The organism is Streptomyces griseofuscus (assembly GCF_014673495.1).
GTDB classification, from domain to species: Bacteria; Actinomycetota; Actinomycetes; order Streptomycetales; family Streptomycetaceae; genus Streptomyces; species Streptomyces murinus.
Window position 1 is genome coordinate 2,228,562 of sequence record NZ_CP051006.1, and the last position, 57,671, is coordinate 2,286,232.

The 57,671-nt window shown below is 69.1% G+C and carries 43 protein-coding genes and 4 pseudogenes (2 of these 47 cut by a window edge); 35 read left to right on the forward strand and 12 right to left on the reverse strand.

Features of this window, described 5'->3' with window-relative positions:
* On the forward strand, window positions 1–2,098 hold the 3' portion of the coding sequence (locus HEP81_RS09800; protein ID WP_078967355.1) for a SpoIIE family protein phosphatase. Its footprint begins 623 nt before the window's first position; only the last 2,098 of its 2,721 coding nucleotides appear in the window; the start codon falls outside the window, past its left edge; it ends in the stop codon at window positions 2,096–2,098.
* 143 nt (window positions 2,099–2,241) lie between these two features.
* Here HEP81_RS09800 and acnA read toward each other — a convergent pair whose 3' ends face one another.
* Window positions 2,242–4,959: an aconitate hydratase AcnA gene (acnA, locus tag HEP81_RS09805; RefSeq protein WP_037655357.1), complete on the reverse strand. Its 2,718-nt coding sequence runs from the start codon at window positions 4,957–4,959 to the stop codon at window positions 2,242–2,244.
* 223 nt (window positions 4,960–5,182) lie between these two features.
* Between acnA and coaD the strand changes: the two genes are divergently transcribed.
* Both coaD and HEP81_RS09815 read left to right on the forward strand, forming a co-directional pair.
* Window positions 5,183–5,623 (forward strand): pantetheine-phosphate adenylyltransferase, encoded by a 441-nt coding sequence (coaD, locus tag HEP81_RS09810; RefSeq protein WP_051850146.1) that lies wholly within the window; start codon window positions 5,183–5,185, stop codon window positions 5,621–5,623.
* 90 nt (window positions 5,624–5,713) lie between these two features.
* Window positions 5,714–6,661 carry a DUF4232 domain-containing protein gene (locus HEP81_RS09815; protein ID WP_037655355.1) on the forward strand — a complete coding sequence of 316 codons (948 nt, stop codon included), beginning with the start codon at window positions 5,714–5,716 and terminating at the stop codon, window positions 6,659–6,661.
* 25 nt (window positions 6,662–6,686) lie between these two features.
* On the opposite strand, the gene HEP81_RS09820 is transcribed toward HEP81_RS09815, so the two are convergent.
* Window positions 6,687–7,136, reverse strand: a complete 450-nt coding sequence (locus HEP81_RS09820; RefSeq protein WP_037655352.1) for a rhodanese-like domain-containing protein — start codon at window positions 7,134–7,136, stop codon at window positions 6,687–6,689.
* 172 nt (window positions 7,137–7,308) lie between these two features.
* Here HEP81_RS09820 and HEP81_RS09825 point away from each other — a divergent pair, with 172 nt between their 5' ends.
* Together HEP81_RS09825 and HEP81_RS09830 are read left to right on the forward strand one after the other, a co-directional pair.
* Window positions 7,309–7,755 carry an Lrp/AsnC family transcriptional regulator gene (locus tag HEP81_RS09825; RefSeq protein ID WP_037655350.1) on the forward strand — a complete coding sequence of 149 codons (447 nt, stop codon included), beginning with the start codon at window positions 7,309–7,311 and terminating at the stop codon, window positions 7,753–7,755.
* 159 nt (window positions 7,756–7,914) lie between these two features.
* The gene (locus HEP81_RS09830) at window positions 7,915–9,444 is read left to right on the forward strand and encodes a helix-turn-helix domain-containing protein (protein WP_037655348.1); all 1,530 of its coding nucleotides are present in this window, start codon (window positions 7,915–7,917) and stop codon (window positions 9,442–9,444) included.
* A 1,231-nt stretch (window positions 9,445–10,675) separates the two neighbouring features.
* Here the strand turns inward: HEP81_RS09830 and HEP81_RS09835 are convergent.
* Window positions 10,676–12,259 (reverse strand): NaeI family type II restriction endonuclease, encoded by a 1,584-nt coding sequence (locus HEP81_RS09835; protein ID WP_051850145.1) that lies wholly within the window; start codon window positions 12,257–12,259, stop codon window positions 10,676–10,678.
* A 121-nt stretch (window positions 12,260–12,380) separates the two neighbouring features.
* On the opposite strand from HEP81_RS09835, the gene HEP81_RS09840 reads away from it, so the two are divergent.
* From HEP81_RS09840 to HEP81_RS09875, 8 genes are all read left to right on the forward strand, one after another.
* Window positions 12,381–12,644, forward strand: a complete 264-nt coding sequence (locus tag HEP81_RS09840; protein ID WP_037655345.1) for a hypothetical protein — start codon at window positions 12,381–12,383, stop codon at window positions 12,642–12,644.
* A gap of 439 nt (window positions 12,645–13,083) precedes the next feature.
* Window positions 13,084–16,539 (forward strand): helicase-related protein, encoded by a 3,456-nt coding sequence (locus HEP81_RS09845; RefSeq protein WP_037655343.1) that lies wholly within the window; start codon window positions 13,084–13,086, stop codon window positions 16,537–16,539.
* Window positions 16,539–18,437 (forward strand): hypothetical protein, encoded by a 1,899-nt coding sequence (locus HEP81_RS09850; protein WP_037655341.1) that lies wholly within the window; start codon window positions 16,539–16,541, stop codon window positions 18,435–18,437. The genes HEP81_RS09845 and HEP81_RS09850 overlap by 1 nt, the downstream gene beginning before the upstream one ends.
* A gap of 99 nt (window positions 18,438–18,536) precedes the next feature.
* Entirely contained in the window at window positions 18,537–20,081 is a 1,545-nt protein-coding gene (locus HEP81_RS09855; protein WP_037655339.1) for a hypothetical protein, read from the forward strand.
* 187 nt (window positions 20,082–20,268) lie between these two features.
* Entirely contained in the window at window positions 20,269–21,744 is a 1,476-nt protein-coding gene (locus HEP81_RS09860) for an ATP-binding protein (RefSeq protein ID WP_037655336.1), read from the forward strand.
* A gap of 162 nt (window positions 21,745–21,906) precedes the next feature.
* A complete protein-coding gene (locus HEP81_RS09865; RefSeq protein ID WP_243279355.1) occupies window positions 21,907–24,591 on the forward strand; it encodes a Z1 domain-containing protein in 2,685 nt (894 codons plus the stop codon).
* Window positions 24,588–25,598, forward strand: a complete 1,011-nt coding sequence (locus HEP81_RS09870) for a PD-(D/E)XK motif protein (RefSeq protein WP_037655332.1) — start codon at window positions 24,588–24,590, stop codon at window positions 25,596–25,598. Before HEP81_RS09865 ends, HEP81_RS09870 begins: the two co-directional genes overlap by 4 nt.
* Window positions 25,591–27,600, forward strand: coding sequence for an AIPR family protein (locus HEP81_RS09875; protein ID WP_037655331.1), 2,010 nt, complete (start codon window positions 25,591–25,593; stop codon window positions 27,598–27,600). Before HEP81_RS09870 ends, HEP81_RS09875 begins: the two co-directional genes overlap by 8 nt.
* Window positions 27,601–27,619: 19 nt before the next feature.
* Here the strand turns inward: HEP81_RS09875 and HEP81_RS09880 are convergent, their stop codons facing one another.
* The gene (locus HEP81_RS09880; RefSeq protein WP_037655330.1) at window positions 27,620–27,808 is read right to left on the reverse strand and encodes an AbrB/MazE/SpoVT family DNA-binding domain-containing protein; all 189 of its coding nucleotides are present in this window, start codon (window positions 27,806–27,808) and stop codon (window positions 27,620–27,622) included.
* Between the two features lie 55 nt (window positions 27,809–27,863).
* On the opposite strand from HEP81_RS09880, the gene HEP81_RS09885 reads away from it, so the two are divergent.
* Window positions 27,864–28,358 carry a very short patch repair endonuclease gene (locus HEP81_RS09885; RefSeq protein ID WP_078967350.1) on the forward strand — a complete coding sequence of 165 codons (495 nt, stop codon included), beginning with the start codon at window positions 27,864–27,866 and terminating at the stop codon, window positions 28,356–28,358.
* Here the strand turns inward: HEP81_RS09885 and HEP81_RS09890 are convergent.
* Entirely contained in the window at window positions 28,273–30,270 is a 1,998-nt protein-coding gene (locus HEP81_RS09890; RefSeq protein ID WP_243279359.1) for a DNA (cytosine-5-)-methyltransferase, read from the reverse strand. The genes HEP81_RS09885 and HEP81_RS09890 overlap by 86 nt on opposite strands.
* 825 nt (window positions 30,271–31,095) lie before the next feature.
* Between HEP81_RS09890 and HEP81_RS09895 the strand changes: the two genes are divergently transcribed.
* Window positions 31,096–31,350, forward strand: coding sequence for a DUF5655 domain-containing protein (locus HEP81_RS09895; RefSeq protein WP_243279360.1), 255 nt, complete (start codon window positions 31,096–31,098; stop codon window positions 31,348–31,350).
* A gap of 97 nt (window positions 31,351–31,447) precedes the next feature.
* On the opposite strand, the gene HEP81_RS09900 is transcribed toward HEP81_RS09895, so the two are convergent.
* The gene (locus tag HEP81_RS09900; protein WP_037655325.1) at window positions 31,448–32,194 is read right to left on the reverse strand and encodes a DNA-methyltransferase; all 747 of its coding nucleotides are present in this window, start codon (window positions 32,192–32,194) and stop codon (window positions 31,448–31,450) included.
* A 578-nt stretch (window positions 32,195–32,772) separates the two neighbouring features.
* Between HEP81_RS09900 and HEP81_RS09905 the strand changes: the two genes are divergently transcribed.
* The 7 genes and pseudogenes from HEP81_RS09905 (at window position 32,773) to HEP81_RS09935 (ending at window position 40,254) form a co-directional block, all read left to right on the forward strand.
* Window positions 32,773–33,918 (forward strand): C40 family peptidase, encoded by a 1,146-nt coding sequence (locus tag HEP81_RS09905; RefSeq protein WP_037655323.1) that lies wholly within the window; start codon window positions 32,773–32,775, stop codon window positions 33,916–33,918.
* Window positions 33,919–34,016: 98 nt separating this feature from the next.
* Window positions 34,017–34,325 (forward strand): DUF6112 family protein, encoded by a 309-nt coding sequence (locus HEP81_RS09910; protein ID WP_037655321.1) that lies wholly within the window; start codon window positions 34,017–34,019, stop codon window positions 34,323–34,325.
* A complete protein-coding gene (locus tag HEP81_RS09915) occupies window positions 34,325–35,014 on the forward strand; it encodes a hypothetical protein (protein ID WP_037655319.1) in 690 nt (229 codons plus the stop codon). Before HEP81_RS09910 ends, HEP81_RS09915 begins: the two co-directional genes overlap by 1 nt.
* Window positions 35,015–35,041: 27 nt before the next feature.
* Entirely contained in the window at window positions 35,042–36,436 is a 1,395-nt protein-coding gene (locus HEP81_RS09920; protein WP_037655317.1) for an SCO6881 family protein, read from the forward strand.
* A gap of 142 nt (window positions 36,437–36,578) precedes the next feature.
* Window positions 36,579–38,051: pseudogene (locus HEP81_RS09925) on the forward strand (SCO6880 family protein).
* Window positions 38,052–38,085: 34 nt separating this feature from the next.
* Window positions 38,086–38,541 carry a DUF6238 family protein gene (locus HEP81_RS09930; RefSeq protein WP_037655314.1) on the forward strand — a complete coding sequence of 152 codons (456 nt, stop codon included), beginning with the start codon at window positions 38,086–38,088 and terminating at the stop codon, window positions 38,539–38,541.
* A 27-nt stretch (window positions 38,542–38,568) separates the two neighbouring features.
* Window positions 38,569–40,254: a type IV secretory system conjugative DNA transfer family protein gene (locus tag HEP81_RS09935; protein ID WP_243279361.1), complete on the forward strand. Its 1,686-nt coding sequence runs from the start codon at window positions 38,569–38,571 to the stop codon at window positions 40,252–40,254.
* A gap of 939 nt (window positions 40,255–41,193) precedes the next feature.
* Here the strand turns inward: HEP81_RS09935 and HEP81_RS42855 are convergent.
* The 3 genes and pseudogenes from HEP81_RS42855 to HEP81_RS42125 form a co-directional block, all read right to left on the reverse strand.
* Window positions 41,194–42,312, reverse strand: a pseudogene (locus tag HEP81_RS42855) (caspase family protein); the annotation flags it as partial.
* 2 nt (window positions 42,313–42,314) lie between these two features.
* Complete coding sequence (locus tag HEP81_RS09945) at window positions 42,315–42,740, reverse strand: effector-associated constant component EACC1 (RefSeq protein WP_051850144.1); 426 nt, start codon at window positions 42,738–42,740, stop codon at window positions 42,315–42,317.
* A 411-nt stretch (window positions 42,741–43,151) separates the two neighbouring features.
* Window positions 43,152–43,286, reverse strand: coding sequence for a hypothetical protein (locus tag HEP81_RS42125; RefSeq protein ID WP_274599482.1), 135 nt, complete (start codon window positions 43,284–43,286; stop codon window positions 43,152–43,154).
* A gap of 700 nt (window positions 43,287–43,986) precedes the next feature.
* On the opposite strand from HEP81_RS42125, the gene HEP81_RS41435 reads away from it, so the two are divergent.
* The 9 genes and pseudogenes from HEP81_RS41435 (at window position 43,987) to HEP81_RS09985 (ending at window position 51,710) form a co-directional block, all read left to right on the forward strand.
* Window positions 43,987–45,462, forward strand: coding sequence for a hypothetical protein (locus HEP81_RS41435; RefSeq protein WP_243279363.1), 1,476 nt, complete (start codon window positions 43,987–43,989; stop codon window positions 45,460–45,462).
* 105 nt (window positions 45,463–45,567) lie between these two features.
* Entirely contained in the window at window positions 45,568–47,370 is a 1,803-nt protein-coding gene (locus tag HEP81_RS09960) for a type IV secretory system conjugative DNA transfer family protein (protein ID WP_037655309.1), read from the forward strand.
* A 226-nt stretch (window positions 47,371–47,596) separates the two neighbouring features.
* Window positions 47,597–47,842, forward strand: a complete 246-nt coding sequence (locus HEP81_RS09965; RefSeq protein ID WP_037655308.1) for a hypothetical protein — start codon at window positions 47,597–47,599, stop codon at window positions 47,840–47,842.
* On the forward strand, window positions 47,839–49,005 hold the full coding sequence (locus HEP81_RS09970; protein ID WP_037655306.1) for a DnaB-like helicase N-terminal domain-containing protein: 1,167 nt from the start codon (window positions 47,839–47,841) through the stop codon (window positions 49,003–49,005). Before HEP81_RS09965 ends, HEP81_RS09970 begins: the two co-directional genes overlap by 4 nt.
* A 58-nt stretch (window positions 49,006–49,063) precedes the next feature.
* The gene (locus tag HEP81_RS09975) at window positions 49,064–49,648 is read left to right on the forward strand and encodes a hypothetical protein (protein ID WP_037655303.1); all 585 of its coding nucleotides are present in this window, start codon (window positions 49,064–49,066) and stop codon (window positions 49,646–49,648) included.
* A gap of 1 nt (window position 49,649) precedes the next feature.
* Window positions 49,650–49,832 (forward strand): annotated as a pseudogene (locus HEP81_RS42130) (DNA cytosine methyltransferase); the annotation flags it as partial.
* 121 nt (window positions 49,833–49,953) lie between these two features.
* A pseudogene (locus HEP81_RS42640) lies at window positions 49,954–50,130 on the forward strand (DNA cytosine methyltransferase); the annotation flags it as partial.
* A 33-nt stretch (window positions 50,131–50,163) separates the two neighbouring features.
* A complete protein-coding gene (locus HEP81_RS41440) occupies window positions 50,164–50,592 on the forward strand; it encodes a winged helix-turn-helix transcriptional regulator (RefSeq protein ID WP_243279364.1) in 429 nt (142 codons plus the stop codon).
* 227 nt (window positions 50,593–50,819) lie between these two features.
* Window positions 50,820–51,710, forward strand: a complete 891-nt coding sequence (locus HEP81_RS09985; protein WP_421673952.1) for an SPDY domain-containing protein — start codon at window positions 50,820–50,822, stop codon at window positions 51,708–51,710.
* Window positions 51,711–51,798: 88 nt separating this feature from the next.
* Here HEP81_RS09985 and HEP81_RS09990 read toward each other — a convergent pair whose 3' ends face one another.
* Window positions 51,799–52,095 carry a hypothetical protein gene (locus HEP81_RS09990; protein ID WP_190275975.1) on the reverse strand — a complete coding sequence of 99 codons (297 nt, stop codon included), beginning with the start codon at window positions 52,093–52,095 and terminating at the stop codon, window positions 51,799–51,801.
* Between the two features lie 180 nt (window positions 52,096–52,275).
* Window positions 52,276–52,659 (reverse strand): hypothetical protein, encoded by a 384-nt coding sequence (locus tag HEP81_RS09995; RefSeq protein WP_243279365.1) that lies wholly within the window; start codon window positions 52,657–52,659, stop codon window positions 52,276–52,278.
* Window positions 52,660–52,761: 102 nt separating this feature from the next.
* On the opposite strand from HEP81_RS09995, the gene HEP81_RS10000 reads away from it, so the two are divergent.
* Entirely contained in the window at window positions 52,762–53,103 is a 342-nt protein-coding gene (locus HEP81_RS10000) for an SPDY domain-containing protein (protein WP_037655298.1), read from the forward strand.
* 200 nt (window positions 53,104–53,303) lie between these two features.
* Here the strand turns inward: HEP81_RS10000 and HEP81_RS10005 are convergent.
* Window positions 53,304–54,178, reverse strand: a protein-coding gene (locus HEP81_RS10005) for an IS5 family transposase (protein ID WP_207748323.1) whose coding sequence is annotated in 2 segments (ribosomal slippage) — window positions 53,304–53,785 and window positions 53,785–54,178 — 876 coding nt in all. Because the reading frame shifts where the segments join, the coding sequence is not laid out codon by codon here.
* Window positions 54,179–54,447: 269 nt separating this feature from the next.
* Here HEP81_RS10005 and HEP81_RS10010 point away from each other — a divergent pair.
* The 3 genes from HEP81_RS10010 to HEP81_RS10020 all read left to right on the forward strand — a co-directional run.
* On the forward strand, window positions 54,448–54,777 hold the full coding sequence (locus tag HEP81_RS10010; RefSeq protein ID WP_037662459.1) for a hypothetical protein: 330 nt from the start codon (window positions 54,448–54,450) through the stop codon (window positions 54,775–54,777).
* A gap of 198 nt (window positions 54,778–54,975) precedes the next feature.
* Window positions 54,976–57,168: an ATP-dependent nuclease gene (locus tag HEP81_RS10015; protein WP_157854596.1), complete on the forward strand. Its 2,193-nt coding sequence runs from the start codon at window positions 54,976–54,978 to the stop codon at window positions 57,166–57,168.
* Window positions 57,161–57,671: the start of a UvrD-helicase domain-containing protein gene (locus tag HEP81_RS10020; RefSeq protein WP_078967691.1), read on the forward strand. It continues 977 nt past the right edge of the window; 511 of the gene's 1,488 nt are visible here — the first part of the coding sequence; it begins with the start codon at window positions 57,161–57,163; its stop codon lies off the right edge, out of view. The genes HEP81_RS10015 and HEP81_RS10020 overlap by 8 nt, the downstream gene beginning before the upstream one ends.

The following is a 57,671-nucleotide window of genomic DNA, read 5'->3' on the forward strand; positions in this document are numbered from 1 at the left end:
GCGGCGGCTGCGGCGGCAGACGCACAGCCTCGCCCCGGACGAGATGACCCGGATGTACGAGCACCACGACACGGTGCTGCACTCGGTGCGCGAGGGCGTCCTCATCGTCGGCGACGACGGCCGGCTGCTGCTCGCCAACGACGAGGGCCGGCGCCTGCTGCGGCTGCCGCCCGACGCCGAGGGCAGCCATGTGTCCGAGCTGCCCGGACTCGACCCCGAGACGGTGGAGCTGCTGGCCTCCGGGCGCGAGGCCACCGACGAGGTCCTGTTCGCCGGGGAACGGCTGCTCGCCGTCAACCAGCGGCCCACCGACCGCGGCGGCGCCCCTGGCGGCACCGTGGTGACCCTGCGGGACACCACCGAGCTCCAGGCACTGTCCGGGCGCGCCGAGGTCGCCCGGGAGCGGCTGAAGCTCCTCTACGACGCCGGTCTCGGCGTCGGCACCAGCCTTGACGTGCGGCGCACCGCGGAGGAGCTGGCGCGGATCGCCGTACCGCGCTTCGCGGACTACGTCACCGTCGACCTGGACGACGGCGTCCTGCACGGCGAGGAGCCCGCCCCCACCGCGGCGACCCTGCGCCGTATCGCCGTGCACGGCATCCGGGGCGACCATCCGCTGTACGAGCAGGACCGGCTGATCGACTTCAAACCGTTCACGCCCCAGGCCCGCGGCTACGGCTCCGGACACTCCGAACTGGTGCCCGATCTGGCCGCCGCGACGGACTGGCGGGCCCAGGACCCGGAGCGCACCGAGAACATCCTCGAATACGGCATCCAGTCGCTGATCTCGGCCCCGATCCGGGCCCGCGGGGTGGTGCTGGGCATCGCCAACTTCTACCGGGCCAAGCGTGACCCCTTCGACGAGGAGGACCTGACGCTCGCGGACGAGCTGGTGGCCCGTGCCGCCGTCAGCGTCGACAACGCCCGCCGCTACGCCCGTGAGCACACCCTCGCGGTCACCCTCCAGCGCAGCCTGCTGCCGCGCGCCCTGCCGGAGCAGAGCGCCCTGGACGTGGCCTACCGGTATCTGCCGGCGCAGTCGGGGGTGAGCGGGGACTGGTTCGATGTGATCCCGCTGCCGGGCAGCCGGGTGGCGCTGGTGGTCGGCGACGTCGTCGGACACGGGCTGCACGCCGCGGCCACGATGGGCCGGCTGCGGACCGCCGTACACAACTTCTCGACCCTCGATCTGCCCCCGGACGAGCTGCTCAGCCATCTGGACGACCTGGTCGGGCGGATCGACCAGGACGAGGGCGACGGGGAGGACTCGGGCGCGATCGTGGGGGCCACGTGTCTGTACGCGATCTACGACCCCATCACGCGCCGGTGCGCCATGGCCCGCGCCGGGCATCTGGCGCCCGCGCTGGTGCATCCCGACGGCAGCGTCACCTACCCCGAGCTGCCCGGCGGTCCGCCGCTGGGCCTCGGGGGCATGCCGTTCCAGACGGCGGAGCTGGAGCTGGCCGAGGGGACGCAGCTGGTGCTGTACACGGACGGGCTGATCGAGGACCGCGCCCGCGATCTGGACGAGGGCCTCGAACTGCTGCGGCGGGCGCTGGCCGGGCATCCCGACCGCACCCCGGACGCGAGCTGCGGGGCGGTCCTCGAGGAGCTGCTGCCACAGGGGCCCAAGGACGATGTGGCGCTGCTGGTGGCGCGGACCCGGGCGCTGACGTCCGAGCAGGTGGCCGAGTGGGACGTACCGGCCGATCCGTCCGCCGTGGCGGGGCTGCGGCGGGCCGTGACCGAGCGGCTGGAGGAGTGGGGGCTGGACGAGCAGGCGTTCGGCATGGAGCTGGTGCTCAGCGAGCTGGTGACCAACGCGATCCGGTACGGCTCCGAGCCGATCGGACTGCGGCTGATCCGGGACCGTGCGCTGATCTGCGAGGTGGCCGACGGAAGCAACACGTCGCCGCATCTGCGGTACGCGGCGACGACGGACGAGGGCGGGCGGGGGCTGTTCCTGGTCCAGCAGATGACGGAGCGGTGGGGGACGAGGTATTCGCCGCAGGGGAAGGTGATCTGGGCGGAGATGCCGTTGCGGGGGGCTCCGCCGGTCGGGGCGGAGTTGACGCTGGACTCGTTCGACGAGATTTGAGGTCGGGTTCGCCGGTGGGTGGCCGGGTGCGGGTCCGCCGTGGCTGGTCGCGCAGTTCCCCGCGCCTCTGGAAGACGAAGACAAAAGAGAGGGCCGCACCCCCGTTGCCAGGGGTGCGGCCCTCAACTGCTCCTGCTGATCGCTTACTTGCGGATCAGGCTGCGCAGGACGTACTGCATGATGCCGCCGTTGCGGTAGTAGTCGGCCTCACCGGGGGTGTCGATGCGGACGACCGCGTCGAACTCGACGCCCGTGTCGGTGGTGACCTTGACCGTGCGCGGCGTGGTGCCGTTGTTCAGCTCGGTGACACCGGCGAAGGAGAAGGTCTCCTCGCCCGTCAGACCGAGGGACTCGGCCGAGGCGCCCTCGGGGAACTGGAGCGGCAGGACGCCCATGCCGATGAGGTTCGAGCGGTGGATGCGCTCGTACGACTCGGCGATGACGGCCTTGACGCCGAGGAGCGCGGTGCCCTTGGCCGCCCAGTCACGGGACGAACCGGAGCCGTACTCCTTGCCGGCCAGGACGACCAGCGGGATGCCGGCGGCCTGGTAGTTCTGCGAGGCGTCGTAGATGAAGGACACCGGCGCGTCGGCCTGGGTGAAGTCGCGGGTGTAGCCGCCCTCGGTGCCCGGCGCGATCTGGTTGCGCAGGCGGATGTTGGCGAACGTACCGCGGATCATGACCTCGTGGTTGCCGCGGCGCGAGCCGTAGCTGTTGAAGTCGCGGCGCTCCACACCGTGCTCGGTGAGGTACTTGCCGGCCGGGGTGTCGGCCTTGATGGCACCGGCCGGGGAGATGTGGTCGGTGGTGACCGAGTCGCCCAGCTTGGCCAGCACACGGGCGCCGGTGATGTCGGCGACCGGGGCCGGCTCCATGCCCATGCCCTCGAAGTAAGGGGGCTTGCGCACGTAGGTGGACTCGGCGTCCCACTCGAAGGTGTTGCCGGTCGGGACCGGGAGCGACTGCCACTGGGCGTCGCCGGCGAACACGTCCTGGTAGGACTTGTTGAACATGTCCTCGCCGATGGCGCTGGCGACGACCTCGTTCACCTCGGCCTCGGAGGGCCAGATGTCCTTCAGGTAGACCGGGTTGCCGTCCTGGTCGGTGCCCAGGGCGTCACGGGTGATGTCCACCTTCATGGAGCCCGCGATGGAGTACGCGACGACCAGCGGCGGGGACGCCAGGTAGTTCATCTTGACGTCGGGGTTGATACGGCCCTCGAAGTTCCGGTTGCCGGAGAGGACCGAGACGACGGCGAGGTCGTGGTCGTTGACCGCCTTGGAGACCTCCTCCGGCAGCGGGCCGGAGTTGCCGATGCAGGTGGTGCAGCCGTAGCCGACCAGGTTGAAGCCCAGCTTGTCCAGGTACGGCGTGAGGCCGGCCTTGTCGAAGTAGTCGGTGACGACCTTCGAGCCCGGGGCGAGGGTGGACTTGACCCACGGCTTGCGGGACAGGCCCTTCTCGACCGCCTTCTTGGCGACCAGGGCGGCGCCGATCATGACGTACGGGTTGGACGTGTTGGTGCAGGAGGTGATGGCCGCGACGGTGACCGCGCCGTGGTCGATCGTGTAGGTCGAGCCGTCGGGGGCGGTGACCTGGACCGGGTTGGACGGGCCGCCGTTCGGGCGGACGGCCGGGGAGTCGGAGGCCGGGAAGGACTCCTGGCCCGCCTCGTCCACGACGTCCACGTAGTTGACGACGTCCTGCTTGAACTGCTCGGCGGCGTTCGCGAGGACGATGCGGTCCTGCGGGCGCTTCGGGCCGGCGATGGAGGGGACGACCGTGGAGAGGTCCAGCTCCAGCTTCTCGGAGAAGTCCGGCTCGGCCTTCGGGTCAAGCCACAGGCCCTGGGTCTTGGCGTACGACTCGACCAGCGCGACCTGCTGCTCCGAACGGCCGGTCAGGCGCAGGTAGTTGAGGGTCTCGTCGTCGATCGGGAAGATCGCGGCGGTGGAACCGAACTCCGGCGACATGTTGCCGATGGTGGCGCGGTTGGCCAGGGAGGTGGCGGCGACGCCCTCGCCGTAGAACTCCACGAACTTGCCGACGACGCCGTGCTTGCGCAGCATCTCGGTGATCGTGAGCACGAGGTCGGTGGCGGTGGTGCCGGGCTGGAGCTCACCGGTGAGCTTGAAGCCGACGACGCGCGGGATCAGCATGGAGACCGGCTGGCCGAGCATCGCGGCCTCGGCCTCGATGCCGCCGACGCCCCAGCCGAGGACGCCGAGGCCGTTGACCATGGTGGTGTGCGAGTCGGTGCCGACCAGGGTGTCGGGGTAGGCCTTGCCGTCGCGGACCATGACGACACGGGCCAGGTGCTCGATGTTCACCTGGTGCACGATGCCGGTGCCCGGCGGGACGACCTTGAAGTCGTCGAACGCGGTCTGGCCCCAGCGCAGGAACTGGTAGCGCTCGCGGTTGCGGCCGTACTCCAGGTCGACGTTCTGCTTGAACGCGTCGCTGGTGCCGAACTTGTCGGCGATGACGGAGTGGTCGATGACCATCTCGGCCGGGGAGAGCGGGTTGATCTTCGCCGGATCGCCGCCGAGGGCCGCGACGGCCTCACGCATGGTGGCGAGGTCCACGACACAGGGCACGCCGGTGAAGTCCTGCATGATCACGCGGGCCGGCGTGAACTGGATCTCCTGGCTGGGCTGGGCCTGCGAGTCCCAGCCGCCGAGGGCACGGATGTGGTCGGCGGTGATGTTCGCGCCGTCCTCCGTGCGGAGCAGGTTCTCCAGCAGGACCTTGAGGCTGTACGGCAGGCGGGCCGAGCCCTCCACCTTGTCCAGCCGGAAGATCTCGTACGACTCGTCGCCCACGTGCAGCGTGCTGCGGGCGTCGAAGCTGTTCGCCGACACGACAGTCTCCTTCATTGATGTGCGCGTACCACCGTCAATCCTGCCGCCACGCCGGTTTGGCCGGCCCAGTAAGGTCAGGCTAAGTTAGGCTTGCCTTACCAGGGTGGCGGCTGCGGTGCGCCTCGGCAGATATCTCGATGTCGAGATAACTCTAGTACATGGGTGCCGGATGGTCATGCCGGGGCCGCCTTCGGGACGTCCTTTGCCGCTACTCTCTCCGCTCATGCGAGCCCTCTTTCCAGGATCCTTCGACCCGGTCACGCCAGGGCACCAGGACGTGCTGCGGCGCGCGTCCCTTCTGTTCGACGAGGTCGTGGTCTGCGTGATGTTCAACGCGCACAAGACCGGGCGCTTCCCGGTCGCCGAGCGGCTGGAGCGGCTCCGCGCGGCGGCGGACGGGCTGGGCAATGTCACGGTCGACTCGCACACCGGCGGGCTGCTGGTCGACTACTGCCGCCGGGCCGGGATCGAGGTCGTCGTCCGCGGGGTGCGGGACGCCAAGGATCTGGACTACGAGATGCCGATGGCCCGGATGAACCATGAACTGGCCGGGGTGGAGACGTTCTTCCTCCCCGCGGATCCGGCTCTGGCCCATGTCTCCTCCAGCCTCGTCACGGCGATGGGCCAGTACGCGGGGAGCGACAAACAGGTGGGCGACAGATAGGTGGGCGACAAATAGGGCATGCGCCTGCCGGTGGCCGGAACTGTGGCTTCCGCCATGGCTCGGGGGGCGGGGCGCTGATGGGATGCGCGGATGCGCACTGCCACCTCACTTCTTCCGGGCGTCGTTCCCGCCGTCGCCGCGCTGCTGTTGCTCACGGCGTGCGGGGCGGAACGCGCGGGCGTTTCCGGCACGGCCGGGTCGGGGTCTACGGCCGGGGCCGGGGCTGCGGTTCCGGTCGATGAGCCGGCCGTGGACGGTGTCCGGATCACCTCGGTGACGATCCCCGCCGCCACGTCGAGCCCCACCCCCTCCGACCACGTGGTGCACGCCGACCCGCTCCCGGCCGCCGATTCCGGGATCTCGGCCACCTACGAGGTCACCAACAGCGGTGGCCGGGCGCTGACGTACACCGTGTTGTTCGACTTCACCACGGACAGCGGCGCGGTCATGGGCGACCACTCCGAGACCGTGCGCTCGGTCGCCCCCGGCGCCACGAAGCGCGGCACGGTACGGCTGGGGGCGCCGGCCCCGGGATCGTCGCGGGTCAGCCGGGTCAAGGTCGCCCAGGTGACCCGGGTGCCCGCCGCCGAGGCACCGCCCGCGCCCGGCGTGTGCCCGCCCTCCGGCATCCGTCTCACCAACGACGACGGCGACGCCGCGATGGGGCTGCGCGTGGTGGGCATGCGCCTGGAGAACTGCGGCAAACGGGACTACGCGCTCGACGGCTATCCGCGACTGGAACTGCTGGACGACGACCTCGCGCCCGTCCACGGCGTCCAGATCTTCCACGGGAGCGGCGGCATCAGCACCGGCAGCGGGTTCGACGACCCGGCCCGCCCGCTGGTCCTGAAGCCGGGCCAGAGCGCGGTCTCGGGTCTCATGTGGCGCAACCTCACGGAGTTCGGTACGGCGGTCAATGTTCCGTACGTGCGGGTGCGGGCGAAGGAGGGTGCCGCGCCGGTGACGGTCACGCCCCATCTCGACCTCGGTACGACGGGCAAGCTGGCGGTCCGGGCCTGGACGCGCGAGGCGTCGTAGGACCCGGTGCGTCGTCGGCCGTGCGTCAGCAGCCGCAGGCGCCCGTGACCGGGGCGGCGAGGGGGTCGGCGTCGCGGCGCTCCGGGCCCTGCCAGGTGTCGTAGGCGAAGCCCTCGCGCACCCAGTACTCGAATCCGCCGAGCATCTCCTTGACCTGGTAGCCGAGTTCGGCGAGGGCGAGGGCGGCACGGGTGGCGCCGTTGCAACCGGGGCCCCAGCAGTAGGTGACGACGGGGACGGACCTGTCGAGCAGGGCGGGGGCCTGTTCGGGGATGAGCGCGGTGGGGAGGTGGACGGCGCCGGGGATGTGCCCCTGGTCCCAGGAGTGGGTGGAGCGGGAGTCGAGGAGCACGAATCCGGGCCCGCCGGGGGTGGTGAGGGCGGCGGCCACGTCGGCGACGTCGGTGTGGAAGCGGAGGGCGGCGCGGAAGTGGGCGGCGGCTTCGGTGGGGGCGGGGGTGGCGGTCGTAGGCATGAGGGCGGGGGCCTTTCGTCATCTGGGGGCGCTCGGCTCTGTTTCCGGGCTGTCCGGCTGTCCGGCTGTCCGGCTGTTCGGCTTGAATCTACGGACCGGAACTGATGCTCTGAAGGCTCGATCCACGGCGATGTCACCCGATCGGCCGGGGAATCCGTGCTATTTCTCGACCATGACCGCGATATCCCTGGACGCCATCGACTGGCGCATTCTCGACGTCCTCCAGCGGGACGGCCGGACCAGCTTCGCCGACCTCGCACGGGCCGTCTCCATGTCGGCCAGCGCGGTCACGGAACGCGTGCGCAGGCTGGAGGAGTGCGGGGTCATCAGCGGCTACGCGGCGGTCGTGGACCCGGAGCGGGTCGGACTGGCCGTGATGGCGTTCGTACGGCTGCGCTACCCGAACGGCAACTACAAGCCATTCCATGACCTGGTGGAGGCGATGCCGGAGATCCTGGAGGCGCACCATGTGACGGGCGACGACTGCTTCGTCATCAAGGTGGCGGCACGCTCGATGCGCCATCTGGAGGAGATTTCGGGACGGATCGGCGGTCTGGGGTCCGTGACGACCAGCGTCGTCTACTCGTCCCCGCTCACACATCGCCCCATCAGCGGCTAAATCCGTAATGAGCGGCATTGCGGAATGAATCACCCATTCATCGCTCACGCATCGCCCATGACTGGCGCATCCCTGGGAACCCGCAGGTCATTGACGCGCCATCACTCGAATGGACCCCCCAAGCGAGCACCATCTCATATCTGAGATAACCTCAACCTCATGGCAGACGACTACCTCGTACGCATCGGCAAGCTCATCCGTGACGCCCGGCAACACCGGGGCTGGACGCAGACGCAGCTCGCGGAGGCGCTCGGCACCAGCCAGAGCGCGGTCAACCGCATCGAGCGCGGCAACCAGAACATCAGCCTTGAGATGATCGCCCGCATCGGTGAGGCTCTGGACAGCGAGATCGTCTCGCTGGGCTACGCGGGCCCGATGCATCTGCGGGTCGTGGGCGGCCGTCGGCTGTCCGGCGCCATCGACGTCAAGACGAGCAAGAACGCCTGTGTGGCCCTTCTCTGCGCGTCCCTGCTGAACAAGGGCCGCACGGTGCTGCGCCGGGTCGCGCGCATCGAGGAGGTGTACCGCCTGCTGGAGGTGCTCAACTCCATCGGCGTGCGCACCCGCTGGATCAACGACGGGGTCGACCTGGAGCTGGTCCCGCCGGCCGAGCTGGAGATGACGGCGATCGACGCCGAGGCGGCCGTACGCACCCGCTCCATCATCATGTTCCTCGGCCCGCTGCTGCACCGTATGGACCAGTTCAAGCTGCCGTACGCCGGCGGCTGCGACCTCGGCACCCGGACCATCGAGCCGCACATGATCGCGCTGCGCCGGTTCGGGCTCCAGATCGCGGCGACCGAGAACCAGTACCACGCGCAGGTGGACCGCACGGTCAGCCCCGACCGCCCGATCGTACTGACCGAGCGCGGCGACACGGTGACCGAGAACGCGCTGCTGGCCGCGGCACGGCACGACGGCGTGACGGTCATCCGCAACGCGTCCTCGAACTACATGGTCCAGGACCTGTGCTTCTTCCTGGAGGCGCTGGGCGTCAAGGTGGAGGGCATCGGCACCACCACGCTCACCGTGCACGGCGTGCCCAACATCGACGTCGACGTGGACTACTCGCCCTCCGAGGACCCGGTCGAGGCGATGAGCCTGGTGGCCGCGGCGGTGGTCACCGAGTCCGAACTCACCGTGCGCCGGGTGCCGATCGAGTTCCTGGAGATCGAGCTGGCGGTCCTGGAGGAGATGGGCCTGGACCACGACCGTTCGCCGGAGTACTTCGCGGACAACGGCCGTACCCGGCTGGTCGACCTCACGGTCCGCCCCTCCAAGCTGGAGGCGCCGATCGACAAGATCCACCCGATGCCCTTCCCGGGCCTGAACATCGACAACGTCCCGTTCTTCGCGGCGATCGCGGCAGTCGCCTCCGGTCAGACCCTGATCCACGACTGGGTCTACGACAACCGGGCGATCTACCTGACCGACCTCAACCGCCTCGGCGGCCGCCTCCAGCTCCTCGACCCCCACCGGGTCCTCGTCGAGGGCCCCACCCGCTGGCGCGCCGCCGAAATGATGTGCCCCCCGGCACTGCGCCCCGCGGTGGTCGTCCTGCTGGCGATGATGGCGGCGGAGGGGACGTCGGTGCTGCGCAACGTGTATGTCATCAACCGGGGTTACGAGGATCTGGCGGAGCGGCTGAACTCGATCGGGGCGCAGATCGAGATCTTCCGGGACATTTGATCGGCGTGGTGTCGTGCCCCTTGGAGGCGAGGGGCACGACACCTCAATATGCCAGCTGACCTGCGGATACTCACCTTCACGACCCCGCATTGATCACTGTTGTTTTTCAGCACCTTGTGCAACGCGCGTGCAAGATGATCTTGAATGGTTGACGATGCGTCAGAGGTGCCTGAGTATCCGTCAGACTTCGCGGAGGGTTGTCGCCGAAGTGGCCTCGCAACGCCCGATGTCGGACGGGCACAGCTGACCCCGCCTCGAACACAACACGGGCCCCTGTGGGGTCAGCCACCCCGGAGCCCCGTTGGTGCCGTGCCCTGGGGCGGGCCTATGGTTCTGCCTGCCTGGGCTGCCACGTTGCGGTCAGCCAGGCTCGCCGGACAACCACACAGCGATCCACGTGCGCCCGCCGGCTCCAAGAACCGAGTTCCGTCGCAGGCATGGAAAGTCTCACCAGCTCCGCGCATCACCATGCGAAGCGAGACGGCCCCGCGGCCACCCAGCAACCCAGGGATGCGATCGCGGTGAGTCAGGACCTCGACGACATGCTCGTCGCCGGTATCCAACAACTGCGGCACACCTCCATAGAGCCCGCCCACAGCGTCAGCGACCGCATGGTCCTCCGTCGTAACGCGCCGCGCCGACACTGCAATGGGCCTTCCACCTCGCTGCCGCGCCACGTGAAAGCGGCCCACGGGACCGCCCCCAGGCGGATGCGGCAGGTCGACCCCGTCATCGTCAAGGTTCCGATCCCAAATGGAGCTGGGATATGAGCGGGGAGACATGGTCTACCTCCGGTAGCGAGATGTTCAGTGGCCCCGAGGATCCGAAACACTCGCCGCTTGCCCTAACCGGGATTCATCTGTAGTGAGATGCTAACCCGCACGTCATCAGGTCCAAACAGGGCCTGACCAGCTCCGCCAGCACCTCTACGTTACGGCAGGCGTGAGCGCGTGCCCTATGGACAGCGAGGTCCGGTCCCTCAGGGGCCGGAGAAGCTCTCTGTGGAGCGGGCTGCAACAGCGCGGCCGACATTCACCCGGCGGTCCTGCCTTCAAGGAGTACGCGTCGATCTCGGGCGCCGACGTCGGCTGCCAGGGCGAGGTCGGCTCGGGCTGCTAGGTGGCGGCGGGCGCCCTCGCCGAGGTCCTGGGCGGCTCTCAGAACCCATGTCGCCCAGGCACTGACAATCCGATGTCGTCCAGTACGTGGTAGGACCTGCGGGTGGAACCGGTCAATGGCCGGGAAGGGGATTCACCTCATCATCCGGCTTCGCCAGTCTCCACCGCGTACCGGACAGGACGACCGACCGACCAGAGTCACGATCTGCCTCAGTGGCTGGCGCCAGACGAACGCTGACCCACGTCCCTTTCTCCGGGACCGGCAACCCCAAGGCCCTGGCGATCTCAGGATCGGAGTTGCGGTGGTTCAGGACGAGGATGCCCTCGGCGGCCAGGATCCTCCGTGCATCCCGCGCTCTCTTCGCCGCATCCCGCTGCCTCGCGACCGTGGCGAGGACCGGAAGGGTCACCGACTGGCACTGCGCCACGCGGAACAGTTCGTTCACGCGCCCTTGGCCGGTTGCCTGGGCAAGAATCGTCTGCAAGTCGGCGGCAGGAAGTCGGTTCAGGACGTTCACCGGCAGACGGCTGTCCTTGTGGATCCATTCGATCGCCTCGCGTCCCGCTCGGCTCAGATTCCGCTTGCCGTCCTTGTTGGCGCCAGAGACCAGTGTCTCCTCGGTCGCCCTCACCACCCCGAGGCTCCACAACCCCCTGCGGTGGTCGAGGTGGACCAGCACGCACACACGGCCCTGGGCTTCCCTCGGGATGATCCAGGTCGAACCGGACGTCACCTTGAGATCCACATCAACCCCGGCGATCCTGAAGTCGAGCGGTCCGCGGGTGTCGAACCGGAAGTCGTGCCGCATCAGGTTCCCGACGAGTTGCCCAGCCATCGCCTTCTCCGACTTGCTGAGCTCCTCCCAGCGAAAACGTCCAGTGAGCTCACCGTCGAGGAGTCTCTCCATCGACTGCCCCAGCACAGCCGCCATACGCCGCCCGGAGGGATCGAGACCCAGCAGCTCCTCCCTCACCACGCGCACTTCGTCCGCACCGTGTGCAACGCCGGAGATCAGCTCCGTTCCCTGCCCCGGCCCCGCCTTCCTGCCAGAAGTCGGCTCCGGACCGACTGTCGTCAGCATCCGCTCCAAGTCGGCAATCCGCTGCATCACCTCTTGGACGTACTTCAGTGCCGCGTCCCGCTCGCCCGTGACGGCCAGCAACCTGCGTCGCAGCTCAGCGAGCTCCTCTTCGCGTGAGCTCGAGCGGGCGTCGAGCTCGGCCTCCGCCTGTTCCTTGGCCTGGAGGGCAAGACCAAGGGCAGCCTGGGTGTCCAGCAACTGTCCGTGCACATGAACGAGTTTCGCCAGGTGAGCAGTGCAGTCCTCGTCATCGCCCTGACCTTGGTCGGACTCGGCCCGGCCTGGCTGCTCCCACGCCTTCTTCAGCAGCGCACGGGCCCTCCTGTGGGCCTTCGCCGCCTCGACCGGGTCCGCGACGCATATCTCGATGAGGGCCTTGACCAAGCCTTGATGGTTCTTGAGGCCCACACCCCTCAGGACTCTGTGCAGCGTCGACGGAGCCGGCTTCGGCTTGTTGCCCACCATGTCGGGCAGCTGAAGGTGTATCAGCTCCACCGACAGTCCGGCGGCATCCCGAAGGCCCCGCAGGAACAGGACGAGCAGGTCCTCTGCATCGTTCTCTCCGCAGGGAAGACCAGGCGGCCGCCCTTCCTTCCCCCGCAGGCGAGCTGACATCAGCGTCCGTTCTCTCGATACATATGGGTTTCTCTCAGATAGAACTGAGAGAACGCTACCCGAGCTGCCGCCGGGGACCGCAGCCTGACTCCGTCACGTCCGTCACCAGAGGAGAGCCGTCATGCCCCAACGCACCCCTTCCACCCGTCGCTCCATGTACGACCTGGCGGCCCTCGTGACCGTGCTGGCGACGGGCGTGGCCCTTGTGGCGCTCGGCGTCGCACCCGATTCGCTCGCTGCGGTGACCATCGCGCTGGCGGGCCTCTACTCCGCATGGCGCACAGGACTAAGTGGCCGAGGTACTGAACGGGAGCCCGAGCTGACTACACGCGACGACCAGGACCGGGAAGCCGAAGCGGTCAGGCAAGAGGGGGGCCAATCGTAGTCCGCCCCTGCGGCAGAGGTCGGCAGTCCCGTTCACGGTCGAAGAGGACGGGGGCACCGATCGCTCCGAGCAGGAGCTCATCGATGCATTCGATCGATTCAGGCAAGAAATCGAATCGTTCGAGACAGGCTTGGCCAATTTGGGTTAGCAGCTTGCGACTTCGCTCCACCTGAGCCCATGCTGCTCAGGTTCGGAGAAGCAGAAGATGTCCGGCCATGGCGTCGTGCCATGGCGGCTTCTGACTCGCGGACCTTGGAGTTCCCGTGGACACCCCTGTCCTGCGGGCCGGTTCGGCATGTTCACCATCCCCGGCACGCGCATCGGAGCCGATTCGGCTCCCCCGTCGCCAGTTCCCGAGCGACGGCACCTGCCTCGTCAGGTCCTCTTGCAGCCCCTCCCCCCTTCCGGCGGCACACGCCCAGCCTCTCGGGGAGACGCCGTGACCACTCCCCCGTTCGAGCCGAGTGTCACCCAGCAGACAGCCCTCGTCGAGCACCTCGTGAGCGCGGTGGTCAGCGACGCGACGGGAGAGGCCCAAGGCGACGTATGCCTGGGCGAACCTCCCAGTGCCCGCTATTTCATGGAAAGCCTCGGCCCCCACACCGTCGAGCCGGGCGGCGCCGCTCCGCGGTACGGACGGACCACTCCGGACAGCCTCGGGTTCGAGTTCGAAGCCGAGAACGCCAGCTCCGTCACGGTCAAGGCCAAAGCCTCGTTCTACTACTCGGCGCTGCCGACCCGAGTCCAGCAGCTGGAGTGGGCCGGCGAACGCGAGGAGCCTTACCGGCTGGCTCCGTTGTTCAAGCGGCTTGGTGTGACGGTCGGGCCGGTGGAGATCGTCCTGGGGCACGAGGCCGGTCTGCGGCAGACCCTGGAAGCCGAGTTCCGGCACGCCTTCGCGGAGGCCGTCGAGCTGGCTCTCCGCGACCCGCGGATCGACCGTCGCGTCGGGAGCGACCGCCGAGAGCGGCTGGTCCCTCCTGCCTCGATGAAGGACGACGAGGCCTTCGAACATTGGCTGGCCCGGGAGGTCGTCGGTGACCCCGTGGTGCCGTCCCCCGCCGCCCACGTCGTCGTCACGTCGAGGCCCGTTGCCTCCGGCCGGCTCCGCGTGACGGCGACACTGCAGAACCTCGCCAAGGACTCCGTCATCACCGTCCAAGGTCGGGGTAGCAACGCCGGCCGTACGCGCCGTGACGAGGCCAGGGACAACGCCCTGTTCCGCGCAGGCCTGGAAGTCGAGGGCGACCGTCTGCTGCCGATCACGATGGATCTCGGTGCCGACGCCTATCGCTACTCTGGGGAGCTCGGGGCGTACGCGAACAACTGCGGTATCGAGCCGCGGTGGCATGACGGGCGACTCGTGGCTGTGCGCAGTGTGCCTGTTCCACAGCACGACACCCACCGCGCCGTGGCCCGGACCGACGAACGATGGGGATACGCGGCGCTCGCGGCCGACCCGCTTCCGGTTCTCGACGACCTCGCCGACGAGATGGAGGCGTACCTGGACTCGCCGGCCTGGAGCACAGCGGACCTCCAGGACAGGCCCGGACTGGCCGACCGGAAGGAGGCCGACCGACGGGCCGCCGCGCTTGAGGTCTCGCGGTTCCGCGACGGCATCGCGTGGTTGCGACGGGACAGGCGCCTGCTGGTGGCCTTCCAACTGGCGAACGAGTCCATGACGGAGCTCAACCAGCGGCGGAAGCGTCCGAGTCGGGGATGGCGGCTGTTCCAGCTCGTGGCCATTGTCAGCCAGCTCGGCGCCCTGGCCTGGCGGGAGCACCCGCAGCACCTCTTCTCCCCCGGGCTCTGGGGTGACGACCAGGGCGTGGACCCGACCGAGGCGGCAACCGTCGTCTGGTACCCGACCGGCGGCGGCAAGACCGAGGCGTACCTCGGACTGGTGCTGGTGTGCATGTTCTACGACCGCGCCAGGGGCAAGGCGGTCGGGGTCTCGGCCTGGTGCCGCTTCCCCCTCAGGTTGCTCACCCTGCAGCAGACACAGCGGCAACTCGACGTTGTCGCTGCCGCGGACATCGTCCGCGACCGGAACGCCGACAGGCTGAAGGAGATCGGCGGTGACCCCGGGTGGCCGTTCTTCATCGGGTTCTACGCCGGCGGCGGCAACACGCCGAACTCCCTGACCGCCGACCGTACGCTCGACCGCCTTCGGTCGAGCGAGACGGAACGGCACGCGTTCCGGCTGGTGCACGACTGCCCCTACTGCGGTGAGCGGTCGGTGCACATCCCGCCGCCCGACCCCCATCGCCTCAGGTTGGAACACGTCTGCGGCAACAAAAGGTGCGGCAAGGTCCTCCCGATCGTCGTGGTGGACACGGAGATCTACCGCTACCTCCCCACCGTCGTGGTCGGCACTCTGGACAAGCTCGCGAACATCGGACTGTCGGACCGGTTCGGCGCGCTCTTCGGGGACGTCGACTGCTGGTGCACGCCCCACGGATTCGGTCGGGGCGGCAAGTGCCACGAGCGTCATGCCCCAGGCCATCCGAAGTCGCCTCCCAAGCCCTTGGGGGCTCCCCTCTACGACCCCTCCCCGTCGTTGGAGATCATCGACGAACTCCACATGGTCAACGAGGAACTCGGTGCGTTCTCGGGGCACTACGAGGGGCTCCTGGCGGAGGTCCAGCGCACGCTGACAGCCCGGCAGCGCCCCGACGGACGGGGCGTCCGGATGAAGGTGGTCGCGACCACCGCGACCATCCGCGGCGAGGACCGCCAGAGCGAACACCTCTTCGGCCTGCGGTCGGTGGTGGTTCCTCTCCCCGGCCCCAATCTCGACGAGAGCTTCTACTGGCGCCTCGACCGAGGTCTTCCCCTGCGTCGCTTCGTCGGGGTCATGCCGACGCGGGGTACGGCGGAGATGACGCTGGTCAGGATCCTGACCTCCGCACACCGGGCTCTGTGGAAGCTCGACCAGCGTCGGGATCTTCCCCCGGCTCTCGAAGCCTGGCCGGAGGACGAGCTCCGTGCAGTCGTCGACCTGTACCGCACGAGTCTCACGTATGCGACAACCCTCGTGGACTTCGGTCGTATCCGGCGCTCGCTGGACACCCAGGTCAACGAGGCCCTGCGCAGGGAGGGGTTCCCCGATCTCCGCGTAGCCGAGCTGAAAGGCGAGACGCGCCTGGACGAGGTCCGTGGTGTCCTGGACGACCTGGGCAGCACCGACGGCAGCACGGGCATGGTCGTCGCGACGAGCATGGTCAGCCACGGGGTCGACGTGGACCGGTTGAACCTCATGCTGTTCAACGGGATGCCCAGGTCCATGGCCGAGTACATCCAGGCTTCGTCACGGGTCGGCCGTGCGTACCACGGCCTCGTGTTCATGCTCTTCAACCCGGTGAGAGAGCGAGACCGGTCGCACTACCGGTACCACGGCAAGTTCCACGAGTACCTGGACCGCATGGTCGAGCCGGTGGCCATCAACCGCTGGAGCCGGTTCGCCGTGCGCAGGACCCTCCCCGGGATACTGATGGGCCACCTCCTCCAAATCGCCAACCGGGACTGGTGGCGAGCGGGCAACGCGCCAGGGCACCTGCACGACCTCTCGAAGATGCAGGCCGCGCTCCGTGACCCTTCGATCGGAGGGCTCGAGGGCGTCCAGCTCACCGAACTGCTGGAGGCACTTCACACGGTCTTCCAGTCGGATCGCCCGGAGGGCCAGGAGCTCCACAGTGATCTCGAGGACATGGTGGAGCATGCGCTGGCCAGCCTCCGCTCCGCCGGAGCCTCTGCCGGCCTCTCCGGTGGCAACAACCGCGGATACCGCGCCACAGGCGACTACCTGGGCCTCGAATACCGGCCCATGACGAGTCTTCGGGATGTATCCGAGGGCATCCCGTTCCACATCGTGTCCGACGGCAGGAGGTCGTGATGGCGTTCAACCCGAGGAACGACGACATGGCCCGCGACCGGGGCCAGGTCCTCTACCGGTACCGCCCCGGTCAGACCTTCGACCACCGCGGCGGCTACACCGCCCAGGTAGTGCAGTTCGGACGGGACGAGGAGTTCGACGGCCCCTTGCTCGACCGCGAGCACCTGGTTCAAGAGGCCATGCGGTTCGTACGCAGGTGGCGGGCCGCCGGCCGTGCGTTCGCCGCCGGCTCCGACCGGGCACCCGAGTTTCCCGGAGACGAGGACCGGCTCGCTGATCGCCACTACGAGGTCGTGGTCCCCGGCAAGGTCTTCTGCCGTATCTGGCCCCGGGTGGTGCGCTGCGCCAGCGGCAGGTGCGGACACGTCTGGTCGGCCAGTGACCCCCGGCCGGGAACGGATGACTGGCCGCCGGCCTGCCCCGCGTGCGGAAACGCCGTCGGCAACCGGCAGCTCCAGTTCGTGTTCGCACACAGGTGCGGCGAGGTGTCGCCCATGTACCCGCCGAGCAAGTGCCCTAGGGGACACACCCGGTTCAGGCTGGACGACCGTGCGAGTCGGTTCCGTGACTTCCGCTGGGAGTGCATGACATGCGGCTTCCCGCTGGGTGTGCAGTGGAGCTGCAGCAACTCGTCCTGCAGCTACCCGGACAAGTTCATGCAACCCCTGCTCCACACGGCGGGGACAGCGCATGTCGGCCAAGGCCTGACGCTCGTGAACGTGACCACGACCGAAGAGGCCACCCGCCAGGGCAACCCCCTGTACACGGCCGCCGTACTCGGCTGGTGGCTCGGTGAGATCACCGAGGAGGAGTTCCGGCGGCTCACAGACGGGCACACGGTGGACGTCCCCAACGAGGTCGTCGAGAGCATCCGTGTGATGGAGGAGGCCGGTCTGCACGACCAGGCACGTGCGCTGCGGGCGCGCTTCATGCCCGTAGAGGTGGACCATCTGAGGGAGCGTGTGGGAAAGGCTCTCGGACTCGACACCGACAGCGACGACGCCCGCGGGCTCGCAGCCGAGCTGCACACCTACCGTCGGGTTCTCAACCTGGAGCGCTTGGGCGTCCCTCGCCTCCAGCGGGAGGCACGCAACGCCGAGCGCCACGCCCTGTACGAGCGCTACCCCGAGGTCCTTGCGGCTGCCGGCCTCGGCCGGGACACCTGTCTGGTGAGCGATCTCCCGATCACCTACCTCGCGATCGGCTACAGCCGGACGGGTTTCAGCCCCGAGGAGGCTGATCTCGTGCCATACCGGGGGCGCGCCTCACGGGGCACGCCTGAGAAGACCCTGCTCTACGCGCACCCCACGCAGGCGGAGGCACTGCTTTTCCCTGTGGACAGGAAACGGGTGAGCCGGTGGCTGGTCCGCAACGAGCTCGTGAGTCGACGCGCCCTCGTTGACGCCGGCGGCGTCGCCCAGTGGCTGGTGCACCAGCTCGGTCCGAGCGATGGCAAGGCCCTCTCCCACGAGACCCGCCCGGCACCGGGGCATCCCGATCTGCCCGTCCACGAGCTGTTCGGTCTGCTCCACTCCCTGTCGCATCAGCTCCTGCGGGCGCTGGCAGTCGACAGTGGCTACAGCGAGACCAGCCTGTCCGAGTACCTCTTCCCATACGACCTGGCCTTCGCCATCTATCCCAACGGCGGAAGCGAGTTCAGCCTCGGTGCCATGCGGACCGTACTCGAGCAGAACCTCGACGCGGTCGTGAGCCGGGCCGTCGACAACGACTCCTGTCTGTACGACCCCAACTGCATGATCACGAACGAGGGTGCGGACCACGGTTGCCTCCAGCTCCCCGAGACGGCCTGTCAGTCCTGGAACAGGAACCTCTCCCGCTGGCACCTGTTCGGTTCCCCGGACGGCTCGAAAGTCGGGTACTGGGACCCCACCCTGTGAATGCCCGGTGGGGAGGGTCCGTCCTCTGCCCTCCCCACACCGGCCCCGCCAGACGTCGCAGGGCCCGTCGAACGCCGATCGTCCACAAGTGGAGCATGAGTGAAACCCGAACTGGACCTGCTGGAGACCATCGCCAGCGCTCGTGACCAGGTCCGCTCACTACGTGGCTGGAACTCCGGACCGGAGCGGATCTACGACCTTCTCCGGACGGCGACAAAACTCCGTGCGATGGAGATCAGCGCAGGAATGATGACGGACCTGCCGTGGGAGAGCGTCCTCGCCCAGCTCATCGTCTGGCACCACGACTATCCCGTCGGGACGGGCACGTGCTCGGAAAAGGAAGCAGCCGAGATCGTCCTTGCCGCAGCGACGGCCCAACGGCTGGACTTGGTGGAGACCGGCGTGCGGAGCGGGGCCTATCAGGTACGGATGACCAGGGGAAACTTCCGGATGCGCCACCGCTGGAACGCATCGGCCGAGGTAGCCGACATGTTCCTCGAACGCGGCGCACGTCCCACACGGCTACCGGAGCTGTCCGAGACGGAGCGCCGATGGATCTCCACTCGGCCTGTCGACTCCCGGACCAGCCCGCCACCAGAGGTCCTGCGCGCTGCCGTCCAGCGTGCCTCCACGGCGATCGAGGCATACCGGCAGTCGGTGCCCGAAGGGCAGGTGCCTGATTCCTTTCCCCTGGGTGAAGGGATGACCGCCGGCGACATGATCAGCATCCTGGCTGTGATCATGGGGATCGCCTCCCTGTGCGAGCAGACAGCGCACAGGCTCTCCCGGCTGGAGACGACGCTCTTCCACCTGACTGACACCCAGCTGATGGCCGTCCTCGCGGAGATGTGCCCGGACGTCTCGGAGGCGCACCAGGCTCTGGTGGTGGAAAGACTCACTTACCGGACCGGGCGCTCGTGCAGGACCTCCCCGCTGATCCGGCACGGCGATGTCCTCATCGTCTGCCCGCCCCTCGTCACTCCGAGGGCTGTGGACCCGATCATGCTTCGCTCGGCTGCCCATGCCTCCAGGGGATTCGGTCGCATAGGTAGGGAACAGGGCGAGCGCGCAGCAGCATGGGCTGCCTGGCTGCGCACGACGCCCGGCACCTTGGTCACGGAACGGGTCCCGGTGGTCAGGACCGACGGCAGGACTGCTGGTGATCTGGACGTGGTCGTCGTGGACCCGGGCAGGCGTCGCGGTCTGTGCCTCGAGATCAAGTGGCCGATCGAAGCACTTTCTCTGCATGAGGTCATGAAGGTCGAGAACTGGGTCACCTCCGCAGCCCAGCAGCTGGACCGTGTAAGGGGAGAGCTGCGGGCGGCCACGGCCACAGCCGAGCTGCCGGCCGGTTGGCCACCGTTCGACGCGATCGACTGGACCTGGTGTGTCGGCACGCCCCGACAACTCGGTCTTCGCCCTCTCCCGGCGCCGGACATGCACGCAACCTCTCTCCGCTACGTACAGGCCCTGGGAACCCCGCCCGACCTCGACGCCTTGGTGACAGCCCTGACGAGACCCGACCTCCCCACTGAGGGATTGCACTACAACGTGGTGAAGAGATCGTTTCCCGTGGGTCGGTGCCAAGTACACATGGATGCGCTCCAGGTGTCCGCAGTCGGTTGGCACCCACGGTTCCGGTAGGACGGCACCGCCGCCTGTCGCTTCAGAGGCCGAAGCCCCTTTCCGCAGCACACGGAGAGGCGTATGGAACGCTCACGCGTCCTCGCTTCGGCAGGGCACCCCACCCAACTACCCATCCAGGGCCCGAACGGCATACATGGACAATCGCAACCAGTATCAGAAACCGGAAACAGGCTGGAACTTCGGCGTGACGTACGACATAGCAGCTCCGGAGCCGGCGGGCATGGTCGCCTCGCTCAGTTCGCTCGGGTATTCCCTGCCTGCCGCCATCGCGGATCTCGTGGACAACAGCATCTCCGCGGGGGCGTCCACGGTCGACGTCGAGTTCGCCTGGGCCGGGCAGGACTCCTGGATCGCCGTTGCCGACGACGGTGCCGGGATGACCGCCGGCGAGCTCGTGACCGCCATGACCGTGGCCGCGCGAGGCCCTGCGACGCCCCGAAGCGCTACGGACCTGGGGCGCTTCGGCGTCGGCCTCAAGTCGGCCTCGTTCTCACAGGCCCGGCAGCTCACCGTCGCCACGGCCACCGCCGGCGAATGGCACGTGCGCACGTGGGACCTCGACGTCGTCGAGAGGTCGGGCGAGTGGCGGCTGCTACGCGGCGCGGACGAGACGACTACGGAGTTGCTCGACAGGATCCGGGGTAAGGCGGACCACGGCACCGTCGTGTTGTGGCGGCGCCTCAACGGCTACCACGCCGACGCGGTGACGGTGGAGGACGAGCGGACCCAGAAGCAGTTCTACGCGGAGGCCGCCCGCACGGAGTCCCACCTGGGCATGGTCTTCGGCAGGTTCCTCACCGGAAGCCGACGTCGCAATCTGGGTGTGTCGGGCAGCCCCGTCGAGCCCTGGGATCCGTTCCTGTCCCGCCACCCGTCCGTACAACCGCTTCCGGTCGAGCGCCTGCGGTTGGGGGCGGGTTCCGTACGGGTGGAGGCGTTCGTCCTCCCCAGTGCCCAGAGGCTCGCCCCGGACGAGTACGAGAAGGCCGGCGGCCCGCGTGGGTGGCTCGACCAGCAGGGGTTCTACGTGTACCGCCGGGACCGTCTGATCCTGGCCGGTGACTGGCTCGGACAGCGCGGATTGCGCCGCGAGGAGAAGTACAACCTGGCACGGATCGCCGTGGACATCCCCGCCGAGACGGATGTCGAATGGGGAGTCGACGTCCGGAAGTCCAGTGTCGTCCCGCCCGTCGCACTGCGTTCTCATCTACGGCGCATCGCCCTGCAGGCCAGGAGAAGGGCCGCCGACGTGCTTCGGCACCGCGGGCAGATCGCTGCGCGCACGCACGGGGATCCGCTCGTGTACGCGTGGAACGTCCGCCGTGTCGACGACCAGGTCACCTGCAGGATCAACCGGGGCCACCCTCTGGTGAAGGCAGCTCTGCGCTCTGGCGGTGCCGGCTCGGATGACGTGCGTGCCCTGATCCGTCTGCTTGAGGAGACGGTGCCGGTCACCGCCCTCCGCGTGATGCACGAGACGGACACCAGCGACGACCCCGAGCCCTTCGGGGGCCCCGGGCCCGCCGACGCCGAGGCAACGGAGGTCGCACAGCGCATCTACGAGGCATTGGTCTCAGACGGCCGCTCGCCTGCGGCCGCTCGCGAACGCCTCCGGACGATGCCCCCCTTCGACCAGATGCAGGGCTTCTGGAACGGGTGAACCCGTTGTCAGTGCCCGCCCCTAGCCTGCCCCATGCCGTTCCCGCCCAGCCGGAGGTCTGCTGTGAGTTCCACCCCCGAGGACTCTCTCGAGTCCCTTGCCAAGGCCCGTCGCCTGGTTCTCGCACTACTGTCTCAGGACCGTCAGCCGACGCCGGACGAGGTGCAGAACGCGGTCACCGTCATCTTCGGGATGCTGGCCGGCCAGGGCGAGGTTCTCGACCGTGACCAGCTGGCCAAGGAGATCGAGGTCCTGACGGCGGTCTTCCAGGAGGGCTCCTCCGGGCTGGAGAGCGACAGCGGGCACGAGCCCTGGCTGCCCGAAGCCAAGAACGACCGGGCCTGGGACTTCTGGGAACGCTACCGCCGTTACCTGGAGGACGTCCGGAACCTCCCGCCGCTCGTCGTGCGCCGGCTGGACCAGAGCACGGACGAGGTCCTGAGCCAGCTCGAGGACCCGCGCCGTGTCGGCTCGTGGCGCCGGACGGGCCTGGTGATCGGGCAGGTCCAGTCGGGCAAGACCGGCCAGTACATCGGGCTCGCCGCGAAGGCCGTGGACGCGGGGTACCAGTTCGTGGTGATCCTCGCCGGCATCCACAACGACCTCCGGAGCCAGACCCAGCTGCGTGTCGACGAGGGGCTCCTGGGGTTCGACACCCAGCACCAGCAACGGTCCAACCAGAACGGGAAGTCCCGCCTCATGGGTGCCGGCAGGATGCCGGGCGCCAAGAAGCTCGACATCGCGTCCCCCACCAACAGCTCGGAGAAGGGCGACTTCGGTCGGCAGGCGGCCAACGCCGTCAACTTCCCGCTCGGCCGTTTCCCAGTCGTTCTCGTCGTCAAGAAGCACTGGAAGATCCTCGAGTACCTGCGGACGTGGGTGACCGAGGTCCAGGGCACGGAGGACGAAAACGGGAACAAGGTCGTACGCGACATCCCGCTGTTCGTCATCGACGACGAGGCGGACAACGCCTCCATCAACACCGAGCGCGACCCCGACGCGGATCCGACCAGGACCAACGGTGCGATCCGTGAGCTCATGAAGAGCTTCGAGAAGTCGGCGTACGTCGGGTACACCGCCACCCCGTTCGCCAACATCTACATCGATCCCGACGTCGACCACGCCGAACTCGGCGCCGACCTCTTTCCCGACAGCTTCATCCGCACCCTGCCCTCGCCGACCAACTACCTCGGTCCGGAGCGCGTGTTCGGTCTCCAGGTCGACAACGACGACGAGGAGGACGTGCCCCCGCTTCCGCTCGTACGCCCCGTGAACGACGCCGAGAGCTGGATCCCGAGCAAGCACAAGTCCTCCTTCCTCCCCTCCGACGACCTTCCGCAGTCCCTCCGGGAGGCGATCGCCTCGTTCGTCCTCGCCAGCGCTGCACGGCGGGTGCGCGGACAGACGAAGGTGCACAACTCCATGCTGGTGCACGTCACCCGCTTCACGGCGGTCCAAGGGATCGTCCGCGACCAGGTGGACGACTACCTGCGGCTCCTCGTGGACTCGCTCCGCGACCGGTACGGACAGGCACCGCAGCGCATGGCCGAGTTCCGGGCCCTGTGGGAGCGGGACTTCGTCCCCACCACGGACCACTTCCCCGCGGACGAGGCCCGACGCGTCACCTGGGAGGACGTGTCGAGCCAGCTCATGCCCGCGCTACGGAAGATCGTGGTCAAGACGGTCAACGGCGCTTCCCGCGACGCACTCGACTACTACGAGAACCGCAGGACCGGTCTCTCGGTCATCGCGATCGGGGGCCAGAAGCTCTCCCGGGGCCTCACCCTGGAGGGGCTGACAGTCAGCTACTACCTGCGCACGTCCAGCACGTACGACACCCTGCTCCAGATGGGACGCTGGTTCGGATACCGGCCGGGGCACGAGGACCTCTGCCGCCTGTACACCACTCCCGATCTGCAGGCGAAGTACATCGAGGTGACTGCTGCGACCGACGAACTGCGTCGTGAGGTCGAGGAGATGGCGGCGTTGAACCTCAGTCCGAGGTACTTCGGCCTGAAGGTCCGCGCCTCCTCTCTGGGCCTCGCCGTCACGGCTGCCAACAAGATGCGCCAGGGTACGAAGGTCATGCTCAGCTACTCCGGGGAGGGGCCGGAGACGGTGATCTTCAACGTCTCCGACGAGGTCCCGGAACACAACCTCAAGGTACTCGGGGACTTCGTCCGGAGACTCGACGGCCTGGCCACCGGCGACCAGACGACTGCGGGGGCCAACGTGACGTGGAAGCAGGTGCCCTCCGACGCCATCGTGGACTTCCTCACGCGTTACGAGACCGACCGCATGGCCCAGAGGGTTCGCCCCCGTTTCATCGCGAAGTACATCGAACAGTGCATGGCCGTAGGTGAGCTCCCGCAGTGGACGGTTGTCCTGGTCGGCAAGCAGGCAGCCAAGGACCCGCAGGACATCTCCGGCTACAGCCTGGGGCCCGTGGAGCGCACGGCGCTCAACGACGTCGACAACGACGGTCGGTACACGATCCGCCGACTGCTCAGCCCTCCCGACGAGTACCGCTTCGACCTCGATCGCGACCAGGTGGACGCCGCCCTGGAAGCGACACAGAAGGCCGCAGCCATCAAGAAGCGGGAGAAGGTACCGCAGTCGCCTTCGGGAGACCACGTCCGCTGGCAGCGCCGAGCCGACCAGGCACTGCTGCTCGTCTACCTGGTCGAGCGGCCGGCGACCGAGGACGGTCCGGCCCGGCCGCCCCTGGTCGGCTTCAAGGTGAGCTTCCCGCGCTCCGAGCACCAGTCCGACACCGAGTACGTGGTCAACGCCATCTGGCAGAAGGAGGGCCTTGACGCCCTCGACGACGAGGAGGACGGGGAGTGACCGTCACCGAAGCCGAGTGGCGCGACCTGGAGGCACCCCAGGGGGCCCCGGGCAGGTCCCGTATCCGCCTGCACCCAGACGCCCCGTTGGACGTCTTCCTCTCCGTCTCCCACCCGGCACAGCAGCGCATGCTCGTGCTCAGGGCCGACGCTCGCTCCGCCGACCACATAGTGCGCTCCGTGCGCCAGCTGCCTCGCGCTGCCGGGCTGGAGATGAACGTGATCGCCGTGTCGCGTCTCGAGTACGAGCTCCAAGTGGTCCTCACCGCCGACGAGCTGCGAGAGGTGTTCAACCCGCTCGTCACGGACGTGGCTGACACGGTCCGAGAGGCCCCTGGGGCCGCAGCAGCCCTGACAGCAGCGGTGGAGAGGTTCGAGCGGTGGCAGGACCTCCTTCGCGCCGTCGGCAGAGACGGTCTCGGCCCTGAGGCCCGTCGTGGACTCGTCGGCGAGCTCTTGGTGCTGCGCGACCACGTCCTGCCCGTCGTCGGGCCGGCCGAGGCCGTCGACGCGTGGACGGGGCCGAGCGGAGCCAACCAGGACTTCCAGCTGCCCGGAGTCGCCGTCGAGGCGAAGGCCAGTACCGCCAAACGACCCCGCAGCATCCGGATCGCCAGCGAGCGCCAGCTGGACGACACCGGGACGCCTGCGCTCCTGTTGGCGTTGGCGATGCTCGACGAACGGCGGGGTGGATCAGGAGAGAGTCTGAACGGCTTGGTGGACCGCATACGCGAGCAGCTCACGAGCCCTGTCGTCCGAGCCGCCTTCGACGGTCGTCTTGTGCAGGCCGGCTATCTCCCCGGCCACCGAGACGTGTACGAGGAGCCTCGCTACACCGTTCGCGACCTGCGCTTCTGGCACGTGGGGGAGAACTTCCCGAGACTCGTCGAGGCAGATCTTCCCGAAGGTGTCGGTGAGTGCTCGTACCACGTGAACACCTCGGGACTTGACCACCACCGCGCCACGACCGACGAGGTGACCGCACTGATCGGGGGACCCCATGCCTGAGTTCGACCTGTCCCAGTACGCCCACGACGTCGTCACAGACGTCCAGGCCACCGCCGACGCCGAGGGGACCACCACCCCGGAGACGTTCACGCGGCGCGTGTTCGAGGACCTGGAACGGGCCGGCATCGTGTCCAACACGTTCACCGCCTACCACTCGGCCCACGGTCATCTCGTGCACGGGTACGGCATCGGGGACTCCGGGGAGTGCCTCGACCTCTTCGTGACCGACTTCGACCTGGACCCGCTGGAGTCCAAGCTCACGAAGGGGCAGGCAGAGACCGCGTTCAGGCGCCTGTTGACGTTCGTCCGCCGGTGTCGGGACGGGCTGCGTCAGCACATCGACGAGTCCTTCGACGTGTACGACATGTGCGCGGCAGTGGAGAAGGCGCTCACCGAGGTACGGAGGATCCGGCTCTTCCTGCTCAGCAACCGCGTCGGCACGAGTACCACCTTCCCGCCCACCGAGTTCGACGGCCTCCCCGTGACCCACGAGGTGTGGGACCTGGCACGGCTGCACCGCCACGAGACGTCCGGCAGCATCAGCGAGCCCATCGTGGTCTCGTTCGATCCTCCGCTGCCCTGCGTCTCGGCACCCAGCAGCGAGCCGGACCACTCGGTGACCATGGCCGTGATCCCCGGTCAGAGACTGGCCGAACTGTACGGGGAGTACGGGACCAGACTTCTCGAGTTGAACGTCCGGTCCTTCCTGCAGGCCCGTGGATCGGTCAACCGGGGTATCAGGGAGACCCTGCTGCACTCACCGGGCAGGTTCCTGGCGTACAACAACGGCATCACGGCGACCGCGTCCCAGGTCGACTTCGTGCACGGCCCGGACGGCACCCCCACGGGCATCTCCCGGGTGCACGGGCTCCAGGTGGTGAACGGCGGTCAGACCACGGCCTCGTTGCACTACGCCTCGAGCCGGGACAAGGCCGACCTGTCTCACGTGACCGTCCAGATGAAGCTCACGGAGGTCTCTCCCGAGCGGCTCTCGGAGATCGTCCCGATGATCTCCGAGTACTCCAACACCCAGAACCGCGTGACGCTCGTCGACTTCAGCTCGAACCACGCGTACCACGTGGCCGTCCAGCGGATCACCCGATCGCTGTGGGCGCCGGCGACGGACGGCAGCGGCCAGGAGACCCACTGGTTCTACGAGAGGGCACGCGGCCAGTACACCGACGAGGTGGCCAAGGCCCGGACGCCGGCGAAGCAGCGCACCTTCAAGAAGCTCAACCCGAGCAATCGGAAGTTCACCAAGGCGGACCTCGCGAAGTACGTCAACTCCTGGAGTCTCCTCCCGTTCAGTGTCAGCCGCGGCGCGCAGAAGAACTTCGTCGCGTTCATGGACCGCATCAGCGAGGCGCCCCCGCGGGTCGACGTCCAGTACTGCCAGCGCGTGATAGCAATGGCGGTACTCTTCAAGGCTGTCGACCGCATCGCCGCGAACCACGAGGCGGGCAGCTACAAGAGCACGATCACGACCTACACCATGGCCCGTCTGGCGCTCGCCACGGAACAGCGCATCGATCTTGACAGGATCTGGCGTGAACAGAGGGTCTCGCCAGCCCTCGAAGCCGCGATCGACGACCTGTGCCCCCGGGTCATGCGGGTTGTCACCAGGCCGCGTGAGGGCAACCACGTGGGTGAGTGGGCCAAGAAGCCCGCCTGCTGGGACGCCGTCTCCCGCGTGTCCTGGTCCGTGCCTCGCGATCTGGAGGCCGAGCTCCGTGATCATCCGCTGGACGACGAGGCCCTCGCTGGCGGTGCGGAAGGCGATCGGGGGGCGAGCGACGAGGTGACGTCGGTCCCGGCGGACGAGTGGTACGCCATCGAGCGATGGGCGAAGGAGACGCACAACCTGGATCCCTCGCAGCGCCAGCTCACGCAGTACGTCGGCCGACGACTCGAACTCGAACAGGAGGTTCCCGAGCCACAGGCGGTACAGGCACTGCACGCGCGCAACGAGGCGCTTTCGCTCGGGTTCGTCCCGGGTCCGTAGGTCCGACTCGTCTGGGCCCTCAGAGCTCCCCGCGCTCGAGCAGGTCCCTCATGGCGTCCTCGGCGCGGCGGAGCACGATCCGCCCGTCTCCGTCACTGAAGGCCAGGAGGTCCGCCCCGGGTGCGATGCCCGCCTCTGCGAGCAGGCCGATGGGGAGCTCGACCCGGCCGTGGTCGTCGACACGGAGTTCTGCAGGTTCACGAAGCATGGGAGGAGTGTGGCACCCTCACACTCGTAGGCCGACGACGGGCTGAGGCTGAGGTATGGCAGCACGTGAGGACACCACGAGCGCGGAGTGGGTCAGCACCGAGCTGAGCGGCCATCTGCGCGGTCGGCGCGCCCGCGACACGAAACCGGAGGTGGTCCTCCGGCGTGCCGTACACCGGCTCGGCCTCCGGTTCCGTCTCCAGCGCAAGGTGGCTGCCCGTTGCACGGCGGACTTCGTCCTGCCCAGGTACAACGTGGCGGTGTTCGTCGACGGGTGCTTCTGGCACGGTTGTCCTGTGCACGGCCCGAAGACGTTCCGCGGCCCAAACGCCTCTCTGTGGGAAGCGAAGATCGAGACCAACAAGGAGCGCGACCGCCGGAACACCGCCGCAGCCGAGGCCGCCGGCTGGACCGTCGTCCGTGTCTGGGAGTGCGAGATCCGGGCGGACCTCGAGCGCGCTGCGCTCAGCGTCGCCCGGCAGTGCGACCAGGCTCGCGAGCCTGGGTCGGCACTGTCTCCCGTCCGTGGGTCCCGGTCAACGCGTCCGTGAACAGGTCGCCCGAGATGCTCTCCCTGGCGACGCAGTACCTGCTCAGGGGGCACGCCTCGCAGAGCGGCTCCTTGGCCCGGCAGAAGCTGCTTCCGATGAGCCGAAGCGCCGCCATACGCAGAGGCGCGTCCTCGCCGGCTCCGACGAGCTTCACCAAGTCCACTCGACCGTCGCTGAGCCTGTTCGTACGATCCGAATCGCTGCCGTGCAGACGGGCGGCGACGCGCAGCGCCCCCTGCCCGACCCACAGGAGATCCTCGCCGACCAGCAGCCGGTAGACCGTCGCCTCAGCCGGCTTCAGCTGCAGCTGCTCGCGGACCTTCTCCTCGTCGCCCCAGACGCTCGACTTACCGATCACCGCGGATAGCCGGGCGACCCGCGCCTTCGCTGCCTCGGAGGGTGCCGCCGCAGTGAGTGCCTCGAACGCGGCCTTACTCAGAGACGTCCGCCCCCGCACGACCTCGACCATCTCCGCCAGCTGCACGGGCTGCATCCGGGTCCCGGACAGTATGGCCACGACGGCGGCCTGCAACCCGGACATCTGGTCGCCCGGAAGGTGGTACCAGTCCTCTGACTCACGCCGTCCTTCGGCCCAAGCGGTCAGATCCCTTCGCACCGTACGCCAGTGCGGCTGGAGTCCGCCCTCGCTCGGCTGCTCGTCGCCCACGGGCAGCAGGGCCTCCGCCGCAGCCTCACCAAGGAGGGGCGGCACCGCGTTACCGATCTGACGGAAGGCGTCACTGCGCGTTCCGGCGAAGCGGAACTTGTCCGGGAAGGTCTGCACCCGCGCGGCCTCGCGCACGGTGAGGGTACGCGGCTGGTCCTGGTCGGGATGGATGTACCAGTAACCGTCCTTGGCGATGTGGGCGGTGATCGACCTGCTGAGGTCCGCCCAGTCAAGCTTCTTGTACTTGTCCGTGAAGTGGTCGGCCTTGTAGCGCTGCAGTTCCGGGGAGATCTGCGAGTACAGGGTCTTGGAGTCCATGCTGGAGAAGATCTCCGCGTCGTCCTTCCGGACCCGTCGGGTCATGTGGTCCCATACCCGATCCTTGCGCGCCCACTTACGCATGTCCTGAGCGAACTTGGAGAGCTCGGACGGCTCCTCGTACGGGAGTTCGCGCTGCCCGACACGCTCGGTGGGCACGACTGACAGCACCGGCAGGTCACCGATGGCGTCACGCAGCGTGGTCCGCTGGTCGTGCTCCAACTCCTGCCGCCACGAGAAGCGCTCCACGTCGTTCCTCGCCAGCAGGATCAGTCGCTTCCTGTGCTGCGGAACGCCGTACTTCCACGCATCGACGAGACGGACCTGCGTCGCGTAGCCGAGGTCCTCCAGCTGCTCCTCGATGGTGCGTACCACGAAGAAGTCGTCGCCGAGACCCATGTCCGGCACGTTCTCCATGAGGACCGCACGCGGCCGGAGGCGCTTCACGACGTCGAGGTAGGCGCTCCACAGTTCCTTGCGGCGATCATGGGGATCGCGGCCGTGATGCTCCACGAGGCTGCGGATCTTGCTCCGGCCAGCTCTGCTGAACGGCTGGCACGGCGGACCGCCGGCCACCAGATCGATCTTGGCCGGCGCCAGCATCTCGACGAGCCTGTCCCGCTCGTCAGGATTGCCCAGGTCCATGTGGAGGCTCATGCCAGGGAAGTTCGCGGCGTGCGTCTGGAGCGCCCGCTCGTCGAAGTCGACCGCGGCTGCGACCGTCCACCCGGCTCGCTCCAGTCCGAGGCTCAGTCCACCCGCTCCGGAGAAGAGGTCGACGGCCAGACGCTTGCCGACACCGAAGCCACCGAGCCACTTGCCGAAGTTCTCGGGCTTGCAGCTGTTCCTGTGACGCCTGAGCTCCAGGTAGTCGCTCCGCTCCAGAGGCACCTCATAGTGCTGCCTGCGCACTGCGCCAACCTCCATCGGACGATAAGAACGAGCACCAGGAGATCACACAACCTCTGGCAAGATCAAGAATCCGGCGGCTACCTCGGAGAACAAGATCAATCGGACGCCCCAGGCGCCCCGAGAATATTACGCGGCACCCACCCCTGTGACCGATAGCAGCCCCCAGTAACTCCAGAGAGGGTAAATCATACGGACAAACACTGACAAGATCACTAGGCGTCCTGCTATCCATGCCACCCCGCAGACGGGCATTGCTCGCGGCAGCACAGGCACCGAGGCTCATGCCATTGCCATGTCCGCAGCGTCGGGCTCCGCCCCGAGGTGATGCCCGGATCCTGCGGATGGCCGATCCCATGGTCAAGCTGGAAGGCCCCCGGGGCGTTCACCAGCCTCCCTGGCCAGGCGCTCCCGAGGCGGGAGAACATCGCTTCCCGGCTGGCTGGAGATTGTTTCCCGGCACTGCACCAATGCCACTCGCAATGGGTTGGTGTTCGAGCGGCTGCGCACGGCAGAGCGGTCAGTGAACCCGGATCGGCAGACTGCCCTTCGGGAACGCTGCACGCACCACGGCCGCGGTCTGCTCCGGTACCGCGGGCAGGCCCTTGGGCTGCAGAGACATCGATTCCACCCCCGCGGCCACTCGACGCGCTACCAGCCGCGGAAGCGATCATGTCGCCAACACAGCGTCCCTCGCAGAGAATTGAGCAACGGCGTCGGTGCCGCCAGCAAAGACGGGAAGACCTCCGCTCAGGCGACCGCTGCCGTGGGTTCGGTTCCTGGCTGCCTGCAGGACCTGTACGCCGAGCTGGACGAGGCCCTCACCGCCGGGGGGAGGTCGAGGTGGCTCAGCTTCAGCACTACATCGCCTACCGCCGGATGGTGAACGTCGCCTCCGTCATCTTCCGCCCGAAGCACGAGGCGATCCTGGTCTACCTCAAGATCGACCCGGACACGGTCGAGCTGGAGGAGGGCTTCTCGCGCGACATGCGCGGTATCGGCCACCTCGGGACCGGCGACCTGGAGGTGCGCGTCGCCTCGGCAGCCGACCTAGAGAAGGCGGGACCGCTGATCCGGCGAGCGTTCGAGGCGGCCTGAAGCAACAGGAAGGGCGGTTGGTGCCATCGGTTTCTCGATGCACCAGCCGCCCTTTTACGTCTGCGGTCCGTCGTCCCCGGCCCGGTCGCTCTCATACTCATGCCTCCGGTCCTGCCAGGACGAAGTCGTCCTGGGTCAGCTCCGCTCGGAGCCTTCGCTCAGCGACATCGGCGTAGTGCGAGGACAGCTCGACCCCCAGGAACTGCCGGCCCTCACGCAAGGCGGCGACGCCTGTGGAACCGCTGCCGGTAAAGGGATCGAGGACGGTGCCGCCTTCGGGGCAGATCTGCACGAGCTGCTGCATGATCTCGACGGGCTTCTGGGTGATGTGGACACGGTCCTTGCGGGGCTGGGAGGCGATGAAGTGGCCGGGCAGGTAGAGGTCCCGGTCCTTTTCGAGGCTGCCCTTGACGCCCCAGACGATGAACTCGGCGGACTGCTTGAACCCGCCCTTGCGGGGCCGGCTGGCGGGCTTGATCCAGGGGATCGTGCCGCTCCATGTCCAGCCCGCCATCTGCAGGGCGTCGGACGTGGTCGGCTCCTGGCGCCAGTCGGAGAAGACCATGGCGACGGAGTGCTCGGTAGCGGCCCGGTACGCCTCGGTGAGCAGTTCGGTCAGCCAGCTTCGATAGCTCCGCTGGTCGCGGTTCTCGCCGGGGAAGTTCTGCAGGTCGTGTGCCGATCCGGCCGTGACGTACTTGGCGCGGGCGGTGCGGGCGGTGCGGTCCGAGCTGGTGCGTCCGCCGGAGTTGTACGGGGGGTCGGTGATGACGGCGTTGACGCTCTCGTCCGGGAGGGTCTTCAGCACGGTTAGGGCGTCGCCTCGGTGCAGCGTGTAGCTCATGCGCGGGGCCTCTTTCAGGGCACGACGGGACTGGGTCAGCTCCGGACGGCGGTCAACAGCGGCCGTTCGGAGTGGGGTTGAGCCGGAGGTTAGCCGCGATTTCCGGCCGCGCCTAACGAGCCTGTGCATTCCCTCGGGCCCGGGTTCGGGGGGCGTTTGGTGCGGCCGGAATCCCGGTCTACTGTCTCGCCAAGTCACCGCGGCGGAGCCCAGCTCCACCATCGCTGACCTGCGCTGATCCGTGTTGCAGTGTCCAAGGACATGGACCGGAAGGCGCGTTGCCCCCGTTCCCGAAGCCCGTGAGGGGACCCGGTGCACCGCCTGAGATTACGAGCGCGGCTGGCTGCCGCGCATGGCCTGATTCCGGCGTCCGGGAGCTACCAACTCCCCTGACCCGGGCCCGCCCTGAGAGGCGGATTCACATCGGCGCGGTACCGACGGCTTTGCACGAGAAGTCGGCACCGCGCCTCCTACGAGCCGCGAGGAGCCGCTGCGATGCAGCACGCCCTGATACGCCCACGTCCTGACCCAACACCGTTGCCCGGCTGGGGTGTCCGCCCCGGCGAACGGCGGCGGCTATGAAGAAGACCACCGGAGCAGTCATCGGTCTCTTCGCCTCTGGTCCGCTTCTGCTGGCCGTTCCGATCCTCGCCATCGGGGCCGGGACTGCTTCGGCCTCCTGCTCGACCGGCGGCACACAGGCTGTGGATACCTCGGCCGTTGCCGCTCAGGTGAAGGCGATCCTGGGCGGCGGCGGCAAGGTCACGGTCTCCGTGCCGGGCCTGGAAGACCCGGCGGAGCAGATTCCCAACGCCAAGACCATCCAAGCCACCGGCATCGCGATGAACATCCCGGCCCGGGGCCAGATCGTGGCCCTGGCGACCGCCCTGCAGGAGAGTGGCCTGCGGAACCTGACCTACGGCGACCGCGATTCACTGGGCCTGTTCCAGCAGCGGCCGTCGCAGGGATGGGGCACCGCGAACGAGATCCTCGACCCGGTGCATGCCTCGACGATGTTCTACGAGGCTCTGGAGAAGGTCTCGGGCTGGCAGTCCCTGTCCGTCACCCAGGCCGCCCAGGCGGTGCAGAAGTCCGGCTTCCCCGAGGCCTATGCGAAGTGGGAGCCCCTGGCCACCGCCTTGCAGCAGGCGATCGAGCCGCTGTTGCCGAAGGCCGGCGGCACGGCTCCGAGCCCCTCGCCATCCGGCTCGGACAGCACGGCCAGTGCCGCGCCGAGTACCGGGGGCGGCTGTACGGCCGGCGGGGACGGCACCGACTTCGGAACCATCCCGCCCGGCGCGGTGCCGGCCGGATACAAGATTCCGGCTGACGCTCCCCCCAAGGTCCAGACGGCGATCCGCTGGGCGCTCGGCCAACTCGGCACTCCGTACCAGTGGGGCGGGAGCTGCACGGACTCCCACGGGAGCGACCCCATGGGCCGCTGCGACTGCTCCTCCCTGATGCAGCAGTCGTACAAGGCCGCCGGGGTCGCCCTCTCGCGGACGACGTACACGCAGGTCAAGGAAGGCAAGCCGGTATCGGTCGACGCTCTCCAGCCCGGTGACCTCGTCTTCACCGAGGGGACTGCCGAAGTCCCGGAACACGTCGGGATGGTCATCGGCCAGGGGTTGATCGTGAACGCCCCGCACACCGGCGACGTGGTCCGCCTCGCGACCCTCGCATCCTGGAAGCCGCAGATTCTCGCGGCCCGCCGAGTCGTCTGACCGGCGCTTCTCCCCCTCCCTCTTCCTGCTCCCCCTTCCTGCGCCGGCTTCGCCCATCGGGCTTTGACCTGCATTTAATCGAACTGGAGTTCACAACCATGTTTCTCGCTGACAAAGTCGTCCAGCTCGCCTACGACCCCGGGATCAAGCCGAACGGGGGCGGGCTGCCGGGCCTGGCGGTCCTCAAGCAGGTGATGGGCTCGATCAACCTCTTCGGGATCATCGTCGTGGTCGGCGCTCTCGCCGTCAGCGCGGGCGTGTGGGCCTGGGGCCACCACTCCGGCGGCCACCAGGCCGAGGCGAACGGCAAGAAGGGCGTGCTGGTCAGCGCCGGCGCGGCCCTCCTGCTGGGTGCCGCGAACGGTGTGGTGGCGTTCTTCAGCACGCTGGGGAGCCAGGTCCACTGATGTCTCCCCGTTCCACAAATCCCGGCGGCGCGTCTCGCGTGCGCCGCCGGGCGCTGCTCGGCACCGCTGTCCTGGTGGTGCTGGTCGCCCTCGCGGGCCTGGCCGCCCACCTCACCCGCGACGGCATGGCCTCATCCAAGGTTCCTACGGCGCATGCGAGTTCGGCTTCGCCGTCCTCCCCGACCGCTCCTGCTTCTGCTTCGTCACCTCCGCACGACGGCCGCGGGGACCTGCCCGTTCCCCCGTCCACGCACGACCCGATCGCCTTCGGTAAGGCGGCAGCCGCGGCGCTGTGGTCGTACGACACCCGCGCCTACTCCCAGCGCGAGCTGCTGGCTGCCCTGCGCGGGTGGCTGACCAGCGAGAGGAAGTACGCCGACACCGCGTCGGTCGACGCGCTCGTCCCCTCGCGCGTGCTGTGGAAGGAGATGGCCGCCAACGGCCAGTTCGCCACCGCCAAGGTGAACGAGGCGCGCTTCCCCGACTCGTTCACCCAGGCCCTCCAGGCGGACCCCGGGGCGATCACCACCGCGTACGTCTACGCCGTGACGGTTTCCGGCAAGCAGTCGATCGCCTGGAACGGCTCGCCGCACGGCGGCACCGAGAACCGCGTCACCACCCTCGCGGTCCAGTGCCGCCCCTCCCGTCCCTGCGCCTTGGCCGGTGTCCTGTCGGCCATCGCGCCCTGACCCCCGCCCCAGAAAGGGGGTATCACCATGGGAGTCTGCGACTTTCCGCTGATGGACAAGGTCTGCGGCGCCGTCGACTTCGCCACCAACCCCGCCGGGACCGTCACCGACGGCATCGGGGCGTGGATCGCGAAGTCAGCTGGTGAGCTGGCCGCCAGCGCGGCCGATCTCGCCGCCAAGGCCGTCAACGAGACCACCGCCATCGATCTCAACGCCGGTTGGTTCCGGGACAACTACGAGCTGCTGTTGCCCATCGGCCTCGCCCTGACCGTCGGCACGTTCTGCATCCAGTTGATGCTCGCGGCCTGGCGACGGGACGAACGCGCCCTCGCTCGAGCAGCGATCGGCACGATGACCGGCGTCCTCTTCTCATTCTGCGCCGTCGCCTTCACCTCCGTGGCCATCACGGTGGTCGACGCCCTGTCCGACGGACTGTTCCAAGCAGCCAACAGCTCAGTGGACGACGCGATACGGCGCGTCACCGAGGTCAACGAGTTGGGCGCGATGTACGGCCTCGGCTGGGGCGTCCCAGCCCTGGTCGCCCTCGGCTGCGCGATCGGCGCGTTCCTGTACTGGGGCGTGATGGTCGCCCGCAAGGTCGGCGTCCTGATCATGGTCGCCCTCGCGGTCTTCGCCGGATCCGGCGGCGGCTGGGAGGTCGCCAAACGCTGGCGGAAGGGCTGGATCGAAGCCACCGCCACCCTCGTCGTTTCGAAACTGCTGATGACCGTGGTCTTCCTGATCGGCGTCTCGGCCATGGGCAAGGCCGACGCCAAGGACGGAATGGCCGCCCTGTCCGACGCGGTGGCCGGCATCGTCGTGATGGTCCTGGTCCTGCTCTGCCCGTACGCCACCTACAAGTTCGTCCACTGGGCGAGTGACGGCGGCGGACACGACGACCTGCACCGTACCGGCGTCGCCGGCATGGCGGTCGCCGCAGGCGCCGCAAAGACCGCGGCCAGCCTCGCGATGCAGGCCGGCGCCGGCACTCCCGCTCCGCAGGGGCCGAGCAAGGTCCCCGGCGCGGGCAGCGACGGTGTCGCCTCCGGCATCAACCCCACCGGCGGCAACCTGAGCAAGGAGGGCATCGACGCCGGGCCCCCGAAGTCGCAGACCCGCTTCCGGTACGGCGAGGACCCGAACGCCTCCGGCGACAAGGGCCGCGCCCTGATCCAGCGCCCCGGCATCCCCGCGCTGATCACACGGCCTGCCGACAGCGAAGCAGGAGGCTCGGAGGGGAACACTCATCCCGCCACGCAGCCCGCTGGCGCGTCGATTCCCGGCAGCAGCCTGACCCGCGCAGGTGCCGCGCCGCCCGCTGGTCCCACCGCACCGCCGCCGCCCTCGACCGGTCCTTCGGCGACAGGCTCCCCGACTCCGACGAACTGGGTCTACCCCCACCAGCCGCCGTCCGGGTCCTGACCCAACACCACCCAGGGGGCGGGCTCCGTCCCTCCAGCCCGCCCCCTATCCCCGACCACCCGAGTCGGAGTCCTGCCATGACCTCCAGAAAAGCGCCACGCCATCCGTCTTTTCCCGCCCGCTCCCACTGTCTGGAACCGCCTTGTCTGACAACCCCCAGGCCGAAGTCACCACGGCCACAGTGAAGTTCCCACACCGCAGCAGGCGCGGCATCCTGCTCGGCCTGACCGCCCCGCAGTTGATCGTCGTGAGCCTCACCGGCCTGCTCCTGCTCGCCGTGATCCTCGCTCGTGGCGTGGTCGGCGCTCTCGAACTCATCCCGCTGTGGGCCGGCATCGCCCTGCTCGTCTTCGTACGCTACCGAGGCCGGGCCCTGGCCGACTGGGCTCCGATCGTCACCCGGTACGCGCTGCGCCGGATGCGGGGCCAGTTGATCTGGCTGTGCCGACCATCCCGCCGCCCGGTCCGCGAAGGACTCCTTCACCTGCCCGGGACCGCCGCCAGCCTGCGCGTGGTCAGCGCACCCGACCGCCGGTACGGCGCCGTCCACGACCCCCACACCGGCACGCTGACCGCCGTCGTCAAGGTGTCCTCCCGCGCCTACGCGCTGCTCGACCCGGGCACCCAGAACGCCAACGTCAACGGCTGGGGCCGTGCGCTGGCCGCACTGGCCCGCACCGGTCAGGTCGCCCGGATCCAGGTGATCGAGCGCACCGTGCCGGACTCGGGCGACGCCCTTCGCCGGTACTGGGAAGAGCACGGCCAACCCGATGCCCCGGTGGCCGGCCAGGTTTACAGCGAGCTGATCCAGAGCGCCGGCCCGGCCGCGGCTCCACACGAGGCGTACGTGGCCATCTCGCTGGACGCCAAGGCCGCCAGGCGCCTGATCAACCAGGCCGGAGGCGGTCTGACCGGATCCTTCAGCGTCCTGGCGCAGTTGGCCTCGACCTTCGACTAGGCGGCGCGCACCGCCGGGCTCAACCCCACCGGCTGGCTCACCGCCCACGAGATCGCGGCAGTCGTACGAACGGCATACGACCCCAAGGCACTTGCCCCACTGGACCGTTGGTCCTCCTCCTGGCGCCCCGAGGCCGACCCCGCCGCCGCCGGCCCCGTCGTGGTCGTCGAGAAGTCGGACCACATCGCGACCGACTCCGCCGTCCACTCGACGTACTGGGTGGAGAACTGGCCCCGCACAGAGACGTCGGCTGGCTTCCTACACCAGCTGCTGTTCACCGCCGGGGTGCGGCGGACCCTGTCGCTGTCGTACGAGCCGAAGGGGCTGGACGCCGCCCTGCGCGATGTCCAGCGCAAGAAGGCCAGCGTGATCGCGGACGCCGCCGAGCGGGCGCGGCGCGGCCAGGTCGACTCCGAAGCGGACTCCATCGAGTACCAGGACATCAAGTCCCGGGAGCGTCAGCTCATCGCGGGCCACGCGGACGTCGCCCTCACCGGCCTGCTGACCGTCTCGGCCGACTCCGAGGAGGAGCTTCGTTCCGCCTGCGCGGTCGTGGAGACCGCGGCGGTCGGCGCCCAGCTCGACCTCAGGCCGCTCACCTGGCAGCAGGCAGAAGCGTTCACCGCCGCCGCCATGCCACTCGCCCTCGCCGCCTGATGCCAGCCCTCCCTCCTTCCGAAAGAGCACCCCCATGTCCCGCACCGCCAGCCCGACCGCGCCTCAGGACTTCGTGCCCTTCGCCACCGCCGCGCTCGACTTCCACCACGCGCTCAACGTGCCAGGCGGTCCCCTCGTCACCACCCGCGCCGAGCTGGACGCCCTGCACGCCCACCTCGTCTCGCTGCACGGCCTGCTCGATGCCCACGCCACCCGCACAGGCCAGCTCGTGCCGATCGAGGGCGACCAGCTCAGCACCGCCCGCACCCGGATCTGGCAGGCCGCCGACCACGTCCACGCCGCCTACCACGCGGCCCCCCGACCTGACTCCGGCGAGGTCCGCGGCCGGGAAGCGTGCCAGGCCGGCCTGCCAGAAGGCGCGCCGGAGCTGACCATCTGCCAGCGCCACCAGCGCACCGCGCACCTGGTCCGACGCCGCACCACCCCGGCCGACCTCCACGCTCCGTTCACCGGCCTCGTCCGTCACTGACTCTGCCTCCCGTCTGGAGAATCGTTCATGCCCCGCACCCGCGCCAGCGCCTCCCACCTGTTCGTCCGCCGCAAGGCATCGCGCGCCGAGCAGCGCGCCGCCCGCACCGGTTTCGCCGAGGCGCGGCGCCAGGCCCGCCTCGCCGGAGCCCCGCCCAAGCACCGCGACGAGGAGACCCTCGACCCGGAGCTGCGTCCGACCTACCCGCCGTCCGGACGCACCGGCCCCTCCTCGGCACGCGGCGGCAAGCTCAGCCTGCCCGCCCACCGGATGACCACCGCCACCGTGTCCGGCGCCTATCCCTTCCTCGCCGAGGGCGGCCTGGGCGCGGAGGGCATCTTCATCGGCCGCGACGTCCACGCGGAAGCTGCGTTCTGCTACGACCCGTTCTCGCTGTACAGCAGCGGCCGGATCGAGGGCTTCACCAACCCCAACGCGGTCCTGGCCGGGATCATCGGCATGGGCAAGTCCGCGCTGGCCAAGTCCATCGCCACCCGGGCAATCGCCCACGGTTACCGGGTCTACGTGCCCTGCGATCCCAAGGGCGAGTGGACGGCCGTCGCTCAGGCTCTCGGCGGCTACAGCATCGCGCTGGGGCCGGGGCTCCCGGGCAGGCTGAACCCCCTGGATGCCCCGGCCCGGCCCGCCTCGGTGAGCGAGGACGACTGGTCGACCGAGGTCCGCAAGCGCCGTCTCCTGCTTCTGGCCGGCCTCGCGCGCACCGTGCTGAAGCGCGATCTCCAGCCGATGGAACACACGGCCCTCGATCTCGCGCTGGACCTGGTCGTCACCGAAGCCGAGGCAGGCGGCACCGTGCCCCTGCTCGGCGAGATCGCGCACACGCTCGGCTCGCCCGAGCTCCTCGACCGGGCCCTCGGCGACCAGGCCGGGCGTATGGGGGCCGCAGCGCAGGACCTCGCGCATGCCCTGCGCCGTCTGGTCCACGGCGACTTGAGCGGCATGTTCGACGCGCCCTCGACCGTGGCCTTCGACCCGACCACCCCGATACTGTCCATCGACCTCTCCCGCCTGGGCGGCTCGGGCGACGACACCGCGCTGGTCCTGGCGATGACCTGCGCCAGCGCCTGGATGGAGTCCGCGCTCGCCGATCCGGACGGTGGCCGACGCTGGGTGATCTACGACGAGGCATGGCGCGTGATGAGGCACGTCGGCCTGTTGGAGCGCATGCAGAGCCAGTGGAAGCTCAGCCGAGGGCTCGGCATCGCCAACCTGATGATCATCCACCGCCTCAGCGATCTGCTGAGCGCGGGCGACGCCGGCTCACGCGGCCGTGTCCTGGCCGAGGGCCTACTCGCCGACTGCTCCACCCGCATCATCTACCGCCAGGAGCCCGACCAGCTCGCCGCCGCCGCGTCGCTGCTCGGCCTGACCGGTATCGAAACCCAGGCCGTGTCCGCCCTGACCAAGGGCCGAGGCCTGTGGAAAGTCGCAGGTCGGAGCTTCATCACCCAGCACATCCTGCATCCGGCCGAGCGCGAACTGTTCGACACGGACGCCCGGATGCATGCCAAAGCGCCGAGTTCACCGCAACTGACGATTCCTCAATTTCCAGGCTGCGCAAGGAGGCGCGGCAGTGAGCCTCCGTGGGGTCACGGGTTCCCTGTTCGGTGCGGTCGAGGACGCCACCCCGCCCCAGCGCCGCCCAACGACCGGCCCGGCTGCGAGTCCGGACAGCGGCATACCGGCAACTGACGGGTACGACCGCCTCGCCGCAGCCCGGACCGAGGAGTTCACCGACCTGTTCCGCGAGGCCATCACCGAGGAGTCGGCGCGGTGGCCCGCCTGCATCAGATGCTCGAAACCGCCTCCGAGTGGTGTCGCACCCACGGTGCCCGAAGCAGCGCGTCCGAGCTGGACGCCATCGCCTCCCGGCTGACCGACCTCGGCGAGGAGTTGCATCTCGTCGCGGAGAACGTCGACCACGAGATCCGCTTTCGGTCGCACCAAGCGGCAGCAGGGGTCCGCTTCTCGCCAGCGGCGTCGGCCCGGGGAACTTCCCCCGGCCAGCAGAGCGACGCTCCGGCTCCGGTCCCGCCATCCGTCACGCGCTCGCTGCCGCATTCGCGGTGAGGCACCCGTACAGAAACGAGTAACGCCATGCCTACTTCTCCCGACTCCTCCGCCACCCCTGACCGCCGGCCGCAAGATGCCGACGAGCGGGCGGCATGGCGGGCGCGTGTCCAGGCCCTGGCCTCCGCCGCCGACGGCATCAGGCACGAGATCCGGTACGGCGGCGGCGAACAGCCGCCGCGCCCGGCGCCGTCGTCCCGCGGCGCCCGACCAGTGGGCCAGTCGCGAGCGGCTGAGAAGGGCGTGCCGATCATCGGGGCCCAGGGCCCAGGACACGTCCGGCACCAGGTCCGTGAGCAGGCGCACGGCACGCTTGCTCCCACCGGCCCGGCCCGTCCACTGCGCCAGGTTCATACGCCCGGTGAAGGTCTCGCGGTCTTCCGCGCCCAGGACGCGGGACAGATCGGGTATGAGTTCACCGGTCAGCCGCGCCGCCGCGGCCGGGTCACTGGCCTCCCCGGTCCAACGAGCCAGCCGGCCTCGGCCGATGAGGGTCTCGCGGTCGTCGGGGCCCAGGACGCGCACAAGGTCGGTAAGGACGGAGGTGGTCAGGCTCAGCGCCTCATGATGTCTGCCTGACTCGCCCATCCAGTAGGCGAGTTGACTCTGGCCCACGAGCGTGGCTCGGTGGTGCGGTCCGAGCACGCGCGTCATGTCACTGACTGCCGCGGTGGACAGTCTGAGCGCCTCGTCGGTGTCCCCCTCACGCCCGGTCCAGTAGGCGAGGTTGATCCGCCCGACGAGGGTGGCCGGATCGTCCGGCCCCAGCGTCCGGGTGAGATCGGGCACCACTTCATTCAGCAGACGCATGGCCTCGCCGGTCTGGCCTTCCTCACCAAGGCGGCGGCCGAGGTCCCAGCGGGCCAGCAGCCCTTCCCGGGTGCCGGGAGGTCCGCCCACGTCGGCGTCGCTGACCGGTCCGCGTCTGGCACGTGGGCGGGGCCGAGTCAGGATCAGGAACTCCGCGGTGTCCGTTCCGCATTGCTGGGGCTCCGGCAGACCCTTGGCCGGCAGCACCCGCTTGAGGTGCCGAAACAATGCGCCCAGCGTGACCTCGGCCGAGGACGTAGTGGGGATGCCGTCTCGCAGGGTGAGCAACAGTTCGCCCGTGAACGCGGTGTGCCGTTCGCCGTCCTGGAACCGGGCGGGCTCATTGGCGGCTGCCGACGTCAACGTATAGGTACCCGTGATCTCCATCTGGTCGATGAGCGGCTCGTACGTTCCGGACAGTCCACCTGTGATGGCACGCCCGGAGAAACAGCAGTCGAGGATGAGCACTCGGTTGCGCGCCGGGGTGGCCAGAAATGCCTCGCGGATTCCCTGGAACGGGAAGGCCGTGAACGACGGTGCCTCGCTGACGGACTTGGACAGCCCGAGATACAACTCGCGCCGCTCGTGGCCGATCAGGCCGTGCCCCGCGTAGTAGACGAGAAAGACGTCCTCGGCCTGGCGGGCAGCCTCCAGCAGCGGCAGTCCGAGATCCCTCGGCGTGGCAGCATCGATAACAGTGCGAGTGGATTCCGTGGAGAAGGCTCCTGGCCGGCCTTCGGTAAGCAGTCGCTGAAGGTCACGGACGTTGTTGCGTACGGCCGGGACACCGGGCAGCAGGGCATCCTCGGTGTACTCCGCTGTACCGACCAGAACAGCGCGTGAACGAGCTGGGTCGGGTGGGCGCATCATGCTCAGCCCTCCGCTTCGGACGCCTCACCGAGAGCGGGGGCGGCTCCACCGGAGACAGCCTCCCTGCCCGTATCCGTGTCCGAATGCAGCGCCGTGCGCAGCAGTTTCTCGACCGCGTCAAGATTCTTCGCGTACTGGACCGTCAGTTCCGTACGTGTTCCGTCGGGGGCGACCACTTTGACCCGTACTGTGCTGCGGCGCGGCTGGCGCACGTAGACCGCGACCGCCCTGGCCAGTGCCGTCAGTGCACCTCCGGTGCCGACCGCCACGATGAGGGTGTCGCTCCAGGCGCCCAGTTCGCCCGCATCGGGTGCGGACGGCGGAACCTGCACCCGTCCACGCAACAGTGCCTCGTCGCTGAGCCAATCTCTGAGATCCGCAAGGGAGTCGGGCCCTTCGGGGCCGTCCACCGCCAGCAGGGATCGCATGGCAAACCGCCTATCCACCGCACGCCTTTCCTCATCGGGCCCGCAGATGGGCGGCCCCCCTGTGCTCTTCCTCACATTAGTGTGCCACTTCGGAAATCGTGGGAGAGCCGAAAGAACGCGCTACGCCACCCGGAACTCCTCCACCTCCTCCGTATCTGACCCGCTCCGCCTTCGGCTGCGCTGCGTGCTGGACTTCGCCCACCCTGGACTGGTCGCCCTGCCTCTTCGGGCCAGGTGGCGTACGAGTGAGGAGATCCATCGAGCAGCTGTGGAGTCACCCCGAGTACTGGGTGGCCGTTTCAAAGAGCGTCATCATCGTAGGGAGTCTGTCGGCTCGCTCATGAGGGACAACGCTCCACGGGAACACACTCTGAAAGTACCGGGGATTGCCGGCTGGCGCCTGGTGGCTGCTCATCGGCAGCTGACGTCTGCGGCGTACTCGGCGCCGAAGCCTTGGCTTTCGCGGGTCCAGTTGTCTCCAGTGCTCTGGTGGAACCCGAGCAGTCGGCTCATGACGACGGCGGTCAGCTCCGAGGCGATGTCCATCAGCGACGCGTGGCGCGCGAGCTGAGGCGGGACGCCGATCGCCTTCAGGCGCCTGCCGAGGGTGTGTGGGTCGATCGGCTGTCCAGGGTAGATGCTGTGGAACAGCCACTTGGGTTCCTCTAGCGGGACGGTGGCCGCGCGACCGTCGCGGCGCTCGGCGAGCTGGCGGATCAGGTCGTCCAGGGGCGCGGGGATCTCGACGGGGACTCGCCCGAGCTTGAGAGCGAGCGTGTCGCCACGGTCGGCGATGTGCTCGGTGGTGAGGCGGCTGATGCGGCCGACGGGCTGGGCGAACAGGCACCTGGCACTGCGCGATCCGCAACACCACCGGCCAGGAACTCGATGACGACGACTGGTTCGAGCTGACGCACGAGATCCTCGACGTCACCGGCATCGGGCCGGACGACGACCCGGCGGCCTGCCGGTGGGCGGCCCTGCGTCACACCAGCGACGGGACTCGACATCGTCGCCACCGTCATCCGCCAGGACGGCCGCTGGGCCCGGCTGCACAACGACGCGTACTTCGCGCGCTCCGCCTGCTCGGACTACGCCTACTACCAGGGCCTCGACGAGCCGCGGTGACCTCAGGCATCTATCACCCATCTCCGGCCGGGCCAAATCGCGGATTTCGCGGATCTTCTCTCCCCGACGGCCCGGCCACCCGGGCTCCCGTTCACCACTCCCCTTCGAGGTAGACGCCGTGATCGCCCACCTGCAGCGCGCCAGCCACACCGCCAGCCTGCTTGAGTATCTGTACGGGCCGGGCGAGCGCGGCAACCACACCAACCCCCGCCTGATCGCGGGGGACGGCCACGGCGCCCCGATCGAGATGCCCGCCCAGCCCGACGCGCTGGCGTACCTGGCCCACGCCCTGGACGCACCCGTCGAGCGCCTCGGGGCCCGAGCGCCCGAGCGGCCGGTGTGGGTCTGCTCGGTCCGCTCCGATCCCCGGCACCCCGCCCTGGCCGACTCGCAGTGGGCCGAGGTGGCCCGCCGGGTGGTGGCGGCCACCGGCATCGCCCCGGAGGGCGATCCGGACGCCTGCCGGTGGATCGCCGTGCGCAACCAGGCCCGCCTGGTGCACGTCGTGGCCACCCTCGCCCGCGAGGACGGCGGCGTCCACCACGCCTACCGCGACGCCTTCCACCTGCAGACCGAGTGCCACCGCATCGCCACCGAACTCGGCCACGTGCCCCCGGCCCCACGCCCAACGCCCCGCGCCCAGGAGACCCACGTGCCTGCCCCCAACATCACCATCAACATCGAGCCCAGCGGCAGCGTCTCGGCGAAAGGCGCCAGCGACGACCTGTCCGCCACGCTCCTCAAGCACGCCGGTTTCCAGCAGATCGAGGACTGGTACGGCCGACGCCACCGCCTGGCGACCACCACGCCGCAGGCTCAGCGCCACGCCATCGCCTCCCACGCAGCCGAGATGCTCCGCGCCGCCCGGTTCAGCGTCGACCTGGACCCCGACCTCGTCACGAGCCGGTTGACCACCCCGGCCCACCCGCTCGGGCTCTACACCGCCGGAGCCGAAGTCCTGCGGCTGACTGACCAGATCAGGGCCGCCGAGAACGGTGCCGGCCTTGAGCAGGCGGTCGATCACCTCCTTCATCCCGAGCACGGCGTCCTGGAACGCCTCCGGGAAGCGCTGGAGACGGCAGGCGAACAGATCACCGACCTCGACGACGAGGCGTATGCGCTCGCCGACCGGTTCGGCTTCGCTGCGGAGTTCGTCAGCGCAGCGCAGTCCGAACTCATCGGAGCGGGACACGAATTGCACCGTATCGGCTACTCGCAGCAGGACCGCGCCGAGGCTCAGACGCAGTCCCCCGCCACGCCCGACGCCCGAAACGCGGCTCTCGCCACGTCGCCTGCAGCGGACAAGGCCAAGGCGTCTTCGGCACTCGGAACTCCGTCTCCGGGAGACGGTACAGCCGCACCCCCGCCGCAAGTACCTGCCCTACGGACCAGGGAACTACGCAGGGACGTTCTCGGCGACGACGCGGTCGCGGATACCCAACCGTCCGCCGTCCAGAACCCGGAAGCGGACCGGCAGCAAGCCGCCCGCCTCTTCTCCCCGCACGCCGCCATCCAGGGGACCGCGCCCTCCGCTGGCGCGACGTCCGAACCGCCTGCCAGCACCCCACCGCCCCGGTCACCGCGCACCCGATGATCTCGACCACCGACCCCTTCCCGGAGCAGGAGCTGCCCCGATGACCAGCAGAAGAGCGCCGCGCGCCCCGGCCCGCCTCGTCCGCTCTCCCTCCTTGGATCCGCCATGCCCACCCCGCGTACCAGCGCGCCCTCGACCACCACCGGCTCCGACGCGCTCCTCTACCTCCTGTTCGGCGTCCTCGGCGCCCCCATCGCCTTCGGCTCCCTGGCCTGGCTGACCGGCAACCTCACCAACGCTCTCGTCGGCACCGGCCCCTGGGCGCCGTTCAAGGCCGCCGACGCCCTGCTGCACCCCGACGTGCTGTGGCCACACCTGAGCTCCACCGCCCTGCTGGTCGGCGCGCGACTCGTCCCCGGCCTGCTCTCCGTCTGCCTCACCGTCACCGGCCTGGTTCTGTGGCTGCGGCTGCGCGGCGGCCCGAAGAACGGCCTCGCCCGCAAGCAAGATCTCGCCCCACTGATGGACAAGGAGATCACCGCAAAGGCGAAGAGCCTGCGGCCGAGTCTGTCCGATCTCAAACAGAAAGAGGTCACTCCCGCCGACCGCGGGATCCTCCTCGGCACGCACTCCCCGGGCCGAGGCGAGGTCCGCGCCTCCTGGGAGGACGTGATCGTCGCGATCATGGCCCCGCGCTCCGGCAAGACGTCCGGGCTGGCGATCCCCGCGATCCTCGCCGCTCCCGGCCCGGTGCTGCTGACCTCGAACAAGGCGGCGAACGACGCCTTCACTGCGACAGTGGACGCCCGCGCCAAGGTCGGCACGATCTGGACGCTCGACCCGCAGCAGATCGCACACCACCCGCGCGAGATGTGGTGGGACATCCTGGCCGACGCCCGCGACCTGGCCGGGGCGAAACGTTTGGCCGGGCACTTCGTCGCCGCCAGCGTCGACGAATCCAGCGGCTCCGACTTCTGGTCCACCGCCGCAAGCAACACGCTGGGCGCGCTGTTCCTGGCCGCCGCCAGCCATCGGCGCCCGATCACCGATGTCCTGGCCTGGCTCGCCTCCCCCGCTGACCGCACTCCGGTGGACCTGCTCACCGACGCCGGCCACGACGCGGTCGCCGCCCAGCTCCAGGGCACCGTCAGCGGAGCCACGGAAACCCGTGACGGCATCTACGAGACCGCGCGGCAGTACGCGAGCTGCCTGCTCGCCCCGGACGTCGCCGCCTGGGTCACCCCCGACAAGCACCTTCCCGAGTTCAAGCCCTACGCGTTCGCCACCTCCCGCGACACGTTGTACCTGCTCAGCAAGGACGGCGGCGGCTCGGCATCCGCGATCATCGCCGCGGTGGCCGACGCGGTGATGCGCGCGGCCGTGGTCGTCGCCGAGCGCTCCGGCGGGCGGCTCGACCCGCCCGCCCTGTGCGTCCTCGACGAGGCCGCCAACGTCTGCAAGATCTCCGATCTCCCGGACCTCTACAGCCACCTGGGCTCACGGGGCGTGATCCCGATGACGATCCTGCAGTCCTACCGACAGGGCCAGCGGTGCTGGGGCGAGGCCGGCATGGACGCACTCTGGTCCGCCGCCACGATCAAGATCATCGGAAGTGGCATCGACGACGCCGACTTCGCCGACCGTCTGAGCAGGCAGGTCGGTGACCACGACGTGCAGACGACGTCGGTGTCGACCAGCGACGGCGGCAAGTCCACCTCGGTGAGCATGCGCACCGAGCGGATCCTGCCCCCCGACGCGATCCGCGCGCTCCCCAAGGGGAAGGCGCTGTTGCTCGCCACTGGTATCCGGGTGGCGATGCTCGACCTGCGGCCCTGGTACAAGGAGCCCGCCGCCAAGGTGGTCGGTCCGGCCTCGGCCCGCGCGACGAAGGCCATCACGGAGCGGGCCATCGCCAAGTCACTGGGCCGCGACGATTCGGGCTGTCGGCATGAGCGCTTCAACGCGTAACTGCACCTCAGTCGCCGGCCTCTGGACCAGGCACCGATCGACCGGGTCACCGCCCACGAGTGGTCCGGACGTCAGGGCGACATCTTCGACGCGCCCGCGGACGCCGAACTGGAGAACGGCGATCCGGACGGCTGCTCGCCCTGGTCCTGCCCCTCCGGCACCCCCGTCCAGGCCGACGTCGACCTCACGGCCTGCCCCTCCCCTCTACCTGCTCAGGAGCCCCCTCGTGTCCTCGCGCACTCCGTCCCCTCCTCCGACGCATTCCGAACGTCTCGGCCGGTCACCGGTCGTCCGACGCGGTGGCCAGTGGTGGCTGGTCACCGGTTCCGGCCCGATCCTCGCCACCGATCCGACGTTCACCGGCGAGCTGGACCGCTTCGCCGACGCGATGACCGCCGCCTACCAGGCCGTCGCCGATCTCCGCTCCCAGCAGGACAACCCGCCGACTCCCCACCCCGGGTGGCGACGATGAACCCGCTACTGAGTGCCGAGCAGGCGTTGCTCGGCTCGGTGCTGCTCGACCCCGGCCAGCTCGCGCACCTGGACTGGCTCGCGCCTGATCACTTCTACCGGCCCATCCACCAGGCGCTGTTCGCCGCCATGCGCAAGCTCCGGACCAAGAACCATCCGGCCGTGGCGACCGGAGAACGCGTGCCGCTGTCCTGGGTGACGGACGCCGTCGCCGAGGCCAGCAACCATGTCCGAGGGCTGACCGCCGTGTATCCCCACACCCTGATCTCGGCCTGCCCGCGACCCGACCACGCCCCGGTGTACGGCCGGATGGTGCTGGAGGGAGCGATCCACCGCAGCGTGACCGCGCACGCGATCCGCCTCCACCAGGCAGCCCGCGCCGACGCCCTCCATGGTGAGGTGGAAGGAGCGCTGCACCATGCGGACGTCCTGGCCGGGGTGCTCGAAGACCTCGCGCGCCGCTGGGGGTCCGAACCGCGCCCGGCCGCCCCGACGACGCCGCCGCCCACAGCTCCCGTCGCGCCGCCGTCGGTACGAGCGGAACAGGTCGCCGAGGACGAGCAGATCCTGCTGGCGGTCTTGGTCGAGCGGCCGAAGGCGATGGACGAAGTCGTCGGCTGGCTGCGACCCGGCGACTTCGCCGACCCCGCCCACGCCCAGCTCTACCGCTGCCTGGGAGCGCTGCACCACCGCGGCGAACCCATCGACCGGATAACCGTGCTGTGGGAAGCCCAGCGGCGCGGTCTGCTCGCCGACGGCACGCTGACCACCGAACAGCTCACCGCCATCTACGACGGCGTCGGCCCCGGCAGCACCGAATGGCTCGGCGAGCAGATCATGCGTTCCTCCGTCGCCCGTACGGCCGCCGCCTCCGCCCGCGCCATCCGCGCCCTGGCCGAGAACGAGACCCTGGCCCCTGGACGGCTCATCAGCCACGCCCTGCACGCGCTCGGGCCGCTCGACAACGTGCGTGCCCGCTGGCAAGCCGCGAACGGCCACCCCGCTCCGGCGCCGCCCGCGCCACCGACAGAGGGACCCCCGACCGCGCAGGTCCACGCCGCGCTCGCCCGCAGCATGGCGCGACCGGCCGCACGGCCCTCGGAATGCCCAGGCCCTCCCTCCACGTCATCAGCCGCACGACCGCCCTCGCGCGCCCACGGCTGAGCCGTCCTCACTCGCCCACCAACCCCGCCCATCCGACCGTCCCCCCTTGGAACGCCCCGTGGACAACACCCCACTCTCCGACGCCCTGGCCCTGCGCGCCACGGCGTCCGCCTTCGACGCCCAGCGCGGCAAGCTGCCGGTGCCGGGAGACCCCCACCGCTCACCCGACGTCGTCGCCGTCGCCCGCCAGATCTCCGAGCTCGGAAAGCTGGTCACCGCTCTGGGCGACGAGGTCCTCTTCCGCGCCGCTGACCAGGACCAGGCGCCCCACACCGCTCGCCTGATCACCAGCTTCGCCGCCGCCGTCGAGCCCGCCGGCGAAGCGGCTTCCGCCCTGGGAGCGGTGGCCCACCAGCTCGCCTTCCTGAACCAGACCGAAAGTCTGCGCGACCAGCCCGACGCCAGGGATGCCCGGGAGGCAGCAATACGGGTGGTGGAGGAAGCACTCGCCACCGCCGGCACGGCCCTGCACGACGGGGCCAACTCCCTGTACGCCGCATCGCCAACGATCTCTCCCCCGGCCGCGCGGCTCCAGGCCGCCCGCAGCCGGTCCGCGACCACGGCGCATTCTCCCGGGCCCCCGCCGCCCAACGTCACCACGGCGGTGGCGGCCCCCTCGGACCGAATCGCACGTGGCCGGTGACATGGAACCCACCACCTTGCGAACGCCGTTGATCGGCTCGCTCTGCTCGGGTTACGGCGGTCTGGACCTCGGGGTCCAGGCCGCGCTCGGCGGCACTCTGGCCTGGCACGCCGAGATCAACCCCGACGCCGCGCGCATCCTGGCCCGGCACTGGCCCGGCGTGCCCAATCTGGGAGACATCACGGCCGTCAACTGGGCCTATGTGCCTCGGGTGTGTGTCCTGACGGCCGGTTTCCCTTGTCAAAGACGTCTCCGTCGCCGGCCGCCGGGCCGGACTCAACCCCCACACCCGCTCGGGGCTGTGGCTGCACGTCGCCCGTGCGGTCGAAGCCCTCCGCCCCTGCTTGGTGGTGATCGAGAATGTCCGAGGTCTCCTCTCCTCGCCCGCCGGTTCCCCTGGCGACGTGGAATTCTGCCCGTGGTGTCTGGGAGACGACCCAACCCAGCCTCCTGTGCGGGCACTTGGTGCCGTACTCGGCTCCCTGGCCGATCTCCGGTACGACGCGAGGTGGCTCGTGCTTCGTGCCTCCGACGTCGGAGCCCGGCTGCACCTCCGCCACTCGACCGCCGTGATCCAGGCCCTCGACGCGGGCGGGCCCATGCGGTTCGTCCACATCGCCGAACAGGCAGGACTGGACAAGAGCTTCACCCGCCAGCGCCTGATCCGGCTTCAGCTCGACGGCCTGGTCACCCGCACCGGACCGCGCCACGGCGATCCGTACGTCCTGACCGCCGCCGGAGGGGCGCTGGGTCCGGTCTACGCAGCCGTCGAGCACTGCAGCACCCCCGTCGCTGCACCACGTCCCGCCCCTGTCCGGGTCGCGGCGGCCACGCGCACCCACACGGGCATCCCGCCCGGGTCGGACGGCATCCGGACCACAGCCGCCCTGCGCCGCAGCACCGCCACGCCGAACTCCCTGGTCAGTCATGCCCCGCAGCCATAACCGCGGGTGCCGGTGGCCTGGCCGCTCAGTCGGCCTCCTCCCGGGGCCGGTGATCCGGATGGCACTGAGAGCCAGCCGCTTCACGCCGCTGCCACGGCGCCCCCGTGCAGTCCAGCCGTTCGTTCCTCTGCGCACGCGGGCGCGTTCCCCTCCTACACCTCGGAGTCTCGACCGTGAACACCCAGCCCTACGACCAGCATCCCTATCAAGAGGTACTGGTCAGCCCCATGTACCTGGCCGGCTCCAACGGGACCGGGGACGCTGGCTTCGCCCCTGTCAGTCACTGGCCGCACCACTATCTCGACGAGGGCCCCTGCCAGCTCCTCGTCACCTCGCCCGACCAGCGAATACGGATCGGCTGGTTCGGCGACGACTTCGAACTGTGGAAGATCACCGCCGCCAAGGACGCCGTCTCCGCACCCCGCTGGACGGCAACCTTCAACCACGTCACCCCTGCCGAGATCGTCGCCGGGCTCACCAGCACTCTGGCCCGCGACTACGCCGAAGCCGACGCCACCGAAGGCAACGCGCGCTTCTTGACGAACCCGTCATTGTACTGGGCTGATGCCGTCCGGCCGCTGACCAATGCCGGCTGGACCCGCGACGGGGCGGCCGAGCGCGGCACTGTCGAGATCACCGCCCCCGACGGACAAGCAGGCGTTCTGATCGACAACCGCCTCTCTGACTGGGACGACGAAACCGTCAGGCTGTGGGCCGGCCCTCCGGGTTGGGGCACGCGCGCGGAAGCGGTCTTCACAGCCCGCACCCCGACCCACCTGATCGCCGCGACCGCAGCCGCCATGTCGGACTCAGCCCCGGCAATTCGTGAGCGGCACCAGATCAACCGCAAGGTGGAGCACCTGGTCACGCTGGCCCCGGTCGGCCAAGCCGCCGATCCTCAGATCTCTCGTACTCCGACCCCACTTGACGTGCGCCGCACCGCTGTCGCCCAGGCCGTCCGCCGCGCCGCGCGCGCCCCGCAGACGGCAGCCGCCCTCCGCGTGGTGGCCGCTCGCAGTCGCACCGCGACTTCGGCACAGAATCTGTCGGGCAACCTCGCACACGCAGCCGCGGCCAGGCCGCCGGCCAGCCCGTCGGCCCCACGGCACAGCCTCTGACTACCGCCCCCCCAGCCCCTCCGAGACGTCGCCTCTGACCGAAGCAGCACCTCCGAATACCGGGAGTTCCGCCATGCCCGACGCCACCTCACTCGATCAGGCCACAGCCGTGATCGAGAAAGCCTGGGCCGCCCCCATCGACGCGCTGGAAACCCTCGCGGTCCGCCGCCCCGTCGAGGACCCGCTCCTCCGCTCGGCGATGCATATCCGATCGAGCCTCGTCGTCTCGAACAACGCGGTCGCCGTCCACCAGGAGCGTCTGCACGCCCTCACCCGGCCCGATCATGTGCCGGCCTTCCACGACCTGGAGCGGATCACCAGCTCGGTGGTGGACCTGCGCGTCGCGCAGGCCGAGAGCCGCACAGCCCTGCAGGCGATCAGCCACGTGATCGAGGCCCGCGAAGCCGCCGTGGCCACGGACCGGGCACCGTCGCTCAGCCTGGCCCAGGCCGCTGTCGCCCGCTCCGCGCACGCGCCGCGTGCGCTGGGCCAACCGCCGGACCAGCCCGCCCCGTCGGCCGCTGTCCGCCCCACGGTGGCCACGACCGGCCCGGACGGTAACCGGTCAGCGGGAGTCTTCGTCGCGATGGGCCGCGCCGAACCGGGAGTCCATCGCGCGGGCCAGCTCCACCAACGTCAGCTCGACGCGCCGCCCGTCCGCGATCCGACGCTCCACCACGACTTCCCTGCCACGCTGCCTCCCGGCCTGGATGCCCACGGCCCACTGCCCGTTGGCCACCATCGCTATGTCGCCCACTGTCCACGGCCGCCCGGCGCCACGGATCTTGCGCTCCAGCCCGGCACCGTCCCAGTGTCTGCTCGACTCCGCCACGGCCTGCCCCTTCTGCTCTGTACGGCCCTGCGCCGCAACCCGGTTACGACAACCGGCCGCGCCGATCCATTCCCCGGCCCGCCGACCTCCGCCCTCCTCGACGGCCAGTTCGCCCACGGCAGACCTCACCTTCCCGGAAACGACTACGTACTTCGGCACACCGCATGTCAACGTACGAACCTCGGGAAAACCCGCAGGTCAACGAAGGGACGCCCACTCGTGAACGCTTCCAGCACCCTCCTGCCAGCCGTCGTCCGCCCCGCCGTGGAGGAACGCGCCTGGCTCTCCAGCGACCACTGCGCGAGCCCGGTACTCGAACTGCTCGGCGGGCTCGGCTGGGCGATAGTCGACACCCCGGAGGCCAACGTGCACTGCACCAGCCCGGACGGCCGCGTCTACGTCGGCTGGCTCCCCGAGGACACCACCGCCTGGAAGCGCGGCATCGTCTGGCAGGTCCGGGTCCACCCCTCCGACGCCGAGCCCTGGATCCAGGAGTTCGGCCCCGACACCCCCTCCGAGGCCGTGGCCGGATTCCTCGCCGCGCTCATCGCAAGCCGCTGAACCACCCAGCAGCCGGCCTTGCGCGACCAACTCTGCCTCAACACCCCTGACGCTCTATCACCACACCGCTTCACCCTCGATCCCGGAGGCTCCCCGTTGCCCCAGCACCTGACCGTCGGCCACCTGCTCCGCCAACTTCAGAACCTCGACCCCGACCTGCCGATCCGCCTGGCCGTTAGGGCGTGTTGTGAAAGTGCTGGTCAAAGCCACTCGTTGATGGCTGCGACCAGCACTGTCGCTTCGTAGCGGACGGCGAGTTTGTCGTACCGAGTGGCGACGGCCCGGTGGCGTTTGAGCCGGTTGATCCCGCACTCGACCGCGTGCCGCTGCCTGTAGTCGTCCTTGTCGAACGCCGGTGGACGCCCGCCGCGCGAGCCGCGCTTGAGGCGGTTGCGGACGCGGTCCGCAGGGACTGGGATGGTGGCTTTGATGCCGCGTCTGCGCAGGTAGGAGCGGTTGCTGCGGGAGTCGTACGCCTTGTCGGCCCGCACCCGGTCCGGCCTCTTGCGCGGCCTGCCGAGTCCCAGCCTCGGAACCCGGATGGCTTCCAGGACCGCTTCGAACTGCGGGGAATCGCCCCGCTGTCCAGCCGTGATCACGACGGACAAGGGCTTCTGCCCCTGCTCGACCGCGAGGTGGATTTTGCTGGTCAGCCCGCCGCGGGATCGTCCGAGACCGTGGTCGGCCGGCTCGACGAAGATCCCGCCGGGCGGTTCCTTCTGGAGATCCCCCTTTTCACCGCGCCGGCAGCGTGCTGGTGAGCCCGGCAGACGGTGGAGTCGACGTTCACGTCCCAGGTGACCAGGCCCTCCGCATCGGCCTCGGCCTGGAGCTGGGTGAGGATCCTCGCCCAGGTGCCGTCCCGCTGCCAGCGCCGGAACAGGTCATAAACCCGGTCCCACGGCCCGTAGCGTTCGGGCACGTCACGCCATGGGGCACCGGTCCGGGTCCGCCACCGTATGCCGTCTATCAGCTGCCGCCGCGTCCACACCTGCGGACGACCCGGCTTGATGCCTTGCGGCAGCAACGGCTCAAGCCGGGCCCACTGGCCGTTCGTCAGATCCCCACGTCCCACGAAAGGTGATCATCAACGAACAAGATCCACTTTCGCAACAGACCCTAACCCCGACTGGCCCTTTGCCCACTACCTCGGCACCGACGTCGTCGTGGGCAACGGCATGGCGTTCATCGCCGAGGACGGCCAAGAGGGCTACCTCCCGGCATCGGTCCGCAACGCCCTCGCCTGGGCCTGACCCGCCGTACGGACCTGTCCAGGAGGCCCCGATCTCACCGCGCCCCCACCCTTCCACCGCCTACCCGCTGCACACCCTCGCCGTGCGGCCCATGCCGCCGGGAGTGCTCGGCGCACTGGTCCAGCGCGTCTCAGCCCTCCCGGAGGGACCGCTCGACGTCTCCTGGCTCCCGGCGGGCACCACCGAACTCCCGCTCGGCCGTATCCGCCTGCACTGGGAGCCCGCCTCCCGCGCAGGCTGGGACGTCACCGCCCACCTCGGCCTGGCCACCACCGAGGCCCTCCTCGGCTCCTGGCCCGCCGCCCCCGACGACTGGCCGCGCCTGGTCCGCCCCACCCTCCACGAGGTGACCGGCCTGTGCGCCGCCCTCGCGGTCGCCACCTTCGCCTTGGACCTCTCCAACCACCTCGCCGAGGTCTGACCGCAACCGCAGAAGGTCGGGGAGCCCGAGAGGATCTCGCCCTCGGGCTCCCCCGTCTTGCGACTCTTGTCGTTCTGGTCACCTGACGGTCGGTTTCGCCCGGGCCCACATCCAGACTGCAAGTGAGCACAAACAGCCGGGAGTTGTCACTGTCGGGGGCGATGATGACTACTGACGTACTTCTTGTCCATGGGGGGCATGGTGCACCTGAGTCGTATCGCGGTGAGCGGGTTTCGGGCGAGCATGGAGGGCGAGCTGGTCTGCCACTTGCCCGGCCGTTTCAGCGTGCTGATCGGAGCCAACGGCGCCGGAAAGACGACGCTCACGGATGCGCTCTACCTCGCTCATCCCAGTTCCCGCTTCCCGGTCCTACCGAGGTACGGATCTGCCACGCTCGCGCTCAAAGGCTCTAACCGCACCATCGATGTGGCGTACAAGCTGGCCGACAGTCTCGCCGAGGAAGGCCGCCTCGGACGTCAGCTGCACGGGGTCGGCCATCAACGGCTCGGCGAAGTCGCCCAGAAATGGGGTGTCACGCTGAGCCGCAGGCTCGGCAGTGTCGCCACGAAGATCGAGGCGGCGCACGGCAGGTCTCTAGACTTGGACCCGTACAAACTCATCTACCTGCCAGCCTGGCGCCATCCGCTGGACGAGCTGGCCCGCCGAGAGACACGGATCCTGGTGGAGCTGCTCCGTGCCGAACAGCAGCGCCAGAGCGGCACCCGGAACCTGGTGGGTCTCCGGGCGCGGGCCTCCCAACTGCTGGAGGAGCTGGCCAAGGAAAACATCATTGATGCTGTCGAGGCGCGGATTCGCGGCTACCTGACAGATCTGTCGGCTGGGGTGAATCTTCAGTGGCCGTACATACGAGGCCAGGTCATCGACGACACCTACCTCGCCCGCGTCTTGGAGCTCATGCTCGCCGTGATGGAAGGACGCGCCTTCGCCCGGCCTCTCGAAGTGTCCGGCCTGGGATACGTGAACCTGTTGCACATAGCTGTGACCCTGGCGGCGATACCTGACTCCACCGAGCTTCCGCAGGACGCTGCCCGGCCTCACTCGGATGTCGCTGATCGGCCGCCCCTCACGGTAGAGGACGAGATCCAGCAGGCGGTCCGGAACCTCGAACAGGCCCAGGCCGACGCCGAGTCGGAGGAGGATTCCTTCTTCGGTACGAAGCCCTTCCACGCAACGGTCGTCATCGAGGAGCCCGAGGCGCACCTCCATCCGCAGTTGCAGCACGCCCTTGTCCGGTACTTGCGCAGGACGGTCAAGCAACGGCCGGAACTGCAGGTCATCCTCTCCAGCCACGCGACGGACGTCATCACGTCCTGTGCCCCGGAGGAACTCGTCGTCGTGCGCCGGACGGCGCAAGGAAGGGTGTGCCGCACCGTCGCCGACGTCGTGCCGGCCGAGCACCGTGACATCACCCTGCGGAAGACCCGGCTCCATCTGGATGCGAGCCGGTCCGCCGCTCTCTTCGCGGATCGCCTCGTCCTCGTCGAGGGTGTCACCGACGCCGCTGTCCTCCGGGAGTTCGGCAGGACCTGGGCCGGTCGGGACACGCTCAAACACGCTTTCATCGACGCACTCAGCATCGTGCACATGGGATGGAAAGTCGGACAGTGGCCGGCGCATCTCCTGGCGACCCGGGGAAGCGAACTATGCACCAAGCTGGCGGTCCTCGTCGACAGCGACCTGCCCTTCGAGAGCGAGGAGCGCAAGAAACCCGGATGGCTCTCCGAACACGACCCCTCGGTCGTCGACGCCTTCGTCAGCCACCCGACCCTGGAACCGTCCATCACCAAGGGCAACGAGCGCTTGATCGCCGCAGCTCTGCGCGAGGTCGGCCTGGACGAGGAAAACGTGACGGCCCGCACCATGTACGAGCTGTTTCGCAGCTCGAAGAAGGGCACGAAGGAGGAGCCCGCGAACAAGGCCGGCCGAGGCTCCAGCAAGAAGGGCGAGTTCGCGCTGGCCTTCGCCTCTCTGCTTGCGGAGGCCAACGAGGCGGACTCTGAGGAAGTGCCCGACCCACCAACAGTCCCCGAGCACATGCGGCAGCTCTTCGACTTCCTGTACCCGTCCGATCCGGCAGCAGATGGCGCCGCGGCGGACGGCAGCGACCCTCTTGAGGCTCTCGACGAACCGGACTGGTTCATGAGGGCCAGCGAACGGGACACAGACGACGTCCCGACTGCCGACGTCGAGGGCCTTTTCTGGCCGGACGAGTTGGAGAGCCCGGAGTGGGCCGACGAGACGACGTACGAACCCGATCCCGACGGACCAGAGGCAGAGGATCTGCCCTGGGAAAGTCTCCAACTTCAGCGTCGCAAACCAGGCGCCTGGCCCACGGCCGCCGTACAGCAGACGACGGGCGACCATGAGTAACTATGGGCCCGGCACCCGCATTCTCACACCCGAACAGGTCCTTGCCGCAGCGAGCCCGCACCGCCTTCTCTACGTAGAGGCTTTTCCTGGTTCGGGGAAGACGACCGTGTCGAACCAGCGTTTCGGCCTGCACCGCTACGCACGTACAACCGATCACCGGGCGGTCGTGGCGGTCAGTTTCACCCGCTCGGCCACCGAGGAGATACGCAGCCGCGTGTCCCGGAAGTGGGGCCCATCGGCCCTGGCTTGGCCTCACCGCATCGTCACGCTCGACACGATCCTGAACGATCTCCTCGCCCACCTCCTGCGCTTCGGGATCCTCCAGTGGCCCGGCGGCCACCAGGAACTCGAGGTGCTGGACACATGGCGTTCCCATCTGCCCACCACTTACACCCTTGACAAGCCGGTCCTCACTCTGAATGGCACGCGTATCGTCACCGACTCCGTACGGCAAGCGAGACGGGAGAGCTTCGTGAAACCGGACTGCTTCGCCTCGGCCGTTG

Coding starts and splice junctions, on each gene's coding strand:
- coaD (WP_051850146.1), top strand. CDS start 5,183: ATGCGAGCCCTCTTTCCAGGATCCTTCGACCCGGTCACGCCAGGGCAC.
- HEP81_RS09815 (WP_037655355.1), top strand. CDS start 5,714: ATGCGCACTGCCACCTCACTTCTTCCGGGCGTCGTTCCCGCCGTCGCC.
- HEP81_RS09820 (WP_037655352.1), bottom strand. CDS start 7,136: ATGCCTACGACCGCCACCCCCGCCCCCACCGAAGCCGCCGCCCACTTC.
- HEP81_RS09825 (WP_037655350.1), top strand. CDS start 7,309: ATGACCGCGATATCCCTGGACGCCATCGACTGGCGCATTCTCGACGTC.
- HEP81_RS09830 (WP_037655348.1), top strand. CDS start 7,915: ATGGCAGACGACTACCTCGTACGCATCGGCAAGCTCATCCGTGACGCC.
- HEP81_RS09835 (WP_051850145.1), bottom strand. CDS start 12,259: ATGTCAGCTCGCCTGCGGGGGAAGGAAGGGCGGCCGCCTGGTCTTCCC.
- HEP81_RS09840 (WP_037655345.1), top strand. CDS start 12,381: ATGCCCCAACGCACCCCTTCCACCCGTCGCTCCATGTACGACCTGGCG.
- HEP81_RS09850 (WP_037655341.1), top strand. CDS start 16,539: ATGGCGTTCAACCCGAGGAACGACGACATGGCCCGCGACCGGGGCCAG.
- HEP81_RS09875 (WP_037655331.1), top strand. CDS start 25,591: ATGCCTGAGTTCGACCTGTCCCAGTACGCCCACGACGTCGTCACAGAC.
- HEP81_RS09880 (WP_037655330.1), bottom strand. CDS start 27,808: ATGCTTCGTGAACCTGCAGAACTCCGTGTCGACGACCACGGCCGGGTC.
- HEP81_RS09885 (WP_078967350.1), top strand. CDS start 27,864: ATGGCAGCACGTGAGGACACCACGAGCGCGGAGTGGGTCAGCACCGAG.
- HEP81_RS09890 (WP_243279359.1), bottom strand. CDS start 30,270: ATGGAGGTTGGCGCAGTGCGCAGGCAGCACTATGAGGTGCCTCTGGAG.
- HEP81_RS09900 (WP_037655325.1), bottom strand. CDS start 32,194: ATGAGCTACACGCTGCACCGAGGCGACGCCCTAACCGTGCTGAAGACC.
- HEP81_RS09905 (WP_037655323.1), top strand. CDS start 32,773: ATGAAGAAGACCACCGGAGCAGTCATCGGTCTCTTCGCCTCTGGTCCG.
- HEP81_RS09910 (WP_037655321.1), top strand. CDS start 34,017: ATGTTTCTCGCTGACAAAGTCGTCCAGCTCGCCTACGACCCCGGGATC.
- HEP81_RS09915 (WP_037655319.1), top strand. CDS start 34,325: ATGTCTCCCCGTTCCACAAATCCCGGCGGCGCGTCTCGCGTGCGCCGC.
- HEP81_RS09920 (WP_037655317.1), top strand. CDS start 35,042: ATGGGAGTCTGCGACTTTCCGCTGATGGACAAGGTCTGCGGCGCCGTC.
- HEP81_RS09930 (WP_037655314.1), top strand. CDS start 38,086: ATGTCCCGCACCGCCAGCCCGACCGCGCCTCAGGACTTCGTGCCCTTC.
- HEP81_RS09935 (WP_243279361.1), top strand. CDS start 38,569: ATGCCCCGCACCCGCGCCAGCGCCTCCCACCTGTTCGTCCGCCGCAAG.
- HEP81_RS09945 (WP_051850144.1), bottom strand. CDS start 42,740: ATGCGATCCCTGCTGGCGGTGGACGGCCCCGAAGGGCCCGACTCCCTT.
- HEP81_RS42125 (WP_274599482.1), bottom strand. CDS start 43,286: ATGGACATCGCCTCGGAGCTGACCGCCGTCGTCATGAGCCGACTGCTC.
- HEP81_RS09960 (WP_037655309.1), top strand. CDS start 45,568: ATGCCCACCCCGCGTACCAGCGCGCCCTCGACCACCACCGGCTCCGAC.
- HEP81_RS09970 (WP_037655306.1), top strand. CDS start 47,839: ATGAACCCGCTACTGAGTGCCGAGCAGGCGTTGCTCGGCTCGGTGCTG.
- HEP81_RS09985 (WP_421673952.1), top strand. CDS start 50,820: ATGTACCTGGCCGGCTCCAACGGGACCGGGGACGCTGGCTTCGCCCCT.
- HEP81_RS10010 (WP_037662459.1), top strand. CDS start 54,448: ATGCCGCCGGGAGTGCTCGGCGCACTGGTCCAGCGCGTCTCAGCCCTC.
- HEP81_RS10015 (WP_157854596.1), top strand. CDS start 54,976: ATGGTGCACCTGAGTCGTATCGCGGTGAGCGGGTTTCGGGCGAGCATG.